The sequence below is a fragment of the Polaromonas potterensis genome (assembly GCF_033446725.1).
In the GTDB taxonomy this organism is placed as follows: Bacteria; Pseudomonadota; Gammaproteobacteria; order Burkholderiales; family Burkholderiaceae_C; genus Polaromonas.
This window is the reverse complement of sequence record NZ_JAWQLX010000016.1, coordinates 1-42,427: the sequence shown is the minus strand read 5'-3', so window position 1 is coordinate 42,427 and position 42,427 is coordinate 1. Positions and strand designations below refer to the sequence as shown.

47 protein-coding genes are annotated in these 42,427 nt (G+C 62.0%); 27 read left to right on the top strand and 20 right to left on the bottom strand.

Annotation, left to right across the window (positions count from 1 at the left end; genetic code table 11):
• Positions 1–177: 177 nt before the first annotated feature.
• Positions 178–1,284, bottom strand: a complete 1,107-nt coding sequence (locus R6254_RS21520) for a class I SAM-dependent methyltransferase (protein ID WP_318409736.1) — start codon at positions 1,282–1,284, stop codon at positions 178–180.
• 67 nt (positions 1,285–1,351) lie between these two features.
• Here R6254_RS21520 and R6254_RS21515 point away from each other — a divergent pair, with 67 nt between their 5' ends.
• From R6254_RS21515 to R6254_RS21490, 6 genes are read left to right on the top strand one after another with little or no spacing between them, the layout of a single operon-like run.
• On the top strand, positions 1,352–2,146 hold the full coding sequence (locus R6254_RS21515) for an SDR family oxidoreductase (RefSeq protein WP_318409735.1): 795 nt from the start codon (positions 1,352–1,354) through the stop codon (positions 2,144–2,146).
• Positions 2,147–2,186: 40 nt separating this feature from the next.
• Positions 2,187–2,558: a dihydroneopterin aldolase gene (locus tag R6254_RS21510; RefSeq protein ID WP_318409734.1), complete on the top strand. Its 372-nt coding sequence runs from the start codon at positions 2,187–2,189 to the stop codon at positions 2,556–2,558.
• A gap of 58 nt (positions 2,559–2,616) precedes the next feature.
• Positions 2,617–3,534: a tRNA 2-thiocytidine(32) synthetase TtcA gene (gene ttcA, locus R6254_RS21505; protein WP_412103208.1), complete on the top strand. Its 918-nt coding sequence runs from the start codon at positions 2,617–2,619 to the stop codon at positions 3,532–3,534.
• A gap of 19 nt (positions 3,535–3,553) precedes the next feature.
• Positions 3,554–4,150: a DUF4136 domain-containing protein gene (locus R6254_RS21500; RefSeq protein WP_318409732.1), complete on the top strand. Its 597-nt coding sequence runs from the start codon at positions 3,554–3,556 to the stop codon at positions 4,148–4,150.
• Entirely contained in the window at positions 4,147–4,803 is a 657-nt protein-coding gene (locus R6254_RS21495) for a histidine phosphatase family protein (RefSeq protein WP_318409731.1), read from the top strand. The genes R6254_RS21500 and R6254_RS21495 overlap by 4 nt, the downstream gene beginning before the upstream one ends.
• Entirely contained in the window at positions 4,803–5,930 is a 1,128-nt protein-coding gene (locus R6254_RS21490; protein WP_318409730.1) for a DSD1 family PLP-dependent enzyme, read from the top strand. Before R6254_RS21495 ends, R6254_RS21490 begins: the two co-directional genes overlap by 1 nt.
• 55 nt (positions 5,931–5,985) lie before the next feature.
• On the opposite strand, the gene R6254_RS21485 is transcribed toward R6254_RS21490, so the two are convergent.
• From R6254_RS21485 to R6254_RS21475, 3 genes are all read right to left on the bottom strand, one after another.
• A complete protein-coding gene (locus R6254_RS21485; RefSeq protein ID WP_318409729.1) occupies positions 5,986–6,564 on the bottom strand; it encodes a class I SAM-dependent methyltransferase in 579 nt (192 codons plus the stop codon).
• Positions 6,565–6,607: 43 nt separating this feature from the next.
• Positions 6,608–7,384 (bottom strand): toll/interleukin-1 receptor domain-containing protein, encoded by a 777-nt coding sequence (locus tag R6254_RS21480; protein WP_318409728.1) that lies wholly within the window; start codon positions 7,382–7,384, stop codon positions 6,608–6,610.
• A 213-nt stretch (positions 7,385–7,597) separates the two neighbouring features.
• Positions 7,598–8,020 carry an SRPBCC family protein gene (locus R6254_RS21475; protein ID WP_318409727.1) on the bottom strand — a complete coding sequence of 141 codons (423 nt, stop codon included), beginning with the start codon at positions 8,018–8,020 and terminating at the stop codon, positions 7,598–7,600.
• 401 nt (positions 8,021–8,421) lie between these two features.
• On the opposite strand from R6254_RS21475, the gene R6254_RS21470 reads away from it, so the two are divergent.
• Complete coding sequence (locus R6254_RS21470; RefSeq protein WP_318409726.1) at positions 8,422–10,149, top strand: lysoplasmalogenase family protein; 1,728 nt, start codon at positions 8,422–8,424, stop codon at positions 10,147–10,149.
• Here the strand turns inward: R6254_RS21470 and ruvB are convergent.
• Positions 10,129–11,208, bottom strand: coding sequence for a Holliday junction branch migration DNA helicase RuvB (gene ruvB / locus R6254_RS21465; protein WP_318409725.1), 1,080 nt, complete (start codon positions 11,206–11,208; stop codon positions 10,129–10,131). The two genes, R6254_RS21470 and ruvB, sit on opposite strands and share 21 nt — an antisense overlap.
• A gap of 139 nt (positions 11,209–11,347) precedes the next feature.
• The gene (gene ruvA, locus R6254_RS21460) at positions 11,348–11,920 is read right to left on the bottom strand and encodes a Holliday junction branch migration protein RuvA (protein WP_318409724.1); all 573 of its coding nucleotides are present in this window, start codon (positions 11,918–11,920) and stop codon (positions 11,348–11,350) included.
• Between the two features lie 105 nt (positions 11,921–12,025).
• On the opposite strand from ruvA, the gene R6254_RS21455 reads away from it, so the two are divergent.
• From R6254_RS21455 to R6254_RS21440, 4 genes are read left to right on the top strand one after another with little or no spacing between them, the layout of a single operon-like run.
• A complete protein-coding gene (locus tag R6254_RS21455; RefSeq protein ID WP_318409723.1) occupies positions 12,026–13,036 on the top strand; it encodes a PhoH family protein in 1,011 nt (336 codons plus the stop codon).
• Positions 13,026–13,478 carry an rRNA maturation RNase YbeY gene (ybeY, locus tag R6254_RS21450; RefSeq protein ID WP_318409722.1) on the top strand — a complete coding sequence of 151 codons (453 nt, stop codon included), beginning with the start codon at positions 13,026–13,028 and terminating at the stop codon, positions 13,476–13,478. The genes R6254_RS21455 and ybeY overlap by 11 nt, the downstream gene beginning before the upstream one ends.
• Before the next feature lie 24 nt (positions 13,479–13,502).
• Positions 13,503–14,129 (top strand): ParB-like protein, encoded by a 627-nt coding sequence (locus R6254_RS21445; RefSeq protein ID WP_318409721.1) that lies wholly within the window; start codon positions 13,503–13,505, stop codon positions 14,127–14,129.
• Between the two features lie 28 nt (positions 14,130–14,157).
• On the top strand, positions 14,158–15,828 hold the full coding sequence (locus R6254_RS21440) for a SulP family inorganic anion transporter (protein ID WP_318409720.1): 1,671 nt from the start codon (positions 14,158–14,160) through the stop codon (positions 15,826–15,828).
• Here R6254_RS21440 and dtd read toward each other — a convergent pair.
• Together dtd and R6254_RS21430 are read right to left on the bottom strand one after the other, a co-directional pair.
• On the bottom strand, positions 15,788–16,228 hold the full coding sequence (gene dtd, locus R6254_RS21435) for a D-aminoacyl-tRNA deacylase (protein WP_318409719.1): 441 nt from the start codon (positions 16,226–16,228) through the stop codon (positions 15,788–15,790). The genes R6254_RS21440 and dtd overlap by 41 nt on opposite strands.
• Positions 16,225–17,139 carry a cation diffusion facilitator family transporter gene (locus R6254_RS21430; RefSeq protein ID WP_318409718.1) on the bottom strand — a complete coding sequence of 305 codons (915 nt, stop codon included), beginning with the start codon at positions 17,137–17,139 and terminating at the stop codon, positions 16,225–16,227. The genes dtd and R6254_RS21430 overlap by 4 nt, the downstream gene beginning before the upstream one ends.
• Positions 17,140–17,249: 110 nt before the next feature.
• On the opposite strand from R6254_RS21430, the gene R6254_RS21425 reads away from it, so the two are divergent.
• From R6254_RS21425 to R6254_RS21395, 7 genes are all read left to right on the top strand, one after another.
• Entirely contained in the window at positions 17,250–17,765 is a 516-nt protein-coding gene (locus tag R6254_RS21425; protein WP_318409717.1) for a FecR family protein, read from the top strand.
• The gene (locus R6254_RS21420; protein ID WP_318409716.1) at positions 17,765–18,382 is read left to right on the top strand and encodes an OmpA family protein; all 618 of its coding nucleotides are present in this window, start codon (positions 17,765–17,767) and stop codon (positions 18,380–18,382) included. Before R6254_RS21425 ends, R6254_RS21420 begins: the two co-directional genes overlap by 1 nt.
• A gap of 127 nt (positions 18,383–18,509) precedes the next feature.
• Positions 18,510–19,997, top strand: coding sequence for a sensor histidine kinase (locus tag R6254_RS21415; protein ID WP_318409715.1), 1,488 nt, complete (start codon positions 18,510–18,512; stop codon positions 19,995–19,997).
• Complete coding sequence (locus R6254_RS21410) at positions 19,994–20,635, top strand: response regulator transcription factor (protein ID WP_318409714.1); 642 nt, start codon at positions 19,994–19,996, stop codon at positions 20,633–20,635. The genes R6254_RS21415 and R6254_RS21410 overlap by 4 nt, the downstream gene beginning before the upstream one ends.
• A 146-nt stretch (positions 20,636–20,781) precedes the next feature.
• Positions 20,782–21,273: a GlcG/HbpS family heme-binding protein gene (locus R6254_RS21405; protein ID WP_318409713.1), complete on the top strand. Its 492-nt coding sequence runs from the start codon at positions 20,782–20,784 to the stop codon at positions 21,271–21,273.
• Positions 21,274–21,292: 19 nt separating this feature from the next.
• Positions 21,293–22,009, top strand: coding sequence for an ankyrin repeat domain-containing protein (locus R6254_RS21400; RefSeq protein WP_318409712.1), 717 nt, complete (start codon positions 21,293–21,295; stop codon positions 22,007–22,009).
• A 112-nt stretch (positions 22,010–22,121) separates the two neighbouring features.
• Positions 22,122–22,523 carry a cupin domain-containing protein gene (locus R6254_RS21395; RefSeq protein WP_318409711.1) on the top strand — a complete coding sequence of 134 codons (402 nt, stop codon included), beginning with the start codon at positions 22,122–22,124 and terminating at the stop codon, positions 22,521–22,523.
• 2 nt (positions 22,524–22,525) lie between these two features.
• On the opposite strand, the gene tyrS is transcribed toward R6254_RS21395, so the two are convergent.
• Positions 22,526–23,758: a tyrosine--tRNA ligase gene (gene tyrS, locus R6254_RS21390; RefSeq protein WP_318409710.1), complete on the bottom strand. Its 1,233-nt coding sequence runs from the start codon at positions 23,756–23,758 to the stop codon at positions 22,526–22,528.
• Positions 23,759–23,967: 209 nt separating this feature from the next.
• Here tyrS and R6254_RS21385 point away from each other — a divergent pair, with 209 nt between their 5' ends.
• Both R6254_RS21385 and R6254_RS21380 read left to right on the top strand, forming a co-directional pair.
• Complete coding sequence (locus R6254_RS21385; RefSeq protein ID WP_318409709.1) at positions 23,968–25,332, top strand: M23 family metallopeptidase; 1,365 nt, start codon at positions 23,968–23,970, stop codon at positions 25,330–25,332.
• Positions 25,333–25,410: 78 nt separating this feature from the next.
• On the top strand, positions 25,411–26,547 hold the full coding sequence (locus R6254_RS21380) for an anhydro-N-acetylmuramic acid kinase (RefSeq protein ID WP_318409708.1): 1,137 nt from the start codon (positions 25,411–25,413) through the stop codon (positions 26,545–26,547).
• Between the two features lie 17 nt (positions 26,548–26,564).
• Here the strand turns inward: R6254_RS21380 and mdtD are convergent, their stop codons facing one another.
• The 7 genes from mdtD to R6254_RS21345 form a co-directional block, all read right to left on the bottom strand.
• Positions 26,565–27,998, bottom strand: a complete 1,434-nt coding sequence (mdtD, locus tag R6254_RS21375; RefSeq protein WP_318409707.1) for a multidrug transporter subunit MdtD — start codon at positions 27,996–27,998, stop codon at positions 26,565–26,567.
• 87 nt (positions 27,999–28,085) lie between these two features.
• A complete protein-coding gene (erpA, locus tag R6254_RS21370; RefSeq protein WP_096698577.1) occupies positions 28,086–28,451 on the bottom strand; it encodes an iron-sulfur cluster insertion protein ErpA in 366 nt (121 codons plus the stop codon).
• Between the two features lie 121 nt (positions 28,452–28,572).
• The gene (locus tag R6254_RS21365; protein ID WP_318409706.1) at positions 28,573–28,971 is read right to left on the bottom strand and encodes a bactofilin family protein; all 399 of its coding nucleotides are present in this window, start codon (positions 28,969–28,971) and stop codon (positions 28,573–28,575) included.
• Positions 28,972–29,001: 30 nt separating this feature from the next.
• A complete protein-coding gene (locus R6254_RS21360; RefSeq protein WP_318409705.1) occupies positions 29,002–29,709 on the bottom strand; it encodes a DUF6776 family protein in 708 nt (235 codons plus the stop codon).
• A 117-nt stretch (positions 29,710–29,826) separates the two neighbouring features.
• A complete protein-coding gene (gene rpsI, locus R6254_RS21355; RefSeq protein WP_318409704.1) occupies positions 29,827–30,219 on the bottom strand; it encodes a 30S ribosomal protein S9 in 393 nt (130 codons plus the stop codon).
• A 10-nt stretch (positions 30,220–30,229) separates the two neighbouring features.
• Positions 30,230–30,658: a 50S ribosomal protein L13 gene (gene rplM, locus R6254_RS21350; RefSeq protein ID WP_318409703.1), complete on the bottom strand. Its 429-nt coding sequence runs from the start codon at positions 30,656–30,658 to the stop codon at positions 30,230–30,232.
• A 202-nt stretch (positions 30,659–30,860) separates the two neighbouring features.
• Complete coding sequence (locus R6254_RS21345) at positions 30,861–32,564, bottom strand: serine/threonine protein kinase (protein WP_318409702.1); 1,704 nt, start codon at positions 32,562–32,564, stop codon at positions 30,861–30,863.
• A 175-nt stretch (positions 32,565–32,739) separates the two neighbouring features.
• Here R6254_RS21345 and R6254_RS21340 point away from each other — a divergent pair, with 175 nt between their 5' ends.
• The 6 genes from R6254_RS21340 to paaE all read left to right on the top strand — a co-directional run bounded on the left by R6254_RS21340 (position 32,740) and on the right by paaE (position 37,653).
• Positions 32,740–33,729, top strand: coding sequence for a 23S rRNA (adenine(2030)-N(6))-methyltransferase RlmJ (locus tag R6254_RS21340; RefSeq protein WP_318409701.1), 990 nt, complete (start codon positions 32,740–32,742; stop codon positions 33,727–33,729).
• Positions 33,730–33,851: 122 nt separating this feature from the next.
• Complete coding sequence (paaA, locus tag R6254_RS21335; protein WP_318409700.1) at positions 33,852–34,853, top strand: 1,2-phenylacetyl-CoA epoxidase subunit PaaA; 1,002 nt, start codon at positions 33,852–33,854, stop codon at positions 34,851–34,853.
• Positions 34,850–35,143, top strand: coding sequence for a 1,2-phenylacetyl-CoA epoxidase subunit PaaB (gene paaB / locus R6254_RS21330; RefSeq protein ID WP_318409699.1), 294 nt, complete (start codon positions 34,850–34,852; stop codon positions 35,141–35,143). Before paaA ends, paaB begins: the two co-directional genes overlap by 4 nt.
• Positions 35,143–35,910, top strand: coding sequence for a 1,2-phenylacetyl-CoA epoxidase subunit PaaC (gene paaC, locus R6254_RS21325; RefSeq protein WP_318409698.1), 768 nt, complete (start codon positions 35,143–35,145; stop codon positions 35,908–35,910). The genes paaB and paaC overlap by 1 nt, the downstream gene beginning before the upstream one ends.
• On the top strand, positions 35,910–36,413 hold the full coding sequence (gene paaD / locus R6254_RS21320; protein WP_318409697.1) for a 1,2-phenylacetyl-CoA epoxidase subunit PaaD: 504 nt from the start codon (positions 35,910–35,912) through the stop codon (positions 36,411–36,413). Before paaC ends, paaD begins: the two co-directional genes overlap by 1 nt.
• 121 nt (positions 36,414–36,534) lie before the next feature.
• A complete protein-coding gene (paaE, locus tag R6254_RS21315; protein WP_318409696.1) occupies positions 36,535–37,653 on the top strand; it encodes a 1,2-phenylacetyl-CoA epoxidase subunit PaaE in 1,119 nt (372 codons plus the stop codon).
• 108 nt (positions 37,654–37,761) lie between these two features.
• Here the strand turns inward: paaE and R6254_RS21310 are convergent, their stop codons facing one another.
• From R6254_RS21310 to R6254_RS21295, 4 genes are all read right to left on the bottom strand, one after another.
• Positions 37,762–38,094, bottom strand: coding sequence for a hypothetical protein (locus R6254_RS21310; protein ID WP_318409695.1), 333 nt, complete (start codon positions 38,092–38,094; stop codon positions 37,762–37,764).
• A 64-nt stretch (positions 38,095–38,158) separates the two neighbouring features.
• Positions 38,159–39,190 carry a cytochrome d ubiquinol oxidase subunit II gene (locus R6254_RS21305; protein ID WP_318409694.1) on the bottom strand — a complete coding sequence of 344 codons (1,032 nt, stop codon included), beginning with the start codon at positions 39,188–39,190 and terminating at the stop codon, positions 38,159–38,161.
• Positions 39,183–40,568: a cytochrome ubiquinol oxidase subunit I gene (locus tag R6254_RS21300; RefSeq protein ID WP_318409693.1), complete on the bottom strand. Its 1,386-nt coding sequence runs from the start codon at positions 40,566–40,568 to the stop codon at positions 39,183–39,185. Before R6254_RS21300 ends, R6254_RS21305 begins: the two co-directional genes overlap by 8 nt.
• 2 nt (positions 40,569–40,570) lie before the next feature.
• On the bottom strand, positions 40,571–41,233 hold the full coding sequence (locus tag R6254_RS21295) for a GbsR/MarR family transcriptional regulator (protein WP_318409692.1): 663 nt from the start codon (positions 41,231–41,233) through the stop codon (positions 40,571–40,573).
• A gap of 371 nt (positions 41,234–41,604) precedes the next feature.
• On the opposite strand from R6254_RS21295, the gene R6254_RS21290 reads away from it, so the two are divergent.
• Entirely contained in the window at positions 41,605–42,309 is a 705-nt protein-coding gene (locus R6254_RS21290) for an endonuclease NucS domain-containing protein (RefSeq protein WP_318409737.1), read from the top strand.
• Positions 42,310–42,427: the final 118 nt, after the last annotated feature.

The window sequence follows — 42,427 nt, the reverse complement described above, 5'->3', positions numbered from 1 at the left end:
CGTTGCCTCGCACCATCAATTTCACGACAAAGCAAGAAAACCGTCACCAAGGAAAACTTATCACGAACAATGCTTGACTACGTGGGAAGTCCCTGTAAGGGGTTAGGGGTGGGCGTGGGGAGTCAGGCCTACTGTCAGAGGCAAGCCACCAACGCAGCGTGACGCCGGCAGGTATTCCTACAAGGTATGCGACCTATCCCCCGCCGCAAACCCCATCGCCTGCCACCCACTCCAAGGCCGCTCCGGCGAATCGACCACAAAGGCAATGACCTTGAACAGCTCCCCCATCTCATGCTCGTTGATGAGTTTTTGCACCATCACGCGATCAGTCAGCGGTACGTCTTCCATGCCGTTCAGCACACCGCAGTTCAGCAAAAACCGGGCCTGGCTGGTGTAACCCAGCACCTGCAAACCGGCTTCCTGCCCGGCCAGGGCGATGCCGGTGAAGTTGACATGCGCGGTGATGTCTTTTTCGCCCACGTCCTGCAGCGCATCGGCGTCGGCCAGATGGCCGCGGTGGCACATGACGGTGCCCATGTGGCGCTGCGGGTGGTAATACTCGTGTTCGGGAAAGCCGTAGTCCAGCAGAAACACCGCGCCGGTCTGCAACCGGTCGGCCAGGGTGGCGACAAAAGCCTGGGCCTGGGGGTGAATTTCAGTCAGGTAGTCGTGTGTCCCTTCGACGTCCACCGGTGGCCGCAGTTCGGTGGGCTGGTCGGCATACACAAAAGCGTCCTCAAACACGGCCACGCCACGCTCGTGCCAAATACCGTCCGTGCGCACCAGCAATTGCACCGGCATCGCGTCCAGCACCTCGTTGCCCACCACCACACCCGTCATCTGCGCCGGCAATTCGCTGACCCAGTGCACCTTGTCGGCGTGGGCGGCCAGGCGTTCGCGCTGGCGTGCCTGCAGGCTGCCGGACAAATCCACGATGGTGTAACGCTGGATCTCCGGCAGCGCCTCCAGAATTTGCAGTGCCAGCGCGCCAGACCCGGCGCCAAACTCCCAGACCTCGTGGGTGCCGCTGGCCTGCAAGGCCTGCCCCACCTGCCGGGCCAGGGCCTGGCCGAAACGTGGCGAGAGCTCGGGTGCGGTCACAAAATCGCTGCCCGAGGCGGGCATCCAGCCGAATTTGCGCGAATCATGGGCGTAATACCCCAGGCCGGGGGTGTACAAGGCCAGGGCCATGAAGCGGTCAAAACCGATCCAGCCGCCGGCGGCGTGAATGGCCCCGCGCATGTGCGCGGCCAGGGTGCTCGTTAAACTAGGGGGTGTCGTCATGGTCGGGGTGCTCACCCCCGGATTGTCGGCGATTGCTCCGTTCCCAGCCTGACCCACCCCCACCCGCATGAAACCAGCGTCCCCCGCCCCTGTTGTTCTCGTCACCGGCGCCGCCAAGCGGCTGGGCCGCGAGATCGCGCTGGCGCTGGCTGCCTCCGGCTGGCGGGTCGCCGTGCATTACCGGGCATCGGAAGCCGACGCTCTCAAAACCGTAGCTGACTGCGCCCGACTGGCGGGGGCTTCAGCCCATTTCCAATCAAATCTGGACGATGAAGCCGAAGTTCGCGCCCTGCTGCCGCAAGTGATTGACCACTTCGGCCAGGTTGATGCAGTGGTCAACAACGCCTCCACCTTTGAACACGACAGCGCCGCCAGCTTCGGTTTTGCGGCGCTGGAAAAACACATGCGCAGCAACACCGGCGCCGCCATTTTGCTGGCGCAGGCCTTGCACGCCCATGTGGTCGCACGACAGGCCAGCGGCGGCGGGGCCGAGCAAACCGGCCGGTTTGCGGTCATCAACCTGCTGGACCAGAAACTCTGGAACCAGAACCCCGATTTTTTCAGTTACACCTTGTCCAAGGCGGCGCTGGAAGCGGCCAACACCATGCTGGCCATCGCCCTGGCCCCGCAACTGCGGGTGGTCGGCGTGGCGCCGGGACTGACCTTGACCAGCCATTTGCTCAGCAAAGAAAAGTTTGAGGCCCTGCACCAGCTTTCGCCGCTGGGCCGTTCGTCCAGCCCGGCCGATGTGGCCGCCACCGTCAAGTTTGCGCTGGAAAATACCTCCATCACCGGCACCACCTTGCTGGTGGACGGCGGCCAGCACCTGATGAAATTCGAGCGCGACTTCTCACTGATGTGAGCGCGCGTCCCCACACACACACCATCAACGGCCAGCCATCATGTTCAACACCCGGGGCACCCAGATCCTGACACTCAACGGTTTGCGTTTTGACGCCAACCTGGGCATTCTGGATCATGAAAAACGCGCACCGCAGCCTATCCAGGTTGATGCCGAGCTCAACCTCGGCACCCAGCCTTTGCTGCCCAGCGACGACGACATTCACCATGTGCTGGACTACCGCAAGGTGCGCCAGATCATCATCAACGAATGCACGGCCGACCATGTGAACCTGCTGGAAAGCCTGATCGGCAAACTCGCGCACCGGCTGATGTTGTTGCCCGGCGTGTTGGGGGTGCGTGTGAAAATTGCCAAACTTGAAATTTTTGAAGACTGCGAAGTCGCCATTCGCGTCGAGACCGGCCAGTGGTAAGCCACCACCGCCGCCAACCTGGGGTAAAGCCATGAGTGCTGTATTGAATGAAGAAGTGATGAACGACCTGAGCAACGAAGACACCGCAACGACCGCCAAAACCGGCCTGAAGATAGAACGCGAGGAGCACAAGCTGGAAAAACGCCTGTGCCGCGAAGTCGGCCGCGCGATTGTTGACTTCAACATGATCGAGGAAGGCGACAAGGTCATGGTCTGCGTCTCGGGCGGCAAGGACAGCTACGCGATGCTGGACATCTTGCTCAAGCTGCAAAAGCGCGCCCCCATCAACTTCGAGCTGATCGCCGTCAACCTGGACCAGAAGCAGCCCGGTTTTCCCGACCACATCCTGCCGCAGTACCTGGAGCAGCTCGGTGTGCCGTATCACATCGAAACGCAGGACACCTACAGCATTGTCAAACGTGTGATCCCCGAGGGGAAAACCATGTGTTCGCTGTGTTCGCGCCTGCGCCGCGGCATTTTGTACCGCGTGGCCGAAGAGCTGGGCGCGACCAAAATCGCGCTGGGCCACCACCGCGACGACATGTTGCAGACTTTTTTCCTGAACATGTTTTTTGCCTCCCGCCTCAAAGGCATGCCGCCCAAGCTGGTCAGCGACACCGGCAAACATGTGGTGATCCGGCCCATGGCTTATGTGCCCGAAAAAGATCTGATCAAGTGGGCCCAGGTGCGCGACTTCCCCATCATTCCCTGCACCTTGTGCGGCAGCCAGCAAAACCTGCAACGTGTGCAGGTCGGCAACATGCTGCGCGAGTGGGACAAAAAATTCCCGGGCCGTCTCGAGAACATGTTCACCTCGCTGCAAAACATCGTGCCTTCACATTTGATGGACGGCAAACAACACGACTTCAAGGGCTTGCGCAGCACCGGCATGCCGGATCCGGACGGCGACAAGGCTTTTGATGCGGAAGAGTTTTTCGAGCCCGTGCGACCCGGGCTGGCTGTTCTGACCCTGTAGCCTTTTCCTTAAGCCATTCATGCCCGAAGGCCTTATGCAACGTGCGCTGACAGCTCTTGTTTTCATAGTGACGCTGGCCCTGCTCGGGGGCTGCGCCAGCACCCGGCTGGTGGACAGCGAGGTCACCAGCTTTGCCCGCTGGACACCGGCGCCACCCGCGCCGGGGGCCAATTACCGCTTCGAGCGCCTGCCCTCGCAGCAGTCCGATGCACAGCAGCAGCAACTGGAGAGCCTGGCCCAGGCAGCACTCGCCAAAGTCGGCCTGCAGCACAACCCGTCGGCCGCCACCCTGAGCGTCCAGGTCAGCGCCAGCACCCTGCCTGTGCTGCGACCAAGCTGGGATGGGGGTTACGCGGCCTATCCCTATGGCGGCCCGAATATCTTTATTGGCGGCGGACTGGGCGGCGGCATGGAGCGGCCCTTGTACCGGCGCGAACTCAGCATCGTGATGCGGGAGTTGCGCAGCAATGCTGTGGTTTACGAAACCCGCGCCAGCAGCGAAGCGCTCTGGCAGGACAACACGCCCGTGCTGGCCGCCATGTTTGACGCCGCCTTGCGCGGCTTCCCAGTCCCCCCGGCCGGGCCACGCCGGATCAGCATAGAGATGCCCAAATGAGTGAAGCCGCCCGTGTCCTGGCCATACGCCATGGCGAAACCACCTGGAATGTCGACACCCGCATCCAGGGCCAGCTCGATGTCGGGCTCAACGACACCGGGCGCTGGCAGGCCGGCCGCCTGGGCCAGGCGCTGGCGGAAGAACCGATTGCCGCGATTTACGCCAGCGACCTGGGGCGCGCCTACGACACGGCGCTGTCCATCAGCCGGACCACCGGCGTGGCGGTACGCGCCGAAGAAGGTTTGCGCGAGCGGCATTTTGGCGAGTTCCAGGGCAAGACTTTTGCCGAAATCGAAGCCGTGTTGCCCGAACAAGCCATGCGTTGGCGCACCCGTGACCCGGACTTTGCGCCGGCCGGCGGCGAATCCTTGTTGCAATTACGCGAGCGTGTGGTCAGCACCGCCGAAAAACTCGCCGCCCGGCATCTGGGCGAACTGATTGTGCTGGTCGGCCATGGCGGCGTGATGGATGTTTTGTACCGCGCCGCCACCCGACTGGAGCTGCAGGCCGCGCGCACCTGGGCGCTGGGCAATGCGGCCATCAACCGCCTGCTCTGGACGCCGGATGGTTTTTCCCTGGTCGGCTGGGCCGACACCCAGCACCTAGACAACGCGCCCGCCCTGAAAAAACCTCTGGATGAAACGAGTACCTGATGTATTTGCTGTCTGACCTGCTGGGCAAACCTGCCGCTGACATCGACACACCCGCACTGGTGATTGACCTGGACACGATGGACCGCAACCTGGCCAGCATGGCGGCCTTTGCCGCCAAACACCAGGTCAGGCTGCGGCCCCACGCCAAGATGCACAAAAGTGCCACCCTGGCCAAGCTGCAGATGGCCCATGGCGCCGTTGGTGTCTGCGTGCAAAAAACCGCCGAAGCCGAAGCGCTGGCGGCGCTGGGCGTGAACAACATCTATATCAGCAACGAGGTGGTGTCGCCCTTCAAGCTCAAACGGGTGGTCGCACTGGCCAAGGAATTGCAAGCGCTGGGCGGCCAACTGGCCATCGCCGTGGACAGCCTGGAAGGCCTGCAGCGCCTGGCGCGGGCCGCACACGGTCAGCACACCGTCATTCGCGTTTTTATCGAGATCGATGTGGGCCACGGCCGCTGCGGCCTGACACCTGGCGCCGCCGCCGTGCCGCTGGCGGCTGAAATCGCCAGACACCCGGCGCTGCAGTTTGGCGGCTTGCAGGCCTACCATGGCCGCGCCCAGCATTTCCGCTCGGTCAGCGATAGGCATAGCGGCATCGCGCAAGTCGTCAACCATGTGCAGGCCACCCAGGCCGCCCTGCAAGCTGCCGGCCATGTTGTACCCCTGGTCACCGGCGCAGGCACGGGCACCTTCTCGCTGGAAACCGCCAGCGGCGTGTATGGCGAGTTGCAGGCTGGCTCCTACCTCTTCATGGACCGCGACTACGCGGACAACGAACGCGACCCGGCCCAACCGCAGTTTGAACATGCGCTGTTTGTCAAAAGCCAGGTCATGAGTGTGAGTGCCAGCCACGCGGTGGTGGACGCCGGCCACAAAAGCCACGCCATCGACTCCGGCTTGCCGGCGGTACACGGGCTGGACCTGGAATACGCCAATGGCGGCGACGAACACGGCATCCTGCGCGGCGCGGTGTTGCCGGCGCTGGGCGACACAGTCTGGCTGATCCCCGGCCACTGCGACCCCACGGTGAACCTGCACGACCACCTGCTGGGGGTGCGCGGCGGCCTGCAACATGGCACGGTCGAACAAATCATCAAGGTGGATGCCAGAGGCGCGTTGACCTGATTGCGCAGGAGCCTCTATGGCTAGCTGGCAGCGGTGTGGTCGTATAACCTTGGCGTTACCCGTCTCTTGTTAGCACCACTTCCCACAAGGCCTTTGACTTGACGTACTTGCGAGTCACGAAGTGCTCCAGCGACAGGCGCCGCCAGCCGGTGGCGAACAAAGAATTGACGGAAGTCTCGTCAAAAAAGCGCTTCGGTTCGCCATTAACAAGAAAGAAGTTGGGCTCGATCTCCTGGTGACCGCTCGCCCCGAAGTGATGGTCTTCGGTGGAGTTCAAGCGGCACAGCAACAAGCCACCTGGACGCAGCACCTCCCGGACGCGCTGGACGATAGACAGGGTCTCTTCCCACCCGAAGTAATGCAGGGAAAGACTCGCCACCACCAGGCCAGCTTCCTGCGTTTCGACGGGGAAAGGGTCCCGAATGTCTCTGCGCTCAATCCTCGCCGAAGGCACCCTTGCCTTCGCCACGGCGACGGCTGCGCGTGAGAGGTCAAACGCCGTCACATTCAGGTCGGCGCCGACGAGGACGGCCGTGTCGTCACCGTGACCGCAGCCCACCTCCAACACGGGGCGTTCACCGGCATGTGTGACGGCCAGGGGTAGCCAGCGCTTGAGCCAAGGATCAGAAAGCATGGGGGGCAACGGCTAGCGTTGAAGTTGAGTCACGGACCGAGGCTTAGGCCTCGGTTGCGCGCAGCACATCGCCGTAGGCGTCAAGCATTGCCTTTACTTCTCCCCACTTGTTTTCAATGGTGAGGAGGAGGTCCATCGGATGGCTGCTCCTGCGCTCGGCTTTGGCGATGCACCAGAGTAGATAGTCCAAGGTCATAGGCATGCTTCCGACTTCGAATGCGTACACGCTATTGATCGGCGCGTGTTGAGGAAACTTTTCATTCGCGGCCTTGATCGCCTTAATCAACGCAGAACTCTTACCCTTCAAAGCGATCGTCTCATGGGCTCGCGCCGCAGAAGCATGTTCCGCCGCGGCGGTCTGAGCTTGTGCGAGTTCCTCTCGAAGTTGCCGTAATTCCGCTGCTCCCGGCTTCGGGAGTGGGATGGCTGGGCCAAGAGCGCGTAAGAGCCTATTAAAGCTCGCCGAGTAGGCTGTGGGGTCGCAGAAGTCTCCATAGAGCTTTCCGTCCAAGAAGCCAGGAAGTTGGACGCGTTCAACGAGAAGTGGCAACACAACCACGCGTTTCTCGCGCATCTCTCGATTCGACGCCAAATCCAGCTCCCGTGTAACCCACTGACTTGCAACGGATGCCGATGAGATGATGGCCGCCACGAAGTCGACTTGATCAATCCCCTCGCGGATCTTCGCGACCAGAGAGTCGCCAATATTGATCTCGGCCTCATCTATCCAAACTGTGTGCCCCGCAACGCGCAGGTCGGCGGCCAGCCTGCGGGCGAATGGCTTGTCGGCATGCGAATGACTCAGGAAGACGCTACTCATATCGTTATGTGATGGTGATGGGTTCTGAGGACTAACGTGAGATAGATCGTCGGATAAACCGGCTGTCCCAGTTTATCCGACGAGATATAACAAAAGAACAGCGTTTGCATGAAGCCGCCTCAAGCCCCACAACGCGCTTGTCAAGGCGATTTGGCTGAAGGGGCCCTGTCGAATCGTGTGCCCCGTCGTTGGATGTCCGCTCGATATGATGGCTTAGGCCGCACCCGCCCCCTCTGCGAGGGCCTTCAGCTTGCGGAGTGTGACCGGAAGGCCTGAGTTCAGTTGCTTGGACAGCATGGGGCCTAGAACAAAGGACAGCAAACCTGAGAAGCTAACCCTGTGGACGACCTCTGTCGCTCCTGGCACGGGGACGAGCTCGTGCTCGAACAACATGCGAAACAGGGGAATCTTCGACTCGACCGTGAAGCACCTGCCGGGCACCACTTGCGTAAGAACCATTGGAACGGTCATGCCCTTAGAGGGCGTGATTCGGCCGCGGCTACCGACGCGAAATGGACCTTCAAGAAAGGCCTGTTTTGTGTCCGGGTCCCACGTGTGCCAGTTCTGGACATCCTCGTATATCCGGAAGACTGTTTCGGGGGACGCAGCGATGGCGATTCGGTGTTCAACTTGCATTTAGAATTTTCAGAAAAGGGAAAAGTGACCTGAGCGGCCTACCGTGATGTAGATCGTCGAACAAACCGACAGTCCCAGCTTATCCGGCGGGATAAACAAAAAAGCAGCGTTTGCGTGAAACCGCCCTCGGGCCCCACAACCCGCTTGGCATGGCGCTTTGGCTGCAACGCGCCTGCCTGACCTTTTGAGAACACATGATCCACATCCCTCATACACCCAGCCGCCTATCCTCCCAATCACAGCGCTTGCTCGGATGGTTGTGCGAGATGTTACGTGACCGGCGATGGATGGGATATGGTGGGCCCGAGTTTTTCTGCCTTGCCACCGCCACGGCAAGCTTGAGCCGATCATCAGGGTTGATGCCAGAGGCGCGTTGACCTGAGTCAGGCCAGAATCGCGGGATGAACTCAAGCCAGATCATCGTCCTCGCCGTCCCGTTTTTCCTGCTGCTGATCGTGCTGGAGTTCGCCTGGGGTTATGTCAAAGGCCGCAACACCTACCGTCTGAACGACGCCGTCAACAGCCTCAGCCTGGGCATGTTGAGCCAGCTCAGCGCGGTGTTCACACGGCTGCTGCGGGTTGGCATTTACACCTCGATTTATGCCTCGGTCGCGCTGTTTCCCAACGCCGAGTTCTGGAACCACTGGTATGGCTGGCTGCTGGCGCTGGTGTTTTACGATTTTTGTTATTACTGGCTGCACCGCGCCGGCCATGAATCTGCGGTGTTCTGGGCCGCCCACGTGGTGCACCACCAGAGCCAGGACTACAACCTCTCGACCGCCCTGCGGCAAACCAGCAGCGGCGCCCTGCTGGGCTGGATTTTTTACATCCCCATGGCCGTGGCCGGCGTGCCGCCGCTGCTGTTTGGCATCGTTGCGCTGATCGACCTGCTTTACCAGTTCTGGGTACACACCGAACATGTGCGCAAGCTGGGCTGGTTTGACCGCTGGTTCTGCTCACCCTCCAACCACCGCGTGCACCACGCGGTCAACGACCGCTACCTGGACCGCAACTACGGCGGCATCCTCATCATCTGGGACCGCTTGTTCGGCAGCTTCAAGGAAGAAGACGAAAAATGTGTCTACGGCACGCGCAGCCCGCTCAACAGCTGGGACCCGCTCTGGGCCAATACCGAGGTCTACTGGAGCCTGCTCAAAGACAGCTGGCACGCGAAAAATTGGGGCGACAAGCTACGCGTCTGGTTCAAACCGCCGGGCTGGCGGCCGGCCGATGTGGCGGGGCGGTTTCCCAAGACACCTTTCGACATGACCCAACTGGAAGTTTTTCATCCCCCGCTGAGCCAGACCGTGCGCTGGTTTGGCGTCCTGCAGTTTGGGCTGCTTTTGTGGGGCGTGATCGCCTACCTTTGGTATGCCGAGGCCATGGCCCTGGTGCCGCGCGTGATCTGGTTGCTGGCCTTGCTGGCCGGTTTGTGGAGCGTGGGCGGCCTGCTGCAGGGCCGGCTAAGCATGCTGCAAGTGTTGCTGATCGAATCCGCCGCCCTGGTCACGGCCAGCGCGGCGCTGGGCTTGCGTGAGATACACCTGGTGTTGAAACCCTTGACCCTGCTGCTCGCTATGGTTTTGGTAGCTGCTCGCGCCCGTCCATTCTGGGCTAGAGGCCGATTTGACGCGTATCTTCTGGCCGCATTGGCCGCCAGCCTGGCCGGCGACGTGTTGCTGATGGTCCCGGGTTATTTCATCCCCGGGCTGCTGGCCTTTCTGGTGGCCCACCTGTTCTACATCGCGCTGCTTCGGCAAGGGGTGGCCTGGTTTCCCAGCCGCCGGACCTTGTGGCTCACGCTGGCCACCGGCCTGGCCATGTACGCTTTTTTATGGCCCAGCCTGAGCCCCGTGCTCAAGGGCGCGGTGGCCGCCTATGTGCTGGTGATCACCCTGATGGCGGCGCAGGCCATAGGCCGCGCACTGGTGCTGCGCGACAAGGCCTCGGTCGCCGTCGCCGTGGGTGCCGGCTTTTTTATGCTGAGTGATGCCTTGCTGGCGACCAACCGTTTTGTGCAGCCGCTGCCGCTGGCGCAGTTGTGGGTACTGGGCACCTATTACGTGGCGCAAATCCTGATCGCCAGCCACGCCCGGCCCGTGCGCCCGTCAGGACACAAACAGGTCTAAGCCGCCATCCTGCCGGTTGGCCGGCGCCGTCACGCCCAAGTGCCGGTAAGCCGCCAGTGTGGCGATGCGCCCGCGCGGCGTGCGTTGCAAAAAGCCCTGCTGGATCAAATAAGGCTCGATCACGTCTTCAATCGTGTCGCGCTCTTCACCGATGCTGGCGGCGATGTTGTCCAGGCCCACCGGCCCGCCGTCAAAACGGTGAATCACCGCCTCCAGCAGTTTGCGGTCCATCACGTCAAACCCTTGCGGGTCCACGTCCAGCATGGCCAGCGCCTTGTTGGCAATCGCCAGGGTGATCTGGCCCGTGCCCTTGACTTCGGCGTAGTCGCGCACGCGGCGCAGCAATCGGTTGGCAATACGCGGCGTGCCGCGTGAGCGGCGGGCGATCTCGAAACCGCCTTCGGTATCCATGGGCACATTCAGCAGGCCGGCACTGCGCCTGACAATGCGGGCCAGCTCGTCGGCGGAATAAAACTCCAGCCGCGCGACGATGCCGAAACGGTCACGCAGCGGATTGGTCAACATGCCGGCACGTGTGGTCGCGCCGACCAGTGTGAAGGGCTGCAAATCAAGCTTGATGCTGCGCGCCGCCGGGCCTTCGCCGATCATGATGTCGATCTGGTAGTCCTCCAGCGCGGGGTACAAAATTTCTTCAACGACCGGGCTCAGACGGTGGATCTCGTCGATGAACAACACGTCGTTTTTTTCGAGATTGGTCAGCAGCGCCGCCAGGTCTTTGGGTTTTTCCAGCACCGGACCCGAGGTCTGGCGCAGGTTCACACCCAGCTCATGCGCAATGATGTGGCTCAGCGTGGTTTTGCCCAGACCGGGCGGGCCGAACAACAAGACGTGGTCCATGGCCTCGCCGCGTTTGCGCGCCGCGCCTATAAAAATTTCCAGCTGCTCGCGCACCTTGGACTGGCCGACGTAGTCGTCGAACAACTTGGGGCGCAGCGCACGTTCAATCGCCTCTTCGTTCGGCGATGCCGGTGCGGCCGACATCACACGTTTGGCCGGCGGCACGCCCGACATGTCGAAGTCGTCGGTCTGGATGCTCATAAAGCCCCCACGCTTGTCACTGCGTGTACTGCGCTGCCCCCCGGGGGGGCCGCTGCGCCTGCGGCCCGGCTAAGCCGGTTCCGCGGCCCTGGCTGGTTTGAATCAGAACTCCGCATGTTTGTCGCTTCGTGTATGGCGCTCATTTTGCGAGGGCCTTCAGTGCCAGCTTGATACCGTCACTGACACCAATGTCTTTGGGCAAGGCTTTCAGCGCCAGCGCGGCATCGCGGTCGCTGTAACCCAGGGCCACCAGCGCCTGCAGGATGTCGGACTGGGCATCGTTGGCCACATTGACCTGGATGCCCATGTCGGCGCCCAGCTTGCCTTTGAGTTCCAGCAACAGGCGCTCGGCGGTTTTTTTACCGATGCCGGGCACCTTGATGATGCGGCCGGCTTCCTGGCTGGTCACGGCCTGGGCCAGCTCGTCCACACTCATGCCGCTGAGCACACTGAGCGCGGTACGCGGGCCAACGCCGGAAATCTTGATCAGCTGGCGAAAGGCTGCCCGTTCATTGGCCGAGCCAAAACCGTACAGGATTTGGGCGTCTTCGCGCACCACAAAATGGGTCAACAGGCTGACTTTGTCGCCCAGACCGGGCAGGTTGTAAAAGGTGCTCATGGGCACCAGCACCTCGTAACCGACACCGTTGCAGTCCACCAGAAGCTCCGGCGGGTTTTTTTCGGCCAGCAGGCCACTTATTCGTCCGATCATGGGCAAATCTTATCAGTCAGCACTGACTTAAATATGGAGGGACAATCACGGCTGGCGCCCGCCAAACCCGATCCCTGCCTGAAAAGCCTCCAGGAAAACACGCTTTTGATTCTCCGCCACACCTTCACGCCGCCGAACAACACCCGCATGGGCCATTTGTGCGGTCCCCTGGACGGCCACATCCGCACCATCGAGGCGGCGTTGCAGGTCACGATTGCGCACCGTTTTGAGCAGTTCAAGATAGACGGCACCAAGGTCCGCGCCAACCAGGCGCTGGAGGTCTTGCAAGCCCTGTACGAAATCGCGCAGCGCCCGATTCCCGAAGAAATCGTGCAGCTGATGCTGGCCGGCGACACCGCCCTGAGCGTGGCGCCTGACGGCGCGATGGCGCTGTCCACCCGCCGCGCCGATTTGCGCGCTCGCACGGTGAACCAGGGCGTTTACCTGGAAAACATCGCCACCCACGACATCACCTTCGGCATAGGCCCGGCCGGCACCGGAAAAACCTATCTGGCCGTGGCCTGCGCGGTGGATGCGCTGGAGCGCAGCGCGGTGCAACGCATTGTGCTGACACGACCGGCGGTGGAAGCCGGCGAACGCCTGGGCTTTTTGCCGGGCGACCTGAACCAGAAAGTCGACCCCTATTTGCGTCCGCTGTACGACGCGCTCTACGAACTCATGGGGTTTGAGCGTGTGCAAAAAGCCTTTGAGCGTCAGCAGATCGAAATCGCGCCGCTGGCCTTCATGCGCGGCCGCACCTTGAACCATGCGTTTGTGATCCTGGACGAGGCGCAAAACACCACGCCCGAACAGATGAAGATGTTTTTGACGCGTATCGGTTTCGGCGCCAAGGCCGTGGTGACCGGCGACGTCAGCCAGGTCGATCTGCCGCGCACCCAGCTCAGCGGGCTGGTGGATGCCGAACGTGTGCTCAAACGGGTCAAGGGTATTGCGATCACCCGATTGACCAGCGCCGACGTGGTGCGGCACCCGCTGGTGGCGCGTATCGTGGATGCCTACGACGGCTACAAAGGGAAAGACAGCACCGAAGATGCTACTGATTCGGTCGTGCCTATCGCCCGCCCCGGCCGGACCAGGAGCCGCAATGGCTCTTAAGCACCTGCAACTCTCGCTGCAGTTCGGCGACTTGAAAGACGCCGCCCGGCACCGCGCCGCCCTGCCCCGCCACAGCGTGACCCGCTGGATACGCCACGCGCTGGAAAACGATGCGGAGATCACCGTGCGTATCGTGGACGCCGAAGAAGGCCAGGCGCTGAACCGCGACTACCGGCAAAAAGACTACGCCACCAATGTGCTGACCTTTGACTACACACAAGCACCAGTCGTCACCGCCGACCTGGTGTTGTGCGCACCGGTCGTGGCCAAAGAGGCCAAGGACAACAAAAAAACGCTGCAAGCCCATTACGCGCATTTGCTGGTGCACGGCACCCTGCACGCGCAGGGCTACGACCACGAAACCGGCCAGCAGGATGCCGAAGAAATGGAAGCCCTGGAGACCCGGGTGCTCGCGGGACTGGGTTTCAAGAATCCGTATTAGTCACACACCCCAAGGACTGAGGCCATGCACACGCACCACCAACACCTGTTCAAAACCGACTTGCGCAAACTGCGCCCCACCCAGATCACGGTGGGTTACGCAGAAGTCGAGGAAAAACGAGGCTTGTGGAGCGGCATGGGCAAAACCCAGCGCAAGCAGTTTCTGGACAACCACTGGTTTCCCGCCGTGCGTGGCCCGAATGACAACTTCTACATCGTCGATCACCACCACCTGGGGCTGGCACTGCTGGAAGAAGGCGTGAACCAGAGTTTTGTGGTGCTGCTCAAGGACTTGAGTTTGCTGGACAAGGACGAGTTCTGGACCGTGATGGACCACCACCAGTGGGTTCACCCCTACGATGGACGCGGCCGCCGCCGAACCATGGCCGAACTGCCCAAAACCCTGGACCAGCTTAAGGACGACCCCTACCGCAGCCTGGCCGGGGAAGTGCGCCATGCCGGCGGCTTCCCCAAGGACGCCACGCCATTCGTGGAATTTTTGTGGGCCGACTTTTTTCGCCGCCGCATCAGCGCCAAGCAGGTGAAGCGCGATCCGGATGCCGGGCTGCAACAGGCGCTCACTTTGTGTCACAGCCCCGAAGCCGCACACCTGCCGGGTTGGTCGGGTGTGGCCACGCCGCTGGTCGCCTAGCCCCTGACCCGACCCACCACGTCGTTTCGTGACCACGGCCCAGTCCGCATCCCCGCGAAACACCTGGTGGGCTGACCTGCTGGCGGGCATCTCGGTGGCCGGAGTGCTGCTGCCAGAGTCTGTGGCCTATGCCGCGATTGCCGGCGTGGCGCCCATGCACGCGCTGCTGGCCGCCTTGATCGGCTTGTGCCTCTACCCCTGGTTCGGGACCAGCCGTTTTGCCGTGGTGGCGCCCACCTCGTCCGCGGCCGCCGTATTTGCTTCGGCGGCGGCGATAGGCGGACCGGTCATGGGCTATACGCTGGTCAGCCTGACCGGGGCCTTGTTCCTGGCGGCCGCGGCCCTGCGCGCGGGCTTTCTGGGGGCGTTTATTTCGCGACCGGTGCTCCGCGGTTTTGCCTGGGCGCTGGCCCTCACTATCATGCTCAAGCAGGTGCCATTGCTGATGGGTGTACACGCCAGCGGCGCCCAGTTCGGCCCACTGGTCTGGAACCTGCTCATCGCCGCCCCCCAAACCCATCTGCCCAGCCTGCTGCTGGGCACGGCGGCACTGCTGCTGTGGCTGGGGCTTTACCACGGGATGCAGCGCTGGCGCTTTCTGCCGGTCTCCCTGGTGGTGCTGGTCCTGGGTGTCATGGCCTCGGCCGGCCTGGACCTGGGCGCACGCGATGTGACGCTGGTGGGCGACATCCACTGGCAAGCCCTGTCCTGGCGTCTGCCCAACATGAGCACCGACCATTGGCTGCGCGCCACGGAAATTGCACCCGCCCTGCTCCTGATCCTGTTTGCCGAATCCTGGGGCTCGGTGCGCTCACTGGCCCTGCAAAACGGCGACAAGGTCGATGCCAACCGCGAACTGCTGGCCTTGGGTGCCGCCAATGTCGCCAGCGGCCTGGTGCAAGGCCTGCCGGTGGGCGCGGGTTTCTCGGCCGCATCGGCCAACCACGCCGCCGGTGGCCGCAGCCGATGGGCGGGGGTGGCCGCTGCGTTGGCACTCGCGCTGCTGTTGTGGCTGGCCCGGCCCGGAATTGCGCTGCTGCCCGTGCCGGTGCTGGCCGCCGTGGTGATCGGCATTCTTTCGCACAATCTGTGGCCACGTGCGGTGCTGGCCAGCCTGCACCTGGGCGGGGACGCCTGGCTGGCAGGGGCCGCAGCCTTGGGCGTGCTGCTGTTCGGCGTGTTGTTTGGCATGCTGCTGGCCGTGGGCCTGTCGCTGCTGCTGGCCATGCGGCGTTTTGCGCAGCCGATTGTCACGGAACTCGGCCAGTTGCCCGGAACACGCGACTACATTGACCGGTCACGCCATGCCAACGCCACCCCGGTCGCGGGCGCCCTGATCATGCGCCCTGAAGAGCCCCTGTTTTTTGCCAATGCGGAACGCATTTTCCAGGTGGTGCGCCAACGCGCCGAGGCCAGCGCGGCCCGCGCCGTGGTGCTCAGCCTGGAGGTCTGCGACGACCTGGACAGCACGGCGGTGGAAGCGCTCGGAGAATTCGTGGTCGGCCTGAAGCAGCAAGGGGTGGCGCTGTTGCTGGCACGCGTCAAGGACAGGCCGCGCGAGGCGCTGCTGCGCGCCGGCCTCACAGACATCTCTCCGGCGGTCGTGTCGATGTTCTGGAGCGTGGACGACGCGGTCAATGCCATCCCGACAACAAGCGCTACGCCACCCGGAGTGGAATCGTCACCGGCCCGTCGTTGACCAGGTGCACCTGCATGTCGGCCGCAAACTGCCCGGTCTGCACCACGGGATGGGCCAGCCGGGCCTGCGCCACAAAATAGTCGTACAACCGGCGCCCTTCATCGGGTGCGGCGGCGTTGGTGAAACTGGGCCGGTTGCCGCCCGACACATCGGCGGCCAGGGTGAACTGGCTCACGATGAGCAGGCCGCCGTTCACGTCCTGCACGCTCAGGTTCATCTTGCCGGCTTCGTCTGAAAAAATTCGCAGCTTCAAAATTTTGGCCAGCAACTTGTCGGCCTGCACCTCGCTGTCGCCGCGTTCGGCGCACAACAAGACCAGCAGGCCGGCGCCAATCTCGCCAACAACTTCTCCCCCCACCAGCACACGCGCCTGGCCGACGCGCTGAATCACGCTGTTCACATCAAATCCTTCTCATCATCAAAGTGCGCCTCCACGTCGGACGGCAACAACTGGATGGTAGCCCGCAGGCCGGGCACGGCGCTCATCAAGGCCTGCTCGACGCTGGTACGCACGGCCGCCGCACGACCCAGGGACCAACTGGCCGGCATGTGCATGTGTAAATCGACAAAACGCCGCTGACCTGCGCGGCGTGTGCTCATGTGGTCAAAACGGATGGTCGGGTGCGCAAACCCTTCCAGCGTTTTGTGAATCTCGGCCAACACCTCCGGCTCCACCGCTTCGTCCATCAGCCCCTGGGACGAGCGCCAGATCAGTTTGCCACCTTCCCACAGGATGTTCAGGGCCACACCGATCGCCACCAGCGCGTCCAGCCACAACCAGCCGGTCAGAACCACGGCGCCAATACCGATGACCACACCGGCCGAGGTCCAGACATCGGTGACCAGGTGTTTGGCATCGGCTTCCAGCGCAATCGAGCGATGCGTTTTGGCTGCATGAAACATCACCCAGGCCAACAAGCCGTTGAGGCCGGAGCTGAGCACGGACAGGACCAGCCCCCAACCCACCTGCTGCAGCGGTTGCGGGTCCAAGATGCGGTGGCCGGCCGCCCAGATGATGGCCATCGCGGCGCCGATGATCAACACGCCTTCAAAGCCGGACGAAAAATACTCGGCCTTGTGGTGGCCGTAAGGATGTTCGTCGTCGGCCGGCCGCTGCGCGATGGTGACCATGGCCAGGCCAAACAGCGCGCTGGCCAGATTGACAAACGACTCCATCGCATCGGACAACAAACCCACCGAATCGGTGATGTACCAGGCACCGGTTTTGAGAGCGATGGTGAGCAGCGCCACGACCACGGAGGCCAGGAGCAGGCGCTGCGGGGTCCAGAAAGGCCAGGAGAATAAATTCATGACGCCCTTTTGGTGACCCAATTCACGAAGTACAAGAAAATTCCATGCAGGCCCCAATGAAATCAAGACAAGCCTCTATACGATATTGTGATCCAGACCAGAGGGCCCCCATGAAAAACAAATACCGACTACTGCTGGGCAGCGTCGTCGTACTGAGCACCAGCGTGTTCGCGCAGGAAATCGTCACCGTTGTACCCGCCACACCAGCCATGGGCCTGCCCGTCATGGCCACCGCACCGGTGGCCATCCATGCCGGCGTTTTGAAGTCAGTGCGGGGTGAGGTGTCCCTGCTCAATGCCAAGGGTGTCGCACGGCCGGCCCGCGCCGGTGAACAGGTTTTACCCACAGACCGCATCGTGACGGGCGCCGACGCCGCCGCCAGCCTGGTGCTGCGCGACGGCACGGTGATGGTGCTGGGTCCGGTCTCACAACTGGATCTCAAGGCTTTTCAATTTGACGCCGTGACACACAAAGGCAATCTGCTGGTCAGCCTGCTGCAGGGGTCTATGCGCATGTTGACCGGCCTGCTCGGCAAGACCGAGCCCGAAGCCGTGCGCATCGACACCGGGTCTGCCTACGTCGGCATTCGCGGTACGGATTTCATCGTTCAGGCCGACCCGATCTGATGGCCGATCAACGTCCTCCATTTTTCACCGTCTTTTGGCTGCTGGGATTCAGCGCACTGCTGGCGGCCTGTACCTCGCCGGGCACGCGTGTCGTGTTGCTGCCGCAAGACGATGGCCAGCCCTCGGCGGTGGCCGTCCACGCCAAGGGCGGTGAACGGGTTTTGTCCCAGCCCTATCAGCGCGCCATCGCCCTGACCCATTCCACCGGCGCGCCCCGGCTCGACAAGGTCGACCCGGCCAAACTCCGGGCCGACAATGCCAGCCTGTTTGACATGCGTCCGCCCAAACCGGGGCGTTACATCGTGCACTTTGAGATCGGTGGCACCGCGCTCACCCTTGAATCGCAGCAAGCCATGGACGCGGCCCTGGCGGACGCGCTGGCGCGCAGTGGCGGCGACATCGTGATCACCGGCCACACCGACACCGTGGGGCCGGGTCCGGGCAACGATGCCTTGTCGCGCCTGCGCGCCCAGGAGGTGCAGCAGATGTTTATTGGCCGCGGCTTTCCTGCGCTGCGTATCGAGGCCGCCGGACGCGGCGAACGCGAGTTGCTGATACCGACACCCGACGAGACGGAAGAGCCGCGCAATCGGCGTGTGGTCATCGAGGTTAGATAAAAAAAGGGCTGTGGCCCTTATTCCATCTGCGCAAGCAGCTATCAAAACAGAAGCGACTCATACCCACGCAGCAGCCTCCGCGCGCTGCGCCTGAGCCGCCCGGCGATTCAGCATGCAAAAATGCGGCATGTTGAATACGCTGCAACGTCGCTGGCCATGGCTCCTGGCCTGGGGCCTGATCACGGCCCTGGGCTGCCTGCTCTTGGGCCGCCTGGCGCTCACCCAATCACGCGAGGCCTTTGAAACCGACATGCGTATTGCCCACCGCCTGCTCAGCCAGCGTGTGGTGCAACATGACGCGGTGATGGCCACGCTGGCCTTGCTGCAGCCCCAGCGCGACAGCTCGTCTTCCATCCAGCCCGAGCAGCGCCTGGGGTCGGTCTACCCACAAATCCTCGCGGTGCAACGACGCGATCCGGGCGCCGCCTGGCCGCAGGACAAGCTACGCCTGGCCGAAGAAAAATCACGCCAGAGCCGCCACGCGGAACTGGCCGATGTGGACTTCAGCACAGGCCGCTACCAGTTGGTGCTGGGCGCCGACTCCACCAGTTATGCCTTGCTGATTGACCTGCGCAGCACCGTGCCCTGGAGCGAGTGGCCCATGCAGCCCGAACACAGCCCGGTGCGTGTCAGCCTGGACTATGGCGGTCAAAGTTTCCTGCTTCAGCCCGGGCAACTCGCCGGTACCGGTTGGCGTTTTGACTTTCACAAACACCTGGCCACCGAGAGCCAGCCTTTTGACGTGGTCGCCATTCGCCAGGTCGGCTGGGCTGAACTGCCCTGGGGTGAAATGTCAGCCTGGGCGGCGCTGGTTGCGGCCCTGTTGGGTGCGTGGATGGCGGTGCTGCGCCAGCGCACGGCGCGCCGGCGCGCCGAAGAGTTGTTGCGCCTGGGCCAGGTCGCGCGTTTGAATTCATTGGGCGAACTTGCCGCCGGCCTGGCACATGAGTTGAACCAGCCCCTGACCGCCGTGCTGGCCAACACCCAGGCCGCCAGCCGCCTACTGGACGAAGACCCGCCCGAATTTGGCACAGCGCGCAAGGCAATGGCACAAGCGGTGGAACAGGCCAGACGGGCGTCCGAGGTGGTGGGACGCCTGCGCCGCGCCATCGAACGGCCGGAGCTGGCCGGTGAGGTTCGGCCGGTGTTGCTGCAGGACACCGTGCGCAATGCGCTCTACCTGCTGGAGCCCGAATTCAGGCGCCGCAACGTCGTGCTGCCGGAGATCGAATCGGCCGGCCAGCCAGGCGCTGTCCTGGCGGACCCGGTGGCGCTGGAACAAGTCATCCACAACCTGCTGATGAACGCCTTGCAGGCGCTGGAGCAGGTGGCCGCACCCCAACGCCAGCTCACGCTGACGCTGCGCGAGGACCAACACCAAAGCGTATTGAGCGTGCGCGACAGTGGCCCCGGCATCCCGCCTGAACTGCTGACGCGTATTTTTGAACCCTTCTTCACCACCCGGGCTGGCGGCCTGGGTCTGGGCCTGAGCTTGTGCGAGACCCTGGTCAGCAACATGGGCGGCACGCTGAGCGCCCACAAGCTCGCACCACAGGGCGCGGAATTCCGTCTGAGCCTGCCGCTGGCAACGACGCCCTCAGGAACCACAGCATGAGCGCAAGCAGTACAACGGCAGCCACGCTGTCACCGGTCATCCACCTGATTGACGACGACGACGCCGTGCGCAGCAGCCTGGCTTTGTTGATCGGCACCGTCGGCCTGCGTGTACAGCCTTGGGCCGATCCGCAGGTATTCATGCAGGACTTCGACCGGCAAACCATAGGCGCGATCGTGCTGGACGTGCGTATGCCCGGCGTGAGCGGCCTGAGCATTCTCGACACCCTCATCGCCCAGGGCGTGGACCAGCCCATCATCATGCTGACCGGCCACGGCACGGTGGAGATGTGCCGCCGCGCCTTCAAGGCCGGGGCCGCGGAGTTCCTGGAAAAACCCGTGAACGACGAGCAACTGCTGGAAGCGCTGCAAAACGCCGTGCGCCAACATGTCCAGTCGCGTGAACGGAACAAGATCGACCAACACGCACAGGCACGCTATGCCCAACTGACGGAGCGCGAGCGCGAGGTCTTAGGCCTGATCGTTGCCGGGCTGACCAACAAGGAAATCGGTCGTGCGCTGGATGTCTCGCCGCGCACCGTGGAAACCCACCGCGCCAACCTGTTTGCCAAGCTGGAGGCCGAGTCGCTGGCGCAGCTGATACGGCATTACGCTGCGCTGGTTGACGCCAAGCCCTGACGCAGCCGATTCAGCGGCACAGCCTTACTCCGTAGTTTTACGGAACCCGGCGCGTAGCCCTACGAATGGGCAAAGGTGTCACCATTTTTTAAAGTTCTTCCACGGTTGATTGAACCGTTTCACACAGAATTAATGGAGAACACCACATGCGCAACGTTTTCAAAATTTCCGCTCTTGCCCTGTCCCTCGTGGCCGCCGCTGCCAGCGCCCAGGGCGTGCGCACCGAGAAAAACATCTCCCTGGAGCTGGCCAACCAGATCGCTGCCGCCACCGTCGCCGCCTGCACGGCCAATGGTTATGCCGTGGGCGTGACCGTGGTGGACCGCGCCGGCACCGTGCGCGCCGTACAACGCGCTGACAATGCCGGCCCGCACACCCTGGCCGCCAGCCTGCAGAAAGCCTTCACCTCGGCCTCCGCCAAAAACACCACGCTGGCCATGATGGAAGGCGCGCAGAAAAACCCCGGCGCCGCCAACCTGACCGATATCCCCGGCTTTTTGCTCTTGGGCGGCGGCGTGCCGGTCAAGGTCGGCAATGACACCATAGGCGCCGTCGGTGTGGGTGGCGCACCCGGTGGCCACCTGGACGAAGCCTGCGCCGTGGCCGCGCTGGACAAGGTCAAGGACCAGTTGAAATAAACCCCGAAAGGATGCTGCCATGACCACCCGCCCGCTTCGTCTGCCCCTGAGCCACCTGGTGTTGGTCGCAGCCTGCGGGCTGCTGACTCTGGCGGCCCTGCCCGCGGCGGCCCAGGTCGCCCCGGGCGCCACGGAAGTGGCCGCCTACAAAGGCCTACACGCCGCCGCCCACAAGGGCGACCTGGCCAAAATTGAAAAACTCGTCGCCGCCAAAGCCGAGCTGGATGCCCGCGATGGCAACGGCCGCACACCGCTACATGTGGCGACTTTTGCGAAACAAGCAGGCGCAATCAGCGCGCTGGCGAAAGCGGGCGCCAACATCAACCTGCTGGACAAGGACAGGTACGACGGCGTGACCATCGCCTCGGTCGCCGACGACGAAGAAACCTTGCGTGTGTTGCTGGCACTGGGTGCCAGCGCCCAACAAATCACCAGCCGCTACGACGGCAGCGCCCTGATCGCCGCCGCCCACCTGGGCCACGACGGCGTGGTGAAACAGCTGATCATGGCTGGCGCACCGCTGGACCACGTCAACAACCTGCACTGGACGGCCGTGATCGAGTCCATCGTGCTGGGAAACGGCGGGCCGCGCCACCAGGAAACCTTGCATGCCTTGATCGCCGCGGGCGCGAACCTGCAGTTGACCGACCGCCAGGGCAACACACCGCTGCAGCTGGCCAAATCCCGTGGCTACCGTGAGATGGTGCGGATGCTGGAACAGGCCGGTGCGCGTTAACGCTCGCTGAAGCGACGCCGAGGGTTGTTCCCGGGGTCGGCCGCGGACCCGCGCCGCTAGGATGAAGGCGCGCAGCATCCGGCTGCGCGCGATTCACCCCCGAGGAGACAAGATGAAACTTCACAAACGCGGCACCATCTTCGTGCTTGGCGGCCTGCTAACCTTGGCGGCCGGCGGCCTTTTTGCACAGGCTTCTGGCCTGACGCGTGTCATGGTCGGCAAGGCGGATGTTTCCGTGCCCGGCCGCGAAGCCGTGATTGCCCGTGTGGATGTTGCGCCCGGTGCCAAGGCCGGCCGCCATACCCATCCCGGCGACGAAATCAGTTATGTGCTGGAAGGCGAGGCCACGCTGCTGGTTGACGGGCAGCCCCCGCGTCAGGTCAAGGCCGGCGAGTCCTTTGTGGTGCCAGCCGGCGTGGTGCATGACGCCCACAACAACGCGGCCGTTCCGATCAAGCTGGTCGGTGTGTATGTGGTTGAAAAGGGCAAACCGCTGGCAACACCGGCGCCCTGATTTCAGGCCAGCGTCACCCGCGCAAACTTGCGTTTGCCGACCTGGACCACATAAGTCCCGGCATTGAGCTTGAGGGCCTTGTCGCTCACCACGCTGGAATCCACCCGCACGCCCCCGCCTTCAATCAGCCGGGTCGCGTCCCCGCCCGAGCTGGCCAGGCCTGCGGCCTTGAGCACGGCACCAATGCCCAGCGGGGCGCCAGACAGCGACACTTCGGGGATTTCATCCGGCACGCCGCCTTTGCTGCGGTTGATGAAGTCCTGTTCGGCCGCATCTGCCGCCGCGGCGCTGTGAAAGCGCGTGGTGATTTCTTTGGCCAGCGCCACTTTGGCGTCTTTGGGGTTGCGGCCCGCCTCGACTTCTTTTTTCAGGGCCGCGATCTCGGCCTCGCTTTTGAAGCTGAGCAAGGTGTACCACTTCCACATCAACACGTCGGAAACCGACAACACCTTGGCGAACATGGTGTTGGGCTCTTCGGAAATGCCTATGTAGTTGTTTTTGCTTTTGGACATCTTCTCGACGCCGTCCAGGCCTTCGAGCAGCGGCATGGTCAGGATGCACTGCGGTTCCTGGCCATATTCCTGCTGCAGGTGGCGCCCCATCAACAGGTTGAATTTCTGGTCGGTGCCGCCAAGCTCCAGGTCGGATTGAAGCGCCACCGAGTCATAACCCTGCATCAGCGGGTACAAAAACTCATGCACGCTGATAGGTGTGCCGGCCTTGAAACGGTCGTTGAAGTCGTTGCGCTCCATCATGCGGGCGACCGTGTAGCGGGACGCCAGCTGGATCATGCCGGTGGCGCCCAGGGGTTCGCTCCACTCGCTGTTGTAACGAATTTCGGTTTTGGCCGGGTCCAGCACCAGGCTGGCTTGCCGGTAATAGGTCTCGGCATTGACCTTGATCTGCTCGGACGTCAACGGCGGTCGGGTCGCGTTGCGGCCGGATGGATCGCCAATCAAGGAGGTGAAATCGCCAATCAGGAAAATGACCGTGTGGCCCAGATCCTGGAGCTGGCGCATCTTGTTCAGCACCACTGTGTGGCCAATGTGGATGTCCGGCGCGGTCGGGTCCAGCCCCAATTTGATGCGCAGCGGCACGCCCGTAGCTTCGCTGCGCGCCAGTTTTTTGACCCATTCGTCCTGGGGGATCAACTCTTCGCAGCCTCGCAGAGAGACGGCCAGGGCCATCTTTACACGGTCAGTCACTGGGTAGTTTGTAACAAGCTCTTGATTCATAAGGGTTTTTCACATGTCGGGCAGTTGTCCGACAGATATAATCGCTGTTTCGCCATGCCGGGCCCCTGTATCAACTGGCCCGCAAATTGCAAACCGATTCTAAGTTGTTGCCCGTCGCCCCCGTATTTTGTGGCCGCGCAACACCACCGCCAGTTGTTATCAGGCTGCTGACCGCAGCCTGATGCCTATATAAGTTGGGAATTCCAGTTTTGATCAAAAACGATCTCTCACGCGGCCTGCAAGCCGTTGCCAGTTTTCTGCGTCGCCACCCCAAACGAATCACCGGTAGCTTGGCCGCCTTGCTTTTGGGCACAGGTGTCACCGCTTTTGGCGTCGCGCCACTGGCGCCCGATGCCTCGGATCTACCTGTGCGCCAGATTCTGGAAGCCGTGCAGAGCTTGCCGACAGAAAGCCAGACCGAAGCCCTCGGTGATTTCCGCTTCAAGCTGTTTCGCACCGAAACCACACGCAGCAGCGACACCGCGGATGCCTTGCTCAAGCGCCTGAACATCGACGACACGGCCGCAGCCGCCTTTTTGCGCAGCGATGAAAACGCCCGGCTGGTCTTGGCAGGCCGCCCCGGCAAAACCGTCACGGCAGAAGCCAGCGACAGCCAGCAATTGCTCAAGCTCAGCATGCGCTGGCCTACCGACGACGAAACACAGTTCAAACGCCTGGTGATCGAACGCAGCGCCACCGGCTTGGTCTCACGTGTGGAAACCGCGCCTTACGTCAGCTCCAACCGGCTGGCCAGCGGCAGCATCCAGACCTCGCTGTTCGCCGCGACCGATGACGCCCGTATTCCCGACGGTGTGGCCGTGCAGGTGGCAGAAATTTTCTCCAGTGACATTGATTTCCGCCGTGCCCTGCGCAAAGGTGACCGCTTCAATGTGGTGTATGAAACCCTGGAAGCCGATGGCGAGGCCTTGCGCACCGGCCGGGTGTTGTCGGCCGAGTTCGTCAACGACGGCAAAGCCTACCAGGCCATGTGGTTCCAGCCGCCAGGCCAGGACGCAACAGGCACAGCCCATAAAGGGGCTTATTACACCCTGGACGGCAAAAGCCTGCGCCGCTCCTACCTGAGTTCGCCGGTGGAGTTCTCCCGCATCAGCAGCGGTTTTTCCATGCGTTTTCACCCCATCCTGAAAAATTGGCGCGCGCACCTGGGCACCGATTTTGCCGCAGCCACGGGCACACCCGCACGTACCGTGGGTGACGGTGTGGTCGAGTTCTCCGGCGTACAAAACGGCTACGGCAACGTGGTATTTGTCAAACACCGCAACGGCCACGAAACGGTTTACGCCCACCTGAGCAAACTGATGGTGCAAAAAGGCCAGAACGTCAGCCAGGGCCAGACCATTGGCCTGGTCGGCGCCACCGGCTGGGCCACCGGCCCACACCTGCATTTTGAGTTCCGCGTCAACGGCACCCAGCAGGACCCGATGACCATCGCCCGCCAAAGCGAGACCATTCCGGTCTCCGCCGCCGCCCTGCCCGCCTTCAAGCAATTGGCTCAGAACGTCAAGATCGAGCTGCAGGCCGCCACCACCATAGGCCAGACCCGGGCGGAATAAGCCTTCTATCTGGACTCGTCAAAAAAGCGCTCTTGATGGGCGCTTTTTTTATGCCCGCCTGTACTGCAAAATGGGCACATGTCTGATCTTTACATTGGCCTGATGTCAGGCACTTCGCTGGACGGCGCCGATGGCGTTTTGCTTGATTTTTCAGGTCCCGGCTTACGTGTCCTGGCGGCGGCGAGTGAACCCTTTGCCCCCAGTTTTCGCGCTGAACTGCTGGCGCTCAACACCCCTTCTCACAACGAGTTGCACCGTGCGGCCCTGGCCGGCAATACGCTGGCGACGGTTTATGCTGACGTCGTGAAGGCCTTGCTGACCCAGGCGGCGCCACAAGGCATCCTGCCCGCCCACATCCAAGCCATAGGGGCACACGGCCAGACCGTCAGGCACCAGCCGCCAGACAGCCCCAACGCGCCCAGAGGGTCCGGCTACACCCTCCAGCTCAACAACCCGGCCTTGCTGGCCGAGCTGACCGGCATGGATGTGGTGGCCGACTTCCGCAGCCGTGATGTGGCGGCGGGCGGCCAGGGGGCGCCGCTGGTGCCGGCCTTTCACCAAAGCATGTTTGGCGCTGCCGACAGCATGGTCGCGGTACTGAACCTGGGCGGCATTTCCAACCTCAGCGTGTTGCCGCCCACCGGCACAGCACCGGTGCTGGGTTTTGACTGCGGGCCGGGCAATGCGCTGATGGATGCCTGGTGTCAGCAACACACCGGCCAGCCTTTTGATGCGGGCGGTGCCTGGGCGGCCAGCGGACAAGTGCTGCCGGCGCTGCTGGCCAGTCTGCTGGATGAGCCCTATTTTTCCAAGCCGCCGCCCAAAAGTACCGGGCGCGACCTGTTCAGCCTGCAATGGCTGTCCGCAAAACTGGCACCTTTTGCCTCAGAAAACCCTGAGGACATCCAGAACACATTGACCGAATTTACCTCCAGCGCTTGTATCACGGGCGTGAGCAGCTATGCAAAAGATAGCGAATCACTGATCGTGTGCGGCGGCGGCGCGTTTAACCAGCACCTGATGCGACGCCTGCAAGCCGGTTTGCCTTCCTTGCGCGTGTCATCTTCGGAGGCCCATGGCCTGCCGCCCCTGCAGGTGGAGGCAGCTGCGTTTGCCTGGTTGGCACGCCAGGCCGTCCAACGCCAGCCCGGCAACCTCGCCAGCGTGACGGGGGCGGCCGGTCAGCGGGTGCTGGGTGCCATTTATCCGGCGTAAACCCTGGCCAGCCCCGATTAACCCTGGCCCGACGCCTCGGGTTCTTCAGCTTTTTTGACCACCCGCACCTCGGGCGACAACTGCCAGAAAATGCCTGCAGAGGCCAGCGTCATCAAACCCATGCAGGCAAACGTGGCTTGAAAGGCATGCAGTGTCTGCGACGCCTGGGCACTGCCAAAAAAGCCGGTAAAGCCCGCCAGCACAGCCCCGGCCGCAGCCACGCCCATGCTCATGGCCAGCATCTGCACCATGGACAGCAGGCTGTTGCCGCTGCTGGCGTTGCTGCTGTCCAGGTCACGCAGGGTGACCGTGTTCATGGCCGTGAACTGCATGGAGTTAACCGCACCAAACAAGGCCAGTTGCAGGATGTGCAGCCACAAGGGCTGGGAAGGCGTGACAAAGGCAAAACTCGCCATCGTGAGCCCCACCAGCAGGGTGTTGGTGACCAGCACCTGGCGGTAGCCGTAACGTGTGATCAGCGGCGTCGTCACACGTTTGACCAGCATGCTCGCCAGCGCCACCGGCACCATCATCATGCCCGCCTGCATGGGTGAATAACCCAGACTGAGCTGCAGCAGCAAGGGCACCAGGAAGGGCATGCAGGAGCTGCCCAGGCGCGAGAAAAGATTGCCCAGCAAACCAATGCTGAGCGTGGGAATGGAAAAAAGCTGCGGAGAAAAAAGTGGATCCGGCCGCTTCGCCGCATGCAGCCAGTAGGCGGTCAGGCTGGCCATGCCGAACACCAGCAAAACCAGCACACTGGCCTGCTTGAGGCCCAGCCCCGACAAGCCGTCCACCGCCAGCGATACCGCCACCATGCCAAAGGCCAGCAGCAAATACCCCGCCAGGTCAAAACGTGGCGTATCCGGCCGCGGGTTGTCCTGCATGTAAAACACCGTGGCCACACAACCGATCAGGCCCACCGGAATATTGATCAGAAACACCCAGTGCCAGGTCGCCACCTCGACCAGCCAGCCGCCCAGCGTGGGGCCAATCAAGGGGCCGACCAGACCGGGAATCGCGATAAAACTCATGGCCTGTAGAAAACGCTCGCGCGGATAGGCCCGCAGCACCGCCAGCCGCCCCACCGGCAGCAACAAGGCACCGCCCAGGCCCTGCACCACGCGCGCTGCCACCAACTGACTCAGGTTGCCGGACAGCGCGCAGGCCACCGAGCCGATCACAAACAGGACGATGGCCGCCACATACACCCGCCGCGTGCCAAAACGGTCGGCGATCCAGCCGGAGGCCGGAATCAGCATGGCCATGGTCAGTGAATACGCCACCACCACCGACTGCATGCGCAAAGGGCTTTCGCCAAAACTTTTGGCCATGGCCGGCAAGGTCGTGTTGACGATGGTGGCATCCAGCGTCTGCATGAAAAACCCGACCGCCACCAGCCAGAGCAGGATGCGCAATGATTTTTCTTCGGCTGGGGCGGTGGTCGGCATGTTTCTACGGTTTGGGTATTGCAGCGATGGCGAGCAGACAGTAAAAAGCCGCCTCAGGGGCGGCTTTCAGGACAGGCTGGCGGGTGTTTAGGCAGAAAAGCTGGAACCGCAGCCGCAGGTGCTGGTGGCGTTGGGGTTTTTGATCACGAACTGGGCGCCTTCGAGGTCGTCCTTGTAATCAATCTCGGCGCCGACCAGGTATTGGTAACTCATGGCGTCGATCAACAAGGACACGCCATTTTTGGTCATGGTGGTGTCGTCTTCGTTGGTGATTTCGTCAAAGGTGAAACCGTACTGGAAACCGGAACAGCCGCCACCCTGCACAAAAACACGCAGTTTCAGATCTGGATTGCCTTCTTCGGCGATCAGATCAGCCACTTTGGCCGCGGCACTGTCGGTAAATACAAAAGGTGCGGGCATTTCAGTCTGGATGTTTTCAGCTACTGCGCTCATGGGGGACTCCGTTCTTCAAACTCAATAATTCATCGTACCGCAATTCAAGCAACCACAGCGCCTGCCCTGAATTGGGGCTGATTGTAAGCGCCCACTAGCACGACCACTTTCGGCGCCGGTTCTAGCCGTTGTTGGCCGCCAGCTTGAGCAGGGGTTTGTCGCTCACTTCATGGTTGATGGGCCGCAACTGACCAAAGATGACGGCACCCTGGTGCATTTCAAGTGCTTTGTAGGCCACATCCCCCTGGATGGTCGCCTTGGGCTGCAACTCCAGCAACTCCAGGGCATGCACCGGACCCATCACGCGACCATTGATGATGACATGGTCGGCGTAAATGTGGCCGGTGACACAGGCCGACTCGCTGATCACCAGAATACTGGGACTGCCTTCATTGGCCCGGATGTCGCCAATCACTTCACCATCGATACGCAAGCCGTCGGTGAACTTCAGATTACCTTCAATACAGCTGCCCTGGGCAATCAAACTTTTGATCGGAGGCTGTGTTTTTTTACCGAACATGAAAAAATCCTGTGGGTTGGGCCGCGGACGTCAGAGTTTGACGGTATGCACGGAACGGACAGCCGTTCCTTCGAGCACTTTGGCGGTCACCGTTTTTACCACGGCCGAGGCCGGCAAATCGAGCACCCCCTCGATGCGGCGGTACTGCTTGAACTGCAGGGGCTGGGCGCCGCCGGGCAAACTCGCGGTCCACGGCTTGCCCGCCAGGGTGCCGTTAAACGTCAGCTCCAGCCGGCCATTGAACACAGGCGCATCCTTCACGGGCTGAATCACCAGCACCTGCCACTTGACCTGCATGTCGGACAAGGCATCGGCCTGCAAGCCGCGGATGGCGACACTTTCCACACCACCAGCGGGCAGGAGTTTTTCGAAAAATCCCAAGTCATCGCGCAGCAGCCGGTTATCGGCTTCCAGCTGCTTGAGCTGGCCCTGCATCTTTTCCTGCGCGGCTTTTTCGGCCGTCAGCAGGCTGCCCGAGATATTCGCAATCGACTGCGACTTGTCGCGCTCAGCGCGCAGCGCCGCGACCTCCTCACGCAGTTTTGTCAGTTCAAGCTTGGCATCCTTGTCCAGCCCGGCAATGCTGACACCCAGTTCAAAAGTCCACAAGGCGATGGCGGCCGAAAAACCCAGCACTACCGCGCCCATCGCCCAACGTATCGGCCAAGGCATGGCACTGCGAATGGCCATGCGGGGTGAGCTGATGGTCAAGCGGCGACGGAACAGGCGGAATTTCAAGGGCAGATCCTGCGGTTTTCAGTACAAGAGCGTGCATTGTGCACGCCGAGCGGCACAGCCATGAAAAAAGCCGCCAGGCGCAAACCGGACGGCTTTTTCGGGAACAGCAAAAACGAATTAACGCTTGCTGAACTGCTTGCGACGACGTGCCGAACGGAAGCCGACTTTTTTACGTTCGACTTCACGTGCATCACGTGTGACAAACCCGGCCTGGCTCAACGCTGGCTTGAGGGTGGTGTCATAGTCGATCAGCGCGCGGGTGATACCGTGGCGGATCGCGCCGGCCTGGCCGGACTCGCCACCGCCGTGAACGTTGACCATGATGTCAAACGTTTCGACGTGGTTGGTCAGGTGCAGCGGCTGCTTGCAGATCATGATCGAGGTTTCACGACCGAAGAACGCCTGGATGTCCCGGTCGTTCACGGTGATCTTGCCTGTGCCTTTTTTGATAAACACGCGGGCGACGCTTGATTTGCGACGGCCGGTGCCATTGTTCCATTCACCAATCATCAATAGCTCCTTAGATGTCCAGCACTTTAGGCTGTTGGGCGGTATGCGGATGCTCTGCACCACCGTACACCTTGAGCTTTTTGATCATGGCGTAACCGAGCGGGCCCTTGGGCAGCATGCCCTTGACGGCTTTTTCCAGGGCGCGGCCCGGGAACTTGGTCTGCATGTCGCGGAAGTTGGTCGCCGAGATACCGCCGGGGTAACCCGAATGACGGTAATAAATCTTGTCTGTCGACTTGGCGCCGGTGACACGAAGCTGGGCTGCGTTGATGATGACGATGAAGTCACCGGTATCGACGTGAGGCGTATAAATGGCCTTGTGTTTGCCGCGCAAACGGAGAGCAACTTCGCTGGCTACTCGTCCGAGGACCTTGTCGGTCGCGTCAATCACAAACCACTCATGCACCACGTCAGCGGGTTTTGCGCTGAAAGTTGTCATGGGTTTACTTTTCAAGTTGGTTTGAGCAGCCCTTTTCCACGGTCGGTGTTTCTCTGACGGAAACCTCTTAGGTGGGAATCAATGCCTCGCCGCGGGGCCAGCCGATCGCTGCGAAGCCTGCCATTATACAAAACCCGGGGATTTGCGCCAGTTGCCGGGTTCCGGACCCGCCGGCCAAGGGCCATTCCCGGGCTGAACGGGACTAAAAGCCCTCGAACCGCTTGCTGTTTTGCAGCCGGGCCTTGTTTTCGACACACAGGGCCAGCCCCGCCATCTCCGGTTTCTGGCACTGGCGGTAAATACACATGGGCCGGCTTACAAAGTTGCTGTCGGCGCAATACACACGCGGGTCGGGCGCGGCGGCACGCGACGGCGCAACCGCCTCCGCACGTTCAGACACGGTCGCCGCCACCGAAACCGGGGCAGGAACGGGCGGCGGGCTGCCCGCATCGACCGGCGCGGCGTGTGTTTTACCCGATGGCCGCTTGGGCGCAAGGGCCGGGCCGGACGGCACAGGCGGATGATCCGGTGCGGTCGACACCGGTACGGTTGTTGCCAGCACCGCCTGCGCGCCATCTCGCGCAGCTGTGGTCAGGTCGGCCTTGCGTTCACTTTCCGCAGCTGGGGAAATAGCGCCCACCGACGCCACCAGCCCGGCATCGGGCGCCCCGCTGCCCCTAGGCATGAACAGCGCGGCGGACAGCGCCAGCAAAACCAGCCCCGCCGCGCCGGCGCCCACACGCCACGGCCAGCGGCTTTGATGAATCGCCTTCTTGACGGCGGCGTCCCGGCGCCGAACCGGCACCGCCAGGGCTTGTGTCGCTTGATCGCTGGGTCTGCGTTGGGGACGTGGCCTGGATTCTTCGAGGACAGCCGGTACCGTCCTGCCAGCCCCGGTGGGTACCGGCGCGCCTGGCGGCCCCCAGAGAGCGCCGAGTTCGGCACGCCAGTCGAAACGGGACATGCCATTGGGCGTTTCAAGCGCCATGGCCTGCACCAGGGCGGCCACGCTTTGCGGCCTGTCCTTGGCCTCGATGGCCAGCGCCTGACCGATGGCCAGCACAAAGGCCGGGCTGTAGCTCAGGCCAAATTGCTCCTGCACGGTGCGCGCCACGCGGGCAAAAGGCGGCAAGCGATCCCGCACCACGCGAAGGGTGGCGGGCAAGGGTGGTTTGCTGCACAACAAGCCATGCACGACGGCGGCCACAGCGTACAAGTCGGTCCACGGCCCCTGGCGTGAGCCCAAGGCGCCTGCGTGTTGTTCCAGTGGCGCGTAGCTCAGCTTGAGCGCATCCCCCAGGTCCTGGGACTTGCCGCCTATGGCGTGGCGCGCGGCGCCCAGGTCCAGCAACACCGGTGGCCCGATGTCCTGCAAAAAGATGTTGTCAGGCGAGACATCCCGGTGCACAGCCTGCCCGTGGTGCAGGGTTTTGAGAGCGCCCAACACCGCCCACAAGACCTTGCGCAGCCAGGCCTCGGACGGCGGGGAGCGCATCTGGTCGCGTGCCGCCTGCAGTGTCATGCCGCGGTACAAGGGCATCACCATGTAGGCGGTCTGGTGGCCTTCCCAATAACGGAAAACCTTGACCAGCGAGGGGTGGTCAAACTGCGCCAGCAAACGGGCTTCGGCCACAAACGACTGGAGCCCGGCCTGGAAAGCCAGCTGATCGACCGGCTCACGCACCCGCACCGCGCTGTCAGCGCCGCGGCAGGCCAGCGCGGCCGGCATGTATTCCTTGATGGCGACCGGCCGCTGCAGCGAATGATCAAACGCCTGGTAGACCATGCCGAAACCGCCGACCCCCAGCAGCCCCAGCAGCTCGAATTCGGCCAGCCGCGTCCCTGGCGGCAGAGCCTGCGCATAGCTGATCAGAGAAACAGGGGTCGTGGACGACAGGTCGGTCATGGGTGGCGGCAGGCAAACAGGGCTTTTGTTAGTAATTAGGCATGGTGGCCCAGCCAGCGTCAAGACACCTTGTCCGCTAGGGCCCCGCGTCCGTCGGACGGGCGTACCTCATCGCAAAAATAGACTACCCCTGCAACACGCGGCGAAAGACGTGAGAGCCCGTTAACATAGCCCCATGTTTAGTTATCGCCACGCCTTCCATGCCGGCAACCATGCCGACGTGCTCAAGCACACCACGCTGATCGCGTTGATGAAGTATTTGACCCAAAAAGACACGGCACTGACCGTGATCGACACCCATGCCGGGGCCGGGCTGTATCGCCTCGACGGGGATTACACCGAAACCAGCGGCGAAGCCCAGGACGGCATCTTTCGCCTGCTTTCAGCATCAAAAGCGCCTGCAGCCCAGGCAGGAAAATCGCCAACAGCTACCAAAAGCGTAGCGCCCGCCAAAACAGGCAAAGCCGCAGCCGAGCAACCCCTGGCGCCGGTGCTGCAGGATTACGTCGATTTCCTGCGCAGCTTGAACCCGCAGTTTGCCGAAACCGGCGATCCGGCCCATCTGAAAATTTACCCGGGCTCGCCGTTTATCGAGCAACATTATTTAAGCGGTCGCGACAAACTCAAGCTGTTTGAGTTGCACCCCACCGACTTCAAGTCGCTGACCGGCAACATCGAACAACTGGGCGTGGGCCGGCAAGTGACGGTCTCGCGCGAAGACGGCTTTGAAGTGCTGAAAACATTTCTGCCGCCGCCGGCGCGCCGCGCCATGGTTTTTTGCGACCCGAGTTACGAGATCAAGACCGACTACGGCCGTGTCGCGGTCATCATGGCCGATGCGGTCAAACGTTTTGCCACCGGCACTTACGTGGTCTGGTACCCCATTATTCCGCGCCCCGAAGCCCATGATTTGCCGCGCAAGCTGAAAACCCTGGCCACCAAATCCAGCCGCAGCTGGCTGCACGCCACCTTGACGGTCAAGTCCAGCAAACTCACGACCGACGAGGCCGGCGACGTCAAACGCCCCGGCCTGCCGGCCAGCGGCATGTTTGTGATCAACCCGCCGCACACGCTCAAGGCCGACCTGCAACTGGCGCTGCCGCAACTGGTGACGCGCCTCGGGCAAGACCGCAACGCCGGCTTCACGCTGGAACACGGCGGCTAAACAAGCCGCCTGAAAAGCCGCTTCGGCAGCCCTGCCAGCAATTAGCCGACCGATCGGTCGGCTAATTGTTATACTGCGAGAAATTGCCTTTTGGGCAAGCCCCGCATGACAGGAGCTTCCGCATGTACACCCAGTCCCTAGACGTGGCCGACAGCTCGGCACCGGCGCCGGTTGCCGCAGCACCCGACGCTTTGCAAGCGCGTTTCGACCAGAAGATCGATACCGACCAGAAAATCGAGCCGCAGGACTGGATGCCCGAGGCCTACCGCCGCACCCTGGTCCGCCAGATCAGCCAGCACGCGCACAGCGAAATCATCGGCATGCAGCCCGAGGGCAACTGGATTTCGCGCGCACCCTCGCTCAAACGCAAGGCGATTTTGCTGGCCAAGGTGCAGGACGAAGGCGGCCACGGCCTCTACCTTTATTCCGCCGCCGAAACCCTGGGCACATCGCGTGAGCACTTGCTGGACGCGCTGCACACGGGCAAGGCCAAATACAGCTCCATCTTCAACTACCCGACCTTGTTGTGGGCCGATGTCGGCGTGATCGGCTGGCTGGTCGACGGCGCGGCCATCATGAACCAGGTGCCGATTTGCCGCTGTTCTTACGGGCCGTATGCACGCGCGATGATTCGCATCTGCAAGGAAGAAAGTTTTCACCAGCGCCAGGGCTTTGAAAGCCTGATGGTGCAAATGCAGGGCACGCCCGAACAACGCGCGATGGTGCAGGACGCGGTGAACCGCTGGTGGTGGCCGGTGCTGGCGATGTTCGGCCCGCCGGACGCGGAAAGCAGCAACAGCGCGCAAGGCATGCGTTGGGGCATCAAACGCATTTCCAACGACGACCTGCGCCAGAAGTTTGTCGATGCCACCGTGCCGCAGGCCGCCATCCTCGGCGTGACTTTGCCCGACCCCGATTTGACCTGGAACGAGGAACGCGGACAACACAACTACGGCGCCATCGACTGGGACGAGTTCTGGGCTGTCGTCAACGGCAATGGCCCCTGCAACAAGGAACGCCTGGCCACACGGGTGCAAGCGCATGAAGACGGCCAATGGGTGCGTGATGCGGCCCTGGCCCATGCAGCCAAACAACGGGCACGCGCCTTGAAGGAAGCCGCATGAGCAATCCACAAAACGACTGGCCGCTGTGGGAAGTGTTTGTGCGCAGCAAACAGGGCCTGGAGCACAAACATTGCGGCAGCTTGCATGCGGTGGATGCGCAACAGGCGCTGCAGATGGCGCGCGACGTCTACACGCGGCGCCAGGAAGGGGTGAGCATCTGGGTTGTGCCGTCCAGCACCATCACCGCCAGCGCACCCGACGACAAGGCGGAATTTTTCGAGCCCATGGGCGACAAGATTTACCGGCACCCGACTTTTTACGACATCCCGGACGAAGTGGGCCACATGTGATGGCGACCTCCCTGGACTACCTCCTGCACCTGGCCGACAACGCCCTGGTGCTGGGTCAGCGCAATGCCGAATGGTGCGGCAACGGCCCGGTGCTGGAAGAAGACATTGCCCTGGCCAACATGAGCCTGGACCTGATAGGCCAGGCGCGGCTCTTGTACCAACACGCCGCAAGCGTCCAGGGAGGCGGTGCGAGCGAAGATGCCCTCGCCTACTTCCGTGATGCCAAGGATTTTCGCAACTACACCCTGCTTGAACTGCCGCATGCCTCCAACACGGCTGAGCGCGACTATGCGGTGACCATCGTCCGCAATTTCCTCTACAGCGCATGGATGTTGCTGCTGTGGGACGCGCTGCAGGACTCTAAAGATACGCAACTGGCCGCGATCGCCGGAAAGTCGCTCAAGGAAGTGCGTTACCACTTTCGCCATTCGCGCGACTGGCTGATACGCCTGGGTGACGGCACCCCCGAGTCACAGTCCCGCACGCAATGGGCTTTGACGCATTTAATACCTTACACCCAGGAATATTGGGCGCAGACAGCTATCGAAACAGTAGCAATTCCGGAAGGCATCGCGGCAGACACACGCGTTTTAAAAACACACTGGGACGCACTGCTTGACGAAGCCCTGAAGGAAGCCGGTCTCCAGCGCCCGACCTCCCTGGTGAACCTGCCGCACGGAAAAAATGGCGAGCACAGCGAACACCTGGCGCCCTTGCTGGCCGACATGCAAGGCCTGGCGCGCGCCCACCCGGAGGCGCAGTGGTGATGAACACCGTGCAACACATCTGGGACGTGCTGGAGGCCGTGCCCGATCCGGAAATACCGGTGGTCTCCATCCGCGAGCTGGGCATCTTGCGCGATGTGCGCGAGGGTTTGCATGGGTTTGAGATTGTCATCACACCCACCTACAGCGGCTGCCCGGCCATGGGGCAGATCACAGACGACATCCAGGCAGCGCTGGCGCAGCACCACATCCTCAATCCGCGTGTGACGACGCAACTGGCGCCGGCCTGGACCACCGACTGGATCAGCCCGGCCGCCAAGGACAAGTTGCGCGACTACGGCATCGCCCCGCCGCATGTGGCGGCAGCCCCCGGCACCCAGACCATCCGTTTTGCGCCGCCGCGGGAAGCGCGCCTCGCCGTGAGTTGCCCGCAATGCGGCTCGGCCAACACCACCGAAACCTCGCACTTCGGCGCCACCGCCTGCAAGGCGCTGTACAAGTGCCTGAACTGCCTGGAGCCCTTCGATTACTTCAAGCCGTATTGATGGCCCCCACGCTTGTCACTTCGTGTACTGCGCTGCCCCCCGAGGGGGCCGCTGCGCCTGCGGGCCGGCGGAGCCGGACCCGCGGCCCTGGCTGGTGAAGGCGCCACCCCCCTCACGCAATATGTCCTACTTCCATCCTCTCACCATCACCCGCGTCACGCCCGAAGCGGCCGGCGCGGTCGCCATCAGTTTTGCCATTCCGTCGGACTTGCGCGAGGTGTTCCGCTTCCAGCCGGGGCAGTTTTTGACGCTCAAGGCGACCCTGGGCACGGAGTCGGTGCGGCGCAGTTATTCCATCTGCAGCAGCACACAACGCCTGGCCGCGCAGCATGAGATCGAGGTGGGCATCAAGCCGGTTGAAGGCGGCATTTTCTCCAACTGGGCCACGCGCTTGCAAGCCGGTGACACGCTGGACGTGATGCCGCCTGAGGGCCGCTTCACGCCGCGCTTGACGGGCGCGCGGCACCGCGTCGGCTGGGCAGCCGGCTCGGGCATCACGCCGCTGTTGTCCATCATCAGCAGCACGCTGGCCAGCGAACCCGATTCGCGTTTCACCCTGGTGTACGGCAACCAGCACATCAACACCATCCTGTTCAACGAGGCGTTGCAAGACCTGAAAGACCGCTACCCGGCGCGCCTGACCCTGGTCCATGTGTTCTCGCGCCAGGCTCAGGAAGTGGCGCTTTTCAACGGGCGGCTCGACGAAGCCAAGGTCGGCGAACTGCTGGCCCGGCTGGTGCCGGCCGACAGCATTGACGAGACCTTTGTCTGCGGCCCCGAGGCCATGATCGAAGCCTGCGAGTTGGCCTTGCGGGCAGCCGGTGTGCCGCGCGAGCGTATCCATGCGGAGCGTTTCACCACCGGAGCGCGCAGCCCCATAGCTACCAAATTTATAGCTGCCAGCGCTCATGGAATAAGGGCTGGAGGCCAAAATGGCTCTATAAACACAGAAGAATCCGGCGCCATCCGCCTGTCGGTACAACTGGACGGCAAGTCACACGAATTACGCATGCACGCGGATGAACGTGTGCTCGACGTGGCGCTGGCGGCGGGGCTGGACCTGCCCTACAGCTGCAAAGGCGGCGTCTGCTGCACCTGCCGCGCCAAGGTCATAGAGGGCCGGGTGCACATGGAAAAAAACTTCACACTGGAAGACTGGGAAGTGCAGAAGGGTTTTGTGCTGAGCTGCCAGGCGCGGCCGCTGAGCGACAGCCTGAGCATCAGCTACGACGAAAGATAGTGGGCCCCCACGCTTGTCACTGCGTGTACCGCGCTGCCCCCCGAGGGGGCTAATTTTTCTTGGGGCAGCCCTGCGAAAAATTGGCCCGCACGCTACTGCCGATGGCGTTCAGTTGGTTCGGGAATTCCACACATGAAGCTCAAACACCGCGTCGCCGGCAGGGATCTTGAGCTGGCTGAAAACCGCTTGTGTCGCCGCTTGTGCGGCCTGGTCCCAGCGCGCCACCGCCTGCAGTTCTTCCGGGGTCCGGGCATCGAAGGGATTTTCCGCGCTCAGGGAACGCACGGCCAGGCATTCGCAATAAGCGCCGCGTACGGCAGACGGGCCGCCCAAAGCGCTCTCCAGAACTTCCAGAAACTTCTTTTCAGCAGCTTGACGCTGCGTATTTGACAGGCCATTGGCCGCCAACAGGGATGCGTTGTATTTGCTCTGCGCTCTCATGGTCGATGCGACTTGGGGGAAACCCCGATCTTACGACCTTGGCGTCACCCCGCAGCCCTCGCTCCTAATATTTGAGCGCCGTGCTTTTGCCCCAGAACACCCGATAGGCAAATATCGTGTACCCGACGATCACCGGCAACACCACCAGCGCACCGACCAGGATCACGCCCATCGATGCGGGCGCTGAGGCCGACTGCCAGATCGTCAGCTTGTCGATCACCAGCCACGGGAAGATGCTGTAGGCCAGGCCGTAAAACGCCAGCAGAAACACCCCCACCGTCGAGCCAAACGGCACCCAGACACCGTATTCATTGCCCTGCGCCAGCCGCACCGGCAAACGCTGCAGGCTGCGGTGAATGATCCAGAACAAAACCGCCGTGGCCGCCGGAATCGGCAACAGCAACACGATGTTCGGAAAGGAGAACCATTTGGCATAAATGCTGGCGCTGACCAGTGGTGTGGCGATCGAAATCGCGGCGATGCCGGCCATGGTGAACCACAGGCTGCCGCGCGCCCAGCGCACCGCCTGCAGTTGCAACGCACCTTCGGTCTTCATGATCAGCCAGCCCGCACCCAGCAGGCAATAGGCCGCCACCAGCGCCAAACCTATCACCGCGTTGAACACCATGTTCCAGGGGCCGGCGGCAAAACCGGTGATCAGCGCGCCCAGCATGTAGCCTTGACTCCAGCCAGCCAGCAGCGAGCCGCTGTAAAACAGCCGGTTCCATAAAGGCTTGCGCGCCGCGTGCGCCTTCACCCGGAAGTCAAAGGCCACACCGCGCAGCATCAGGCCTATCAGCATCATGGCCACCGGCACATACAGCGCGCCCAGGATGATGCCGTAACCCTTGTGAAAGACCGTGAGCAAGATACCCACGCCCAACACCAGCCAGGTTTCATTGGCGTCCCAGAAAGGGCCGATGCTGGCCACCATGGTGTCCTTGTCCTCGTCGCTGGCGCGGCGCATCAGCACACCCACGCCCAGGTCGTAACCGTCCAGGATCACATAGGCCAACATCGCCAGGCCCATGACCACGAGAAAAACAATCGGCATCCAACCGGCAGCCTGCGTCAGATCGGGGGCGAGATCAAGCATGGGAGGCTCCTTCTTTTTCAGGATAGTTCATGACATTGAGCTGATCCTCCAGCCGCGCGACCTGGGGTTTGGGGCGCGCCAGGTAAAACACCACCGAGATGTAGGCCACCAGCAGCGACACATACAGCGTGAGGTAAAGCACCAGCGTGAACGCAATCGTCGGCGCCGGTACTTTAGAGGCCGCATCGGCCGCCGTCAACACGCCGCTCACCAGCCAGGGCTGGCGCCCGATCTCGGTCACATACCAGCCGGCGATCAGCGCCACCCAGCCCGCAAACGTCATGGCCACCAGCACGCGGGCATGCCAGACGGTCAAGCTGCGGGTCTGGCCTTTTCTCCACGGCGCGAGTTGAATCGTCGTGGCCCAGCTCACGGCCAGCATCAGCAGGCCGACACCAACCATGATGCGAAAGGCCCAGAACACCGGCGCCACCGGCGGGTGTTTGCCCTCGAACTGGTCCAGGCCCTTGACCTCGCCGTCCCAGCTGTGTGTCAGGTAGAGCGAGGCCAGTTTCGGGATGGCGATTTCGTAATGGTTGCTGCGCGTTTTTTCGTCGGGCAAGGCAAACAACACGGCGGGCACACCTTTTTCGGTCTTCCAGATGCCTTCCATCGCCGCCAGCTTGGCCGGCTGGTGCTCCAGGGTGTTCAGGCCATGCAGGTCACCCGCCACAATCTGCAGGGGAATCAGCACCGCCGCCAGATAGACACCGGTTTTCAGGCTGGCCATCACGTCGGCGCCGCGCTCCTGGCGCAACCAGCGGTAGGCCGACACACCCGCCACCAGAAAGGACACCGTCAGCCCCGAGGCCAGCAACATGTGCACCAGGCGGTAGGGAAACGAGGGGTTGAAGATCACTTCAAACCAGCTCGTGACATGGGCCTGGCCGTTGATCATCTCGAAGCCGGCCGGTGTCTGCATCCAGGAGTTGAGCGCCAGAATCCAGAACGCCGACAGTGTTGTGCCGCCGGCCACCAGCCAGGTCGCCACCGTGTGTGTGGTTTCACTGACGCGGGACCGCCCGAACAGCATCACGCCCAGCATGGTCGCTTCCAGGAAAAACGCCGTCAGCACTTCGTAGGCCAGCAACGGCCCGGCGATGTTGCCCACCGTTTCCATGTAGCCCGGCCAGTTGGTGCCGAACTGGAAACTCATGGTGATGCCGCTGACCACGCCCAGCGCAAAGGTCAGCGCAAAAATTTTCACCCAGAACTGGTAGGCATCCATCCAGTGCTGCTGCCCGGTCTTGACGAAGCGCAGCTTGAAAAACAGCAGCACCCAGCCCAGCGAGATACTGATCGTCGGAAACAGGATGTGAAAAGTGATGTTGGCCGCAAATTGAATACGCGCCAGCAGAAATCCATCAAGGCCGTCCATGGTCATCTCCCTTCTTTATCGTTCGTGTTATCGAAGATCCGGCCAGCAGGTTTGTGATCGGCAGCACCCGATGGTTGAGTTGCCATGGTGTCCCGTGCCGGCTTGCCTGTCAAACCGGCAACCACCTTGCCTGTCAGCTTGTCCTTGACCTCCAGCAGCTTGGCGACCTTGGCGCCCATCTTCATCAGGCTGACCAGGGTGGCCGAATCCATCTTCTGCACATCGGCCAGCCAGCCCGTCATCAGCTCGATCAAATCGTGCATCTGTTTCATGCGCGCCTGGGCGTGGATGTCGTCCTCGTGCGCCGGCTGCTCCATCAGTGCGTCGCGCAACATGGACAAGGTCGGGTCGATTTCGCGCTTGCGCCGCTCCTCGGCCAGGGTGCGAAAGATGGCCCAGACGTCTTCAGGCGCCTGGAAATACTCGCGCCTGTCATTCGGCAGATGCTGCAGCCGCACCAGGTTCCAGGATTGCAGTTCTTTCAGACTCATGCTCACGTTGGAGCGCGAAAAACCCAGCGCCTCGCCAATATCGTCAGCATTCAGGGCGCGCGGCGAGACATACAAAAGTGCGTAAATCTGGCCAACGGTGCGGTTAATGCCCCATCGACTGCCCATTTCTCCAAAATGGAGGACAAAACGCTGGGTCAGGGGGGCTAGGTTCATGGCGGCTTTTATTTACTGAATTTTCAGGAATTACTGAAAGTATAGTAATCAAAAGACGGTTGCACCAGCTGTGAATGCTTGCCGCACCATGACGTGAGGCTATTGCTGCCTCCATCCCAAAACGGGGGGAAAGCACCGACCCACGCAAAGGAAGCCCGGTGCACAAACAGAACCTAAACTCGATTGCCGCGGGGCTTGTCGAAAAACTATTTAGCTAGGGAGCCGAAGTGGAATCAAAAAATTCTTTGCGGAACAATAACTTGGTGGGTTTATTCAGCGCCATGCCCTACCGCAGCGGCCTTTTTATACCGCAGTGATTGCGGTCTACATTACGTTAGGCGTCATAAACCACCAAGGAGGTTCTCGTGTCGATGGAATACCAATTCAAGGAGTGGCTGATTCAGCAAGGCAAGCCGTCGGCCGCAAAGAACTATCCGCAGGCGATAAACCTCGTCTCTCAGCACTATTCGAACGCGACAGGACAGAAGCTCAACATCTACGAGATTACCGATCAAGTGCTGATCAGCGAGATTGCACACGCATACAGTCAATCGGGCAAGTACTCCGACTATGGGTACGAGCAGCACAGTAGGTTTCGCGCCGCGATCAATCGCTACGCGGAATTCTTCGTTCAGTATCAAAAACCTGAGATCCTTACTCCTACGATTGAAGAAGCTGAAGCCGCAGCGCCGGAGACCAACTTCGCGTACGAGAAAGACCTTCAAACCGCAATATGCGCGCATATATCGGAGCTTTTCCCCAACTACAGGATTTTCGGCGGAAACTCTTCAGGCATCGAATACTCGATTGAAAGTAAGCGAATTGACATCCTTCTTGAAGACGCAAAGACCGGTGATCTTCTCGCTGTTGAGTTGAAGTCAGGGACAGCCGACTACCGAGTATTTGGCCAGGTTTCGATGTACATGGGCCTCTTGATGACGAAGTTCCCAGAGCGTAAGGTTTCTGGCGTCATCGTTGCCGGCAGTGTTGATCCAGGCCTGAAGCACGCTTGCACGACGACGGACAGAATCGGATTGAAGGTCTATCGCATGTCGGTCGAGCTCGATGACGCCTAACCCCTTACAGGGACTTCCCACGTAGTCAAGCATTGTTCGTGATAAGTTTTCCTTGGTGACGGTTTTCTTGCTTTGTCGTGAAATTGATGGTGCGAGGCAACGGGAACAGACTGCACAT

Bases quoted from the DNA above. Each gene is read 5' to 3' on its own strand.
- R6254_RS21305 (WP_318409694.1), bottom strand. From the start codon at position 39,190: ATGCTTGATCTCGCCCCCGATCTGACGCAGGCTGCCGGTTGGATGCCG.
- R6254_RS21500 (WP_318409732.1), top strand. From the start codon at position 3,554: ATGCCCGAAGGCCTTATGCAACGTGCGCTGACAGCTCTTGTTTTCATA.
- rplM (WP_318409703.1), bottom strand. From the start codon at position 30,658: ATGACAACTTTCAGCGCAAAACCCGCTGACGTGGTGCATGAGTGGTTT.
- R6254_RS21340 (WP_318409701.1), top strand. From the start codon at position 32,740: ATGTTTAGTTATCGCCACGCCTTCCATGCCGGCAACCATGCCGACGTG.
- ybeY (WP_318409722.1), top strand. From the start codon at position 13,026: ATGGCTCTTAAGCACCTGCAACTCTCGCTGCAGTTCGGCGACTTGAAA.
- ruvA (WP_318409724.1), bottom strand. From the start codon at position 11,920: ATGATCGGACGAATAAGTGGCCTGCTGGCCGAAAAAAACCCGCCGGAG.
- rpsI (WP_318409704.1), bottom strand. From the start codon at position 30,219: ATGATTGGTGAATGGAACAATGGCACCGGCCGTCGCAAATCAAGCGTC.
- R6254_RS21480 (WP_318409728.1), bottom strand. From the start codon at position 7,384: ATGAGTAGCGTCTTCCTGAGTCATTCGCATGCCGACAAGCCATTCGCC.
- paaC (WP_318409698.1), top strand. From the start codon at position 35,143: ATGGCGACCTCCCTGGACTACCTCCTGCACCTGGCCGACAACGCCCTG.
- R6254_RS21470 (WP_318409726.1), top strand. From the start codon at position 8,422: ATGAACTCAAGCCAGATCATCGTCCTCGCCGTCCCGTTTTTCCTGCTG.
- R6254_RS21485 (WP_318409729.1), bottom strand. From the start codon at position 6,564: ATGCTTTCTGATCCTTGGCTCAAGCGCTGGCTACCCCTGGCCGTCACA.
- mdtD (WP_318409707.1), bottom strand. From the start codon at position 27,998: ATGCCGACCACCGCCCCAGCCGAAGAAAAATCATTGCGCATCCTGCTC.
- R6254_RS21300 (WP_318409693.1), bottom strand. From the start codon at position 40,568: ATGGACGGCCTTGATGGATTTCTGCTGGCGCGTATTCAATTTGCGGCC.
- R6254_RS21425 (WP_318409717.1), top strand. From the start codon at position 17,250: ATGAAAAACAAATACCGACTACTGCTGGGCAGCGTCGTCGTACTGAGC.
- R6254_RS21380 (WP_318409708.1), top strand. From the start codon at position 25,411: ATGTCTGATCTTTACATTGGCCTGATGTCAGGCACTTCGCTGGACGGC.
- R6254_RS21520 (WP_318409736.1), bottom strand. From the start codon at position 1,284: ATGACGACACCCCCTAGTTTAACGAGCACCCTGGCCGCGCACATGCGC.
- paaA (WP_318409700.1), top strand. From the start codon at position 33,852: ATGTACACCCAGTCCCTAGACGTGGCCGACAGCTCGGCACCGGCGCCG.
- paaB (WP_318409699.1), top strand. From the start codon at position 34,850: ATGAGCAATCCACAAAACGACTGGCCGCTGTGGGAAGTGTTTGTGCGC.
- R6254_RS21430 (WP_318409718.1), bottom strand. From the start codon at position 17,139: ATGAATTTATTCTCCTGGCCTTTCTGGACCCCGCAGCGCCTGCTCCTG.
- R6254_RS21495 (WP_318409731.1), top strand. From the start codon at position 4,147: ATGAGTGAAGCCGCCCGTGTCCTGGCCATACGCCATGGCGAAACCACC.
- paaE (WP_318409696.1), top strand. From the start codon at position 36,535: ATGTCCTACTTCCATCCTCTCACCATCACCCGCGTCACGCCCGAAGCG.
- erpA (WP_096698577.1), bottom strand. From the start codon at position 28,451: ATGAGCGCAGTAGCTGAAAACATCCAGACTGAAATGCCCGCACCTTTT.
- R6254_RS21405 (WP_318409713.1), top strand. From the start codon at position 20,782: ATGCGCAACGTTTTCAAAATTTCCGCTCTTGCCCTGTCCCTCGTGGCC.
- R6254_RS21345 (WP_318409702.1), bottom strand. From the start codon at position 32,564: ATGACCGACCTGTCGTCCACGACCCCTGTTTCTCTGATCAGCTATGCG.
- R6254_RS21475 (WP_318409727.1), bottom strand. From the start codon at position 8,020: ATGCAAGTTGAACACCGAATCGCCATCGCTGCGTCCCCCGAAACAGTC.
- R6254_RS21420 (WP_318409716.1), top strand. From the start codon at position 17,765: ATGGCCGATCAACGTCCTCCATTTTTCACCGTCTTTTGGCTGCTGGGA.
- R6254_RS21310 (WP_318409695.1), bottom strand. From the start codon at position 38,094: ATGAGAGCGCAGAGCAAATACAACGCATCCCTGTTGGCGGCCAATGGC.
- R6254_RS21415 (WP_318409715.1), top strand. From the start codon at position 18,510: ATGTTGAATACGCTGCAACGTCGCTGGCCATGGCTCCTGGCCTGGGGC.
- ruvB (WP_318409725.1), bottom strand. From the start codon at position 11,208: ATGAGCATCCAGACCGACGACTTCGACATGTCGGGCGTGCCGCCGGCC.
- tyrS (WP_318409710.1), bottom strand. From the start codon at position 23,758: ATGAATCAAGAGCTTGTTACAAACTACCCAGTGACTGACCGTGTAAAG.
- R6254_RS21445 (WP_318409721.1), top strand. From the start codon at position 13,503: ATGCACACGCACCACCAACACCTGTTCAAAACCGACTTGCGCAAACTG.
- R6254_RS21410 (WP_318409714.1), top strand. From the start codon at position 19,994: ATGAGCGCAAGCAGTACAACGGCAGCCACGCTGTCACCGGTCATCCAC.
- R6254_RS21490 (WP_318409730.1), top strand. From the start codon at position 4,803: ATGTATTTGCTGTCTGACCTGCTGGGCAAACCTGCCGCTGACATCGAC.
- R6254_RS21365 (WP_318409706.1), bottom strand. From the start codon at position 28,971: ATGTTCGGTAAAAAAACACAGCCTCCGATCAAAAGTTTGATTGCCCAG.
- R6254_RS21400 (WP_318409712.1), top strand. From the start codon at position 21,293: ATGACCACCCGCCCGCTTCGTCTGCCCCTGAGCCACCTGGTGTTGGTC.
- R6254_RS21295 (WP_318409692.1), bottom strand. From the start codon at position 41,233: ATGAACCTAGCCCCCCTGACCCAGCGTTTTGTCCTCCATTTTGGAGAA.
- R6254_RS21515 (WP_318409735.1), top strand. From the start codon at position 1,352: ATGAAACCAGCGTCCCCCGCCCCTGTTGTTCTCGTCACCGGCGCCGCC.
- paaD (WP_318409697.1), top strand. From the start codon at position 35,910: ATGAACACCGTGCAACACATCTGGGACGTGCTGGAGGCCGTGCCCGAT.
- R6254_RS21395 (WP_318409711.1), top strand. From the start codon at position 22,122: ATGAAACTTCACAAACGCGGCACCATCTTCGTGCTTGGCGGCCTGCTA.
- R6254_RS21510 (WP_318409734.1), top strand. From the start codon at position 2,187: ATGTTCAACACCCGGGGCACCCAGATCCTGACACTCAACGGTTTGCGT.
- ttcA (WP_412103208.1), top strand. From the start codon at position 2,617: ATGAACGACCTGAGCAACGAAGACACCGCAACGACCGCCAAAACCGGC.
- R6254_RS21290 (WP_318409737.1), top strand. From the start codon at position 41,605: ATGGAATACCAATTCAAGGAGTGGCTGATTCAGCAAGGCAAGCCGTCG.